Consider the following 57,671-nt stretch of genomic DNA (forward strand, 5'->3'; position numbering starts at 1 on the left):
TTTATAGCATCTTCTTTTGTTATTCTACCATCTTTACCTGTACCAGAAACAGAACTTGCATCAATTCCTTTTTCAGCTAACACTTTTTTTGCAGCCGGACTTGCAGTACCTGTTGCGTATGTTTTAGATTTTGTTGCAACTGGTTTTTGCTCTTCTTTTTTAGGTGCTTCCTCTTTTTTAGCTTCTTTTTTGGGTGCTTCTCCTCCTTCTGGTTTTGCAGCACTTGTATCAATTAAACATACAATGGCTCCAACAGCAACGGCATCACCTTCTTCTGCTTTTAGTGTTATTGTTCCACTAGCTTCTGCAGGAAGTTCTAAAGTCGCCTTGTCGCTATCTACCTCAGCGATGGCCTGGTCTTTTTCAACATAATCTCCATCTGCCACTAACCATTCTGCGATTTCTACCTCAGTAATTGATTCGCCTGGCGAAGGTACTTTCATTTCTAAAATCATGGGCTTTATTTTTGTTTAAGCTCTAATTTGAGTTGTTTTATTTTTTATCTCTGGTTGTTCTTGGTTTTATCAAAAACGTAATCTATAACTTCTTTATGTCTTATTTTAGAACGCGTAGAACTACCTGCTGCTGGTGCACCATACGGTCTTCTACTTGCTGCTCTAAATTGTTTTGCTTCATCTAAATGCATTAACATATGAGCATATGCACCCATGTTTCTAGGCTCTTCTTGTGCCCAAACTAAATCGTCTGCATTTTTATATTTTTTAATAATTTCTCTAATATTTTCTACTGGTAACGGAAACAACTGCTCAATTCTAACCAAGGCAATATCTTCTCTTCCTTGCTTTTCTTGTTCTTCTAATAAATCATAGTAGAATTTACCTGTAACAAAAACTAAAGTCTTTACTTTTTCTGCTTTTGCATTTTCATCATCAATTAACATTTGGAAACTTCCGTTTACAAATTCATCTACAGAAGACACAACTTTTGGATGACGCAACAAGCTCTTTGGCGTAAATACAATTAACGGCTTTCTAAAATTAGCTTTCATTTGTTTACGTAACAAATGAAACATATTTGCTGGTGTTGTACAATCTGCAATAAACATATTGTCTTTGGCACACATTTGCAAATAACGCTCCATACGACCCGAAGAATGCTCTGCTCCTTGACCTTCATACCCATGTGGCAATAGCATTACCAAACCATTTTGAGTCTTCCATTTATCTTCACCAGAAGAAATATATTGATCTAGCATAATTTGAGCTCCATTACTAAAATCTCCAAATTGCGCTTCCCAAATGGTTAATGTATTAGGGCTAGCCATGGCATAACCATAATCAAAACCAACAACACCATATTCTGATAATAATGAATTAAAAATATTGAATTGACCTTGGTCTTGAGATACATTTTTTAATAAGATAATTTCTTCTTCACTATCCTCTACTTTTACTACGGCATGACGATGCGAAAATGTACCACGTTCAACATCTTGCCCAGAAATTCGAACATTAAAACCTTCCGTTAACAAAGAACCATAAGCCAAATGCTCAGCCATTGCCCAATCCAATCTATTTTCATCAAACATTGTTTGACGAGATTCAATTAATCTTTGAATTTTACGAATAAACTTTTTATCTGTAGGAAGATTAGAGATAACTTTAGTAATATCTTTTAGAACATCTTTAGATACTGTTGTATCCACCTGTTCCATCATTTTATTTTCTGTAACTCTGGTAAAACCTTTCCACTCCTCTTGCATAAAAGCAGTAATTTCAGTTTTATCTTCTTTACGCGAATCTTCTAATTTTTCCTCTAAAGATTCTTTATATTTCTTTTCAATATGTTTAACATACCCTTCATTTATAACACCTTCTTCTAATAATCTTTGTGCATAAATATCTCTTGGGTTTTTTTGCTTAGCTATGGCTTTATATAAAAGTGGTTGCGTAAATTTAGGCTCATCACCTTCATTATGTCCATATTTTCTATAACCTAACAAATCTATAAAAACATCGCGTTTAAATTTCATTCTAAAATGAAGTGCAAAAAGTGCGGCATGTACCACTGCTTCAGCATCATCAGAATTAACATGAAGAACAGGCGAAAGGGTAACTTTAGCGACATCAGTACAATATGTACTAGAGCGACCGTCTAAATAATTGGTAGTAAAACCTATTTGATTATTAACTACAATATGAATGGTTCCATTAGTTTTATAACCATCTAACTTTGCCATTTGCACAACCTCATAAACAAGTCCTTGGCCTGCAATGGCAGCATCTCCATGCACAACAATTGGTAGAACCTGAGAAGCATCTGTAATATCTTCTTTATCTTGTTTAGCTCTTGTTATACCTTGCACAACAGCACCTACCGTTTCTAAGTGCGATGGATTAGGCGCAATATTTAAATTAATCTTTTTATTGTTGTATGTTTCGCGATTACTCGTCCAACCTAAATGGTATTTTACATCGCCATCAAATACTTTTTCTTCGTAATCTTTACCATCAAACTCGCTAAAAATATCTTTAGCAGATTTTCCAAAAATATTAGTTAATGTACTCAGACGACCTCTATGTGCCATTCCCATTACAAATTCCTTTACACCTTCATCTGCAGCTTTTTCAATAATGGCATCAACGGCTGGGATTAGAGATTCGTTACCTTCTAAAGAAAAACGTTTTTGACCTACATATTTGGTGTGCAAAAATGATTCAAACGAAACGGCCTGATTTAGTTTTTTAAGAATATATTTTTTCTCGTCAGGTGTGAATTTTGAATGATTATCATTAACATTCAATTTATTTTGTAACCATTCTATTTCCTCTGGTTGACGTATATACATATACTCTACACCAATTGAATCACAATAAATACTTTCTAAATGATCTATAATGGTTTGAAGCGTCGCAGTGCCTATACCCAAAATCTCACCAGCAGAAAAAGTAGTATTTAAGTCAGTCTGACTTAATCCAAAATTTTCAATTTCTAAAGTAGGTGCATATTTACGTCTTGCTCTAACCGGATTGGTTTTAGTAAACAAATGCCCTCTACTTCTATAACCATCAATCAGTTTTAAGACTTGAAATTCTTTTTGAAGTTGTTCTGGTATTTGAGTAGATACACCTTCTACAATTTCACCTTCCATTCCGTAATTTTCTGAGCCAAAATCGTAACCTTGAAAAAAGGCACGCCAACTCGGTTCTACAGAATCAGGGTTTTTTAAATATTGGTCGTACAAATCAGCAAAGTATGCTGTATGTGCTGCGTTGAGAAAGGAATATTTATCCATTATACTTTTTGAGACATTGTCGTTTCAACATAATTTAGCCAAAAATACAACTTTTAGAAAAAATAGATAAGGTTTTATTATATTTATAACAAAATCAAAAAACTATTATGACTATCTCATATTCTAAGCATTTCAACAATAATAAAACCAAATTAAGTATCCTTATACTATGTTTTTTTACTTTATTTTCATTTGCACAAGATGCAAAAACAAAAAGCACATTTTGGAATAATGTTGAGTTTGGAGGCGGTTTAGGTTTAAATTTTGGTAATGGTTTTTTTAGTACTGCTGTTTCACCAAACGCATTATATAGGTTTAGTCCTTATATTGCTACAGGTGTTGGTCTCAATTTCTCGTATAGTTCTCAAAAAGACTTTTTTAAATCCACGGTTTTAGGAGGCAGTGTTATTGGCTTATTTAATCCTTACGAACAAGTTCAACTTTCTACAGAATTTGAACAATTACATGTAAGCCGAAATTTTGACGAAAGATACGTTTCAAATTCTGATGATGATTATTGGTATCCTGCGTTATTTTTAGGTGTTGGATACTCTAGTAATAATGTGACCTTTGGCATTAGATACGATGTGCTCTATGATAAAGATAAAAGCATCTACTCTGAGGCTTGGATGCCATTTGTACGGTTTTATTTTTAATTAAGCGAATACTTCATCTCTATAAATTTAATAAATACACACCTGTTTTTATTTTTTTTAAAATTATTAAATAGCTTAATATTCTTTTAGTCTGAACTTTATAGCTATTTTTTTGTGCCTAATTTTTAAATAAGACAAATTTATCCCATTTATGATAATTATCATGTTTTTTACATTATTAGAAATCTACATTTGCCAAAACTTAAATCATTAAACAATGAAAAAATCACTAAAATTCTTAACAATGATCGCTATAGCAACTTTAGTTAGTTGTGGAGGTGATGACAAAAAGAAAGAAGAACCAGGCTACGGTAAAAAAGCGCCTGTAAAAACTGAAAAGAAAGAACCTGCTTCTAAACGAGTTGAACTTTCTAATAAAGGAGTCGGACCAATAACATCTGTAACCTTAGCAGCAGAAGTTGATCAAGAGATGGCTAAACACGGAATGGATGTTTACACAAAAATGTGTACAGCATGCCACAAAGCAGACAAAAAATTCATTGGACCTGCACCCACTGGCATTTTATCTAGAAGAAGTCCAGAATGGGTAATGAATATGATTTTGAATCCTGAAGAAATGATAAAACAAGATCCTTTAGCCAAAGATTTGTTATTAGAATTTAATGGAGCACCAATGGCAAACCAAGGTCTTTCTGAAGAAGATGCCAGAGCAATATTAGAATACTTTAGAACTTTAAAATAATAATTTATGAAACTAACCAAAAACCTGTTTGTAGCCTTTGCAATTGTGGCTCTTTTTAGCTCATGCAAGGATGCGAACAAAGACGCTTCAACCACGTCATCAGAAGCAAAAACAGAAACTACAAAACGAACTGGCCAAGCCTTTATTGAAGATGATGGCAGTACTACTGTTTTAAGTATTGCTATTGGGTCTAAAGACCACACTACTTTAGTTGCTGCAGTGCAAGCTGCTCAATTAGAAAATGCATTAGTAAACGCAGGACCATTAATGGTATTTGCTCCTACAAATGAAGCATTTGCAGCCTTACCTGAAGGAACAGTAGAAAATTTGCTGAAACCAGAAAACAAAGATGCTTTAGCTAATATCTTAAAGTATCATGTGACACCTGGTAACTATTCTAAAGACTTTTTAAAGAAATTTAAAAAACTAGGTCAAGCTAATAATGGCTATGTAAAAGTAGAAGTAGTAGATGGAGAACCAATGATTGGAGGAGCTAAAATATTGGCTAGTATAAAAGCTGGTAACGGAATTGTCCATGTTATAGACAAAGTTTTATTACCTCCAACAGAATAATTAATAACTAACTTAATATTTAAACAAAATGAAAAATATAATAACATCAAGTATTGCAATGCTCGTTATCCTTTTAGGATTTACCAGTTGTAATAATGGCAACCAATCTGGAGGTAAGTCTGGAGCGTTGTCTAACAATATTGCAGAAAAAGTATACGTAGCACCAGGAGAATACGATTCACATTACGCATTCATTTCTGGTGGATATAGTGGTAACGTTACTGTTTACGGATTGCCATCTGGTAGAATGTTTAAAGAAATCCCTGTTTTCTCTCAATTTGCAACCTCTGGCTATGGTTATTCTGAAGAAACAAAACCAATGTTAAACACATCTCACGGATTTGTACCTTGGGGAGATTCTCACCATCCAGATATTTCTCAATCAAAAGGAGAGTTAGATGGACGTTGGGTTTTTATAAATGAAAACAACACACCTCGTATTGCAAGAATTAGTCTTACCACATTTGAAACCGAAGAAATCATTGAGGTTCCAAATAGTGCTGGTAACCACAGTTCTTCATTTGTAACAGAAAACACAGAATATGTAGTTGCAGGAACACGTTTTTCTGTTCCAATTCCACAACGCGATATGCCAATTAAAGATTACAAAGGAAACTTTCAAGGTGCCTTATCTTTTATTAGTGTAGCACCAGAAACTGGTAACATGGATATTAAATTCCAGGTATTAATGCCAGGTTTTAACTACGATTTATCACATCCTGGACGTGGAAAATCTCACGGTTGGTTCTTCTTTACAACATATAATACTGAAGAAGCTAGCACATTATTAGAAGTTAACGCTTCACAAAATGATAAAGATTTTATCGCAGCTGTAAACTGGAAAAAAATTGAAGAGTACGTTAATAATGGTGGTGGAAAAATGATGCCAGCTAATTATGCTCATAATCTTTATGATGAGCATACACATACAGCAACTTCTACTATGAAAAAAGAAGTGCGTGTTGTTAACCCAATTGATGTTCCTGGAGCTGTTTATTTTATTCCAACACCAAAATCACCACATGGTTGTGATGTAGATCCTTCTGGAGAATACATTGTAGGTAACGGAAAATTATCTGCAAACTTAACAGTGCATTCATTTACAAAAATGTTAGATGCTATTGAAAAAGAGAAATTTGCAGGTGAAGCTTACGGCATTCCAATTTTAAACTTTGAAGATGTCTTAGCTGGCGTTGTAGAGCAACCAGGATTAGGACCATTACACACAGAGTTTGATGGAAAAGGAAACGCATATACTACATTCTTTATTTCTTCTGAAGTTGTAAAATGGAAAATAGGAACATGGGAAGTTATAGATAGAAAACCTACATATTACTCTGTTGGTCACTTAACAATTCCTGGAGGAAATTCTGGAAAACCACAAGGTAAATACATGTTTGCAATGAATAAAATAACAAAAGACCGTTATTTACCAACAGGTCCAGAAATGGAACATTCTGCACAATTGTATGATATCTCTGGAGATAAAATGGAATTACTATTAGATTTCCCTACACATGGAGAACCACATTATGCTGCTGCAATGGAAGCAAGTATCATTAAAGAACAATCTCAAAAAATCTATAAGTTAGCAGATAACAAGCATCCATATGCTGCTAAATCTGATGCTGATACTAAAGTAGTAAGAAACGGAAACGAAGTACATATCTATATGACGACCATTAGAAGTCACTTCTCACCAGATAACATTGAAGGTGTAAAAGTAGGAGACAAAGTATATTTCCACGTTACTAATTTAGAGCAAGATTTTGATGTACCACATGGATTTGCGGTACTTGGTCAAAACAATTCAGAATTACTTATAATGCCAGGACAAACAAAGTCATCTGTTTGGGAACCTAAACAAGTTGGTGTTTGGCCATTCTATTGTACAGATTTCTGTTCTGCATTACACCAAGAGATGCAAGGTTACATAAGAGTTTCTGCTGCAGATTCAGATGTGCCAATTAAGTGGTCTCTAGGAGAAGATATTGAGTAAATTAATTTGAAGAATTAGAGAAATTTTGTTTTAGTGTTTATTTCTCTAATTAAGGCGAGAGTTGAGTTTTCGCTCTCGCCTTTCTTTTTTAAAACACTTTATTCTGTTTACGCAGAAACCTCACTGAAAAGAATATTAAATATTACACATCATGAAAAAGGCTAGCATTATAATGATAATTGGTTCATTACTGTTATTAGGACTTTTTAAATTTCCTTTATGGAATATTATGCTTGGAGCACCTCAATATCCAGAACCTTTAGGAATGAATATACATATTGATGGTATAAAAGGTGTATCCGAATTCGATTTACAAAATATTGACGGATTAAATCATTATATTGGGATGAAAACCATTCCAAAAGCCGAAGAAATGTGGGAATTCGCAGTTTTTCCTAAAGTAATATTAGGTATGGCTTTTTTAGGTATTATTATTGGCTTAATGAGCTTCTTTGATAAAGTAAGTTATAAGTTTTTTCTCGGTTGGTTTATTCTAATGTCTATTTTAGGAGTATTAGGCATGTATGATTTTAATAATTGGTTAGCAGATTATGGTGGCAATTTAGATTCACACGCAATTATAAAAGTTACAAATCCTGATGGCACACCAATGTCTTACAAACCACCATTAATTGGTTTTAAAAAACTTTTAAATTTTGATGTTACTTCATTACCACATACAGGAGGATATTTAATGTTTATTGGTATGTCTTTAACACTTTTTGCTTTTTGGCTAGGCCGAAAAACGAGTTTAAAGAAAACAACATCCTAGTTTTACATTATAAAACACTAAAAAAATGAAAACACTAAAACACTATTCAATACTTACATTACTGCTAATTTTTTCAAGTTGTAATGTATCACCAAAACCCATAGAATATGGAAGCGATGGTTGTCACTTTTGTAAAATGACCATTGTAGATAAAGTACATGCCACAGAGTTTATTACCAAAAAAGGTAAAGTTTATAAATTTGATGCAACAGAATGTATGATTAATTATTTCGATGAATTTGATACGTCGGAAATAGAATTATACCTCACAAATTATTTTTCAAAACCAGAAGCATTAACTGACGCTACTAAAGCAACATATATAATAAGTAAAAACATCCCAAGTCCAATGGGAGCTTTTTTAACAGCTTTCGAGAATAAATCTGAAGCAGAAAAAATACAAGCAGAAAAAGGCGGAAAACTCTATTCATGGACAGAATTACTAGCACATTTTAAAGACTAGTAACATGAAAAATTTAATTGTTTTTATTATAGCTATTTTTATAGCTAACACTAGTATTGCCCAAACCATTGAGGTTTGTAAAACATGTCCTGTTTCAACTTTAAAAGATGCCATTACTCAGGCTAAAGAATTAGATACTATAATCATTAAAAAAGGTACTTACAAAGAACACTCAATCTTTATAGATAAATCATTAACCATTATTGGCGAAAATTACCCAGTAATTGATGGTGAAAAAAAAGGGGAAATCATTACTATAAAAGCAGACAACGTAACAGTGGATGGTTTATTTATCATAAACGTTGGCAATAGCTACACTGAAGATTATGCTGCTATTAGGGTTAAAAATAGCAAAAACTTTGTTATTCAGAATTTAGTCTTAGAAAAATTATTCTTCGGTATTTACATCGAAAAATCAACTGATGGAAAAGTATATCATAACAAAATAATTGGAGATGCTGTAGAAGAATATAATTCTGGAAATGGTATACAGTTATGGTATAGTAAAAATGTAGAAATTGAACTCAATTATGTTGAACATGTAAGAGATGGAATTTACTTAGAATTCTCAGACGACTGCTTAATTAAAAACAATATTAGCACCCTAAATGTGCGTTACGGATTACATTTTATGTTTTCTAATGATGACATTTATCAAGATAATACTTTCGAAAACAATGGTGCAGGCGTCGCTGTGATGTTTTCTAAACGTATAAAAATGTATAACAATCTTTTTAAAGAAAATTGGGGAACCGCTTCTTATGGCATGCTATTAAAAGAAATAAATGATGCCGAAATTATTGGAAACACTTTTGAAAACAATACTATTGGTATCAACATAGAAGGCTCTAACCGTATTACATACAAACACAATAGTTTCTCAAATAACGGTTGGGCTATTAAAGTAAAAGGTGCTTGCTATGCCAATACGTTTACGGAAAATAATTTTCTATACAACTCTTTTGATATCGCCTACAACAGTAATGTTAATGACAATGTTTTCGATAAAAATTACTGGAGCAGTTACACAGGCTACGACTTAGATAAAAATGGTATTGGAGATATCCCTTACCGACCAGTAAAACTCTTTTCTTATATCGTAAATCGTACGCCAGAAACCATCATTTTACTGCGAAGTATGTTTATAGATATCATTGACTTTTCTGAAAAGGTATCACCTGTTTTTACACCAGATGATTTATTGGACAACAACCCACAAATAAAAAAACTAACATGGTAACCATAGAAAATCTACATAAAAAATTCGGTAAAAACCAAGTGCTAAGTGGTGTTGACCTCAACATTAACGAAGGGGGAATTTTCGCTGTACTTGGACCTAATGGTTCAGGTAAAACCACTTTGATAAAATCGGTTTTGGGTATGGTAATTCCAGATAAAGGAAACATCACTGTACTTGGCAAAAACATTAAAAAGAATTCTGAATACAGACATAAAATTGATTATTTACCGCAAATAGCCAACTTTCCGAGTAACCTACGTGTTAAAGAATTAATCAAAATGATTAAGGATTTACGTAAACCAACCAATGAAGATGAACGCTTAATTGAGCTTTTTAGATTAGAGCCTTTTTTAGACAAAAAATTAGGTAATCTTTCCGGTGGAACTAAGCAAAAAGTGAATCTCGTTTTAACTTTTATGTTTGATAGTCCGTTAATTATTTTAGACGAACCAACCACAGGTTTAGACCCAATTTCACTCATTAGATTAAAAGATTTAATTAAAGCAGAAAAAGCCAAAGGAAAAACAGTTATTATTACCTCACACATCATGAGTTTTGTTGAAGAAATTTCAGATGAAATTGTATTTATCCTAGAAGGTAAAATTTACTTTAAAGGCTCTATTCAAAAATTAAAAACCAAGACCAATCAACCCGATTTTGAACATGCGATTGCGTCTATATTAACCGATAACCATGCTTAAGATATTAAAATATAGTTTTTACGACCTTATGCGTAGTCGCTGGAGTTACGTGTATTTCGCCTTTTATTTACTATTAGGTGTTGTCTTGTTGTTTTTGAATAACGATTTATCAAAAGCAGTTATTACTTTAATGAATGTCATCATCGTTTTAGTACCATTAATAGGCACCATTTTTGGTGTGATGTATTATTATAATTCACAAGAATTTACCGAGCTACTTTTAGCACAACCTATTAAACGTTCGTCCATATTCTTAGGACAATATTTAGGTGTTGCTTTATCATTATCTATGAGTTTAATTTTAGGATTAGGTATTCCTTTTGTGTTCTACGGTTTGTTTGAAAGCAGCGCAATTTGGGACTTTTCCCTTTTACTAATAACTGGTACATTTTTGACCTTAATTTTTACCGCTCTAGCGTTCAACATTGCGTTATCTAATGAGAATAAAATTAAAGGCTTTGGTTATGCCATCTTACTTTGGTTGTTCTTGGCCGTTATTTATGATGGACTCTTTTTAATGACACTAATTTTATTTGAAGATTACCCACTAGATAAAGTATCGCTTATTGGTACAATGTTAAATCCCATAGATTTATCGAGAACGCTTATCCTTTTAAAATTAGACATTTCAGCCTTATTAGGTTATACTGGAGCTGTTTTCAAACAATTTTTCGGAACAAGTTTTGGGTTAATTGTATCGTTTGTAATGCTTACCATTTGGGTTGTGATGCCTGTTTTACGCATCGTATTCAAATCAAAGAAAAAAGATTTTTAGTCAATAATTAGTATCTCAATATTTAGAATCATGACAATAAAATATGTAATAATCACGTTGCTATTAGCATTAACTTTTGGTTGTAAAAACGAAACTGTTAAGCCTGAAATACATTCAGCAATTCAACTAGAAGGTTTAGCACTCAACAATAACGAAAAGTGGATTGCTAATGAAGAAACTCATATTGGCATGAAGCGTATTGATTCTATTTTAAAGAATAATACTTCAACAAGTGGAAAAGTATTAGGCGACGTACTTTCAAAACAAACAAGCTATATTATAAAAAGCTGCGATATGGAAGGTGAAGCACACGACCAGCTTCATGTGGTACTCGTTCCTATTTTAGAAGAAATTACAGATATAAAAGATGTAGAAAACACTTCAGAATTAGAGAAAAAAGTGACAAATTTGCAACGCTTAACAGCCACTTATTTTGAATATTTTAAGATTAACTGATAAAAATCATTTAATTAAGGACAAAATAGTCCGAATTTAGCACTATGATATTAAAGGTTATATATAAAGCCATTGCCTTGTTTTTAACGTTCGTTTTATTAGCGAACAATATTAACAATGTGGTTATTGTAACCGATTTTGTGGTGAACCAAGATTTTATTGCTAAAACGCTTTGTATTCAAAAAGACGACCAAAAAGGTTGTAATGGTAAATGTCATTTAGCAAAGCAACTCGCACAGAGTAACACAGATTCTGGCTCAGACGCACCATTACCATCCACTGACAGAACGCGCTTAGACGTTTTTGTTATTTATGAAACTGCAAACCACACCATTGATAATTTCAATCAATTATCAAGATTCCAAAACAACGCACATTACAGAATAAAACAACCTATTTCTGGCTTTTATTCTATCCATACGCCTCCACCAGATTTAAGTTAATTTTTTTTGAAGCTCTACTTAGAGCAAACTTCTATTTTTTGAAACCAAATCGGCTTCAAACAGGATACTTACATTTAAAAATAACTTAAACACTTTAAAATGAAACTTAAATATTTATTACCAATCGCATTTATTGCATTATTCTTTTCATGTTCAACAGACAACGACGATAACACAACAATAGTTAATGAAGTTGAAGGCTTAGAACTTATTCAAACCATTGTAAATGGCAATGAAACTATAGAGCTTTACAACGAAAAAGGCATGTTTGAAACTGGCTACAATATGATTAGCCTTAGAATTAAAGACAACACAACAGATAGCTATATTGAAGACGCTACCCTTTCTTGGATGCCAATGATGCAAATGCCAACTATGGAACATTCTTCGCCCAAATCAACAATTTCAAAAGCTTTAGGAAAAGATACCGTTTATGAAGGTTTTATCATCTACCAAATGACAAATACAGATGGTTCTGGTTGGTCATTAACTTTAAACTATAATATAGATGGTACAGATTATTCTGTTACTGAAACTATCTCTGTAATGCAATATGAGAACCAAAATACAGCGAGTTTTATGGGTAGCGATGGCACAAAATATATCTTAGCGTTAATTGAACCAAAAGACCCAAGTATTGCTGTAAACGAAATGAAAGTTGGTTTGTTTAAAATGGAAAACATGATGACTTTTCCTGTTGTTGAAGATTATACTATCGCTTTAGACCCACGTATGCCAGGTATGGGAAATCACACCTCACCTAACAATACAGATTTAACTTACAATAATGCCGATAATTTCTATTATGGCGATTTATCATTAACAATGACTGGTTACTGGAAACTAAACCTAAAGTTAATGAACACTGATGATGATGTTTTAAAAGGCGAAGACGTTACCGATGAAAACGAAGCGAGTAGCTTGTATTTAGAATTAGAATTCTAAATTATTCCTACTGTCTATTGAGCGTAATTAAAATACATTTTTGTTACGCTCAATATGACAAATAGGTTTTCAAAAACATTGTAAACACTAAAATTTTTAGCTATGAAAACGCTAATAACAGTCATTCTATGTCTGCTATTGTCTTCTTTGGGATTTGCCCAAGATAACAATAACGAGGCAAAAAAAGACACCACAAAATTAGAAGAAGTCCTTGTAATCTCTCGACGTAAATTAAGCAATCACAGACAAGAAAAAACACTGTCTAGCATAGATGACTATCTTGAAAAATCTAATAAAGTAACCATGATAAAACGTGGTAACTACGCTTGGGAACCAACCATTAACAACATGGCAAGCGAGCGTTTGGTAGTGACTATCGATGGTATGCAAATTTTTGGTGCCTGTACAGATAAAATGGACCCAATAACGTCTTACGTCGATGTTTCTAATCTCGAAAAAGTATCTATTGGTTCTGGTCAAGAAGGCACAGAAAACGGACATTCAATTGGTGGTGGCATTGATTTAAAATTACCATCCTCTAAATTTAATGGTTCTGGCTTTAAATCTGGATTAGACTTAGGTTATGAAACCAATGGCAACTATAAAGCAACAGGACTAGATTTAGAATACACAGGCAATAAATTCTTTATTAGCGCAGATGGTATTTATAGAAAATCTGATAATTATGATGCAGGTGGCAATGAAGAAATCTTATATTCTCAATTCGAAAAGTATAATATCTCATTAAAAACGGGCTACAAATTTTCGGAAACTCAAAGCATAGATGCTAACCTTATTTATGATAAAGCTACAGATGTAGGTTATCCTGCTTTGCCAATGGATGTGTCTTTAGCTGAAGCTTTAATTGCATCACTAACGCATTACTACAAACCAGAAGATAAAGCCTTAAAATCTTTAGAAACCAAATTGTATTTTAATACCATAACGCATATTATGGATGATACCAAGCGACCTGTTGTTGCTATAAGAATGGACATGCCAGGTTGGAGCGATACGTATGGATTTTATAGTAAAGCCGAACTGATGAAAAACAAACATCACTTCACACTTAACCTTAATGGATTCTATAATAAATCTCTTGCGGAAATGACCATGTTTTCTAATAACCCAAGCGAACCGGACATGTTTATGTACACTTGGCCAGATATTAGAACACTATATTCTGGTATTTTTATTAAAGATGATTTTCATTTTAGTGCCCATGAAACACTCGCATCTTCTATACGCTTAGGCTATCACAATAACAAAATAGCAGAAGAAGTTGGTGTACAAAGTCTTCAAATTTTTCATGATACTGTAGATGACCAAAAAAATAGATTTTTGGTGAGTTTGGCGTCTGCATATCAACTTAAAAAAGAGAATTACAATCTATCTGTTGGTTTAGGTTATGGCGAACGCGCACCTTCCGTTAGTGAAGGTTATGGCTTTTTCTTATTCAACAGTTTTGATAATTACGATTACATAGGCAATCCAAATTTAAAGAACGAAAAAGCCGTAGAAGCGAACTTTAGCTTTAAACAGAATTTCAACGATTTTGAAATTGGTATAGAATCATCCTACTTCCATATTATGGATTATATTATTGGTGAGATTGCGCCAGACGTAAGCTCAATGACTATTGGTGCAAATGGTGTGCGAGTTTATACCGCTTTAGACCATGCCTCTATTTTTAATACGTATGTAAATAGTAGTTATAAACTATCGGAACGTTTTGCAATCAACGGAACGGTTGGCTACAATTACGGAAAAGGGAATGATGGTGAAAATTTACCACTCATAAAACCGTTTTCTTACTTTGCTGAATTCAACTACAATACACCTAAATTTAATGCTGCATTGCAATTAGATGGTAACGGAAACCAAAGTAATTATAGTAGCAAGTATGGTGAAAATGAAACTGCTGATTATGCGATTCTAAATCTTAATTTAGGAAACGTTTTCCATAATAAATTCGGAAAAACTGTATTAAAATATGGTATTGAAAACATATTAGACACTAAATATTCTACCTATGCAGATTGGAATAACTTCCCTAGACAAGGACGTAATTTTTATGTGAATTTGTCTTTTGTGTTTCCGTAAATATTGAATAAAATAAAACCAATTCCTAAAGGCAAAAAGACACTAAACAGAAATAGTAGCAGATAATAATTAGGAAGTATGCCTATACCATAAAAGAACATTATTCCTTGAATTAATAATAATATTTCGGTTAAAAGAAATCCTAAAACAAAGCTATATATGCCAACAGTTAGGCTTTTAGAGTTGGTTACCAAGCCACTCTTTAAAATAAACGCAAATAGAAATCCTGAAATCACGCCAAGCATTAGTAAATGAATAAATCCAATTACAAAATTGCGATGCTCATATACAACTGCCGAAAACTCAGGTAAAATAGAAAGGGATTGAAACACTACTTTTAAGACAAAACAAATTAGCGCAAACATGAACATATACTTCATAAGCTTATGCGCATTAGTCATCAAAACCTCTAATTTAGGTTTTATAAGTTGAATGAATTTATATAGCATTACAACTTGAAGCACCACACCTAATCCATTAATAAACAGCAACGATTGATGTGGCAAAAACCATTGTATGGGTAATGCAAATGTTAATACCGTCGAGATTATTAATAATGTAAAAAAATGTCTGAATTGTTTAGAATCTTCAACCTTTAAAAGATGAAAAAAGACAGCAACCACAGCTATTAAAAACCAACCATTAAACTGAAAATGTAAAAAAAACTGAATCGCAATTTGATAAAACGCAGAAGCTTGTCCAAGCCTTGCAACTGCAGGACCTAAACACCAAACACCTATAGTAGAAACCACCATAAAAATGAGTGACGTTTTTAATAGTTTTTCACTTACTACAGCATTGGTTTTATGATGTTTAAAAATGAGATATGCAAAGTAGTAGCTACAAAAAATATGCAGCGTTGAAAAGAAAATGGAAATGGCAGCATAACCTTGAAACGGAAAACTTAGCATCATACCAACCACAGCCAATTCCGTTAACCAAAATAATCGATTGAAAACTTTAGGTTGCTTTGGAATAAAGTAATGTACAAATAGCGTATATAACATTAAATACACCCAACCCAACATAGCAACATGAGAATGTGCGTGTGTTAGAAATCTAAAATTTAAACCAATGGCTTCAAGAGATGAAAAGCGTAATGCCAAACCCATTAGCGCAGCAATGAGAAAATTAATTAAACATATGACTACTAACTTTTTTGGCATCGGTTGAATTTACGAATTAGAAATTTAAGGATTATAAAAAGAAAAACCCCAAAATGTTTAGGGAAAACATCTCAGGATTTTTTTCAAAAGTAGAAATTAATTAGGGATTGCTATTAACCAAATTGTTGTTCTAATTTTATAGCTTTCGGAAACAATATGTTGTTTTCTAAATGAATATGTAAATGCAAATCTTTTTCAAATTCTTCTAACATCGCATACGTTACTTTGTAAGTATTACAAGCATCTGCTGGTGGATTGTAATTATCCGTTAATTCTGCTATTTCTCTAAAACGTTGTCCTTCTGTATCGTGTTCTTCCATCATCATTTCAATCGGATTTTCAACAGTTCCAAATTGTGGAGATTGAATCGCTTCATTTTTTAGAGTAGCGTTTACCATTCTTTTTACAAAAGGAAAAAGAATCAATTCTTCCTTCTTCATATGTGATGCTAATTCGCCTGCAGAAGCTGTAAACAATTCATTGATTTTAAATAATTCTGGATGACGTTCGCCATGCACAAGACATAATTTATTTAAAAATTGAAGCAATACAGGAATCTTCTCTTCTACATATCTATGGTGCTTCTTTTCTATATACTCAGTCAACAAATCTAATGGCCAAGATTTATAATCTATACTTTCACCACTTTTAGAATCTAAAACTTGGTTTAATTCATCTAATAAGATAGTGCTATCAATGCCTTTTTTGTTGCAAGCTTCTTCTACTGTTCTGTTGCCATTGCAACAAAAATCAATTTTGTATTTAGAGAAAATTGCTGCTGTTCTAAAATCATCTGCAACATACTGTCCTATTTCTTTTGTTGTTTTTTCTTGAAGTGTTTCCATATTATAATTTTATTTCGGATAAATTTATCCTATTTATATTCAAATTTTTTTAGATTTTTAAAAATGATACACCAGATTTAATATCTGAAGCCAATTGATCTAACGTAGTATTTTCTAGCATGTCTCTTAATTCTTCTCTTACCACTTTAAATTTATCGTGTACAGGACAAGGATGATTTTCATTACAAGTATGTAGTCCTAATCCACAACCATTATAAATACCATCTCCATCAATAGCGTAAACTATTTGAGCTAATTTTATAGTTGCTATTTTATCCTTATCTATTTCAAATCCACCATAAGCACCTCTTACTGATTTTATGACGTTATTCTTTACTAAGGCTTGTAAAATTTTGGCTGTAAATGCTTGTGGTGAATCTATCTCTTCCGAGATTTCTTTTGGACTAACTCTATTGTTTTCAGACGAGTTTACAGCAATAAAAATTGCGGCTTTAATTCCATATTCACAAGCTTTAGAAAACATATTTTTGAGACTAAATTATAATACAAAAATACTAATTATTTTAATATGAGATAATTTTATCCGATATAATTTATTATTAAGAATATTTTGCTTTAAACCACACTTTTTGCCATTCGCGTTGAAGAATTAAAAACGTAACATCTTCGGATAATTTTAATGTATCACCACCATCTAAACTTCTAACTTTAGCTTCGGAAACATCTACGATATAAAGTAAATTAAGATAGTCTGAAAATTTAGAATTTATGAGGTTAAAAACGGTTTCTTGCAACACAAACTTTAAACTTGTTGGCAACGTTTCTTCATCAAATTCTAAATCAATATTAGCGTACAACAAATCTTTATTAAGCTGAATAATAAGTTTTTTGTACAAGCTTAAACCTTCGGCTTCAGAAATTAAATCTTCAAAATTCGATGGTAAACTCATTAAACACGTCTGGTCATTAATTGTTCTCCAAATACTCTAAGTAATTGTTTTTTGTCTTCAGGTATATTTAAACCTTCTAAAACTTTAAAGGCTTTATTGGTGTAATCTTTTACGGCTTCTTGCGTTGTTTTGGCTGCACCAGTATCCTCAAAAAATTGCTTAGCAGCTTTAACTTTGTCTTCATTAGATAACACATTGTTCTGCATCAAAAACAAAAATTCCTTTTCATCTTCATTGGTTCCTAATTCCATCGTTTTAAGATATAAATAGGTCTTTTTGTTTTCAATAATATCGCCTCCTACTTGTTTTCCAAAAGTTTCAGGATTACCAAAAGCATCTAAATAATCGTCTTGTAACTGAAAAGCAATTCCTAAAAGCCTTCCAAATTCATATATAGAATTTTGGTCTTCTTTAGACGCTTTAGCAACAATAGCACCCATTTTCATGGCAGCACCAACCAAAACGGCTGTTTTATATTCAATCATTTTTAGATACTCATTGATGGTAACATCATCTCTAGTTTCAAAATCAATATCATACTGCTGACCTTCACAAACTTCTAAAGCAGTTTTACTAAAAAGTTTAGCTAAAGCCTGAAACGTTTCAGCCTCATAATTCTCAAACAATTGATATGCCATAATAAGCATAGCGTCTCCTGAGAGGATTCCTGTATTAAGATTCCATTTTTCGTGCACAGTTTCTTCGCCTCTACGTAGAGGTGCATCGTCCATAATATCATCATGTACTAAAGAGAAATTATGAAACACCTCAATAGATAAGGCTGCATCCATAGCCGTTTGAGGGTTTACTCCAAAAACCTCAGCCGTCATTAAAGTTAAAACTGGTCGTAACCTTTTTCCGCCCAACTCTAATATATAGTTAATAGGATTATATAAATTTTTTGGCTCTTTGTGTACTGTAAATCCTTCTAAATGGTTTAGAAACGACTCTTGATAGTGTTCTATTTGTTGCATGAGACAAAAATAATGTTTTAAACATATTTTAAGCTAATGTTGGCTATGTTAAAAAATCATTAAAACTTTGGAAACTTTTTAGGTTTTTAAAGTTTCCTGTTGTAAGTTTGCGCCATAATTAAAATGATTCCGAACCAACGGAACTTAAAAAATGAAAGAAAAAATAATATTTAAATCTACGGACTTGTTCTTAAACTTAGGGTTTAAGAGCGTTACCATGGATGATATTGCTAATGAAATGGGTATTTCTAAAAAAACCATATATCAGCATTTTCAGAATAAAACAAAATTAGTTGAAGCCACAGCTTTGCATGTTTTTGAAAATATTTCTTGTGGTATTGATAATATTTGTGCGTTAAATAAAAACCCAATTGAAGAGGTTTATGAAATTAAAAGATTTGTAATGCACAATCTTAAGGATGAGAAATCGTCTCCACAATACCAACTTCAAAAGTATTATCCCAAGATCTATGCCTCTGTAAAAGGTAAGCAATTTCAAAAAATGTTAGGCTGCGTAACACAAAATTTAGAACGTGGTGTAACTCAAGGTCTTTATAGAGATTCTATAGAAATAGATTTTGTAGCGCGACTTTATTTTAATGGCATGGTGTCTTTAAAAGACCAAAACATTTTTCCTCGCGAGAATTTCTCGATGGTGATGTTAATGAATAATTATTTAGAATACCACTTAAGAGGCATTTGCTCCACAAAAGGATTAGAAAAACTAACACAATTAAATACCAACCAAAAATAAGCAATGAAAAAAACACTAATAATAGTCTTAAGTTTCATTTTTTTTCAAATGGGATTTTCGCAAGACCAACCCAAAAGTCTTTCGCTTCAAGAAGCCATTGACTATGCACTGGAGAACAATAGAACTGCCATTAATGCAGCTCGAGATATCGAAGCTGCTAAACAACAGAAATGGGAAACTACAGCAAGTGGATTACCACAAGTAAGCGCAAGTATAGATTACCAAAACTTTTTAAAACAACAGGTTTCAGTAATACCTGCAGAATTCTTTGGAGGTGCTCCAGGAACCTATGAAGAAGTTGTTTTTAGTACTAAACAGAGCTTAACTGCTTTTGCTACTTTAAATCAAAAAATATTTGATGGTTCTTACCTTGTAGGATTACAGTCTGCGAAAGTATTTTTAGAGATTTCAGAAAATGCTAAAGTAAAAACAGATCTTGAAGTAAGAAAAGCAGTAATTGAAGCTTATGGAAATGTGCTTTTAGCAGAAGAAAGCATTCAAATTTTTGAGCGCAATATAGAAGTACTAGAAAAAAATCTCTTCGAAACCCAAAAAATATACGAAAACGGATTGGGAGAAGAAGAAAGCGTTGAGCAACTTCAAATCACATTATCTGGCGTAAAAAGCAACTTAAATAATGTTGAAAGATTAAAGACTTTAGCTTACCAAATGCTAAATATCAACTTAGGTTTAGATGTTTACAACGACCTAGTATTAACTGACAATCTAGAAACCTTGACTGATCAAAATATCTCATTGTCAATTCTTGAAGCAGAAAACAACCCAGAAAGCACCATTGATTACTTAATTGCCAAAAATGATACAAAAGCAAAGGAGTTATTGGTTAAACTAGAAAAAAGTAAAGCTTTACCAACGTTTAATGCTTTTATTAATGGAGGGTATTCTGGTTATGGTGACGAGTTAAATTTCACTAAGAAAAGTCAAGATTGGTTTGGATCCTCATTATTTGGTGTAAGCTTAGATATCCCAATCTTCAGTTCAGGCATGAGAAATGCTTCTACGCAGCGTGCAGAAATCAATCTAGAAAAAGCTAAAACAGATTTAACAGATACTGAGCAACGCATAAAACTTCAGATAGCATCCGCAAAAAGCGATTATCAATTCGCAATTGAAGATTATGAAAATAAAAAAGAAAATTTAGCATTAGCAGAACGTATAGAAACAAAAAATCAAACCAAATTTTTTGAAGGTATAGGCTCTAGTTTTGAGTTACGCCAAGCACAAACTCAATTATATTCTGCGCAGCAAGAGTTGCTTCAAGCTATGCTAGACGTTATCAACAAAAAAGCAACTTTAGAAACTGCATTAAACACTACAACATTAAACTAACCAATCATGAAAAACATATATTCAATCGTAATAATCGCATTACTTTTAGTCTCGTGTGGAGGCGACAAAAAAAACTCTACAGAGAACGTTTTAGAAAGTAATAGCTTAGAATCTATTCGCAAAAAAAGAGGCGAATTAGTTAATGAGCAGCAAGCCATTCACGATCAAATTAAATTATTAGATGAAAAAATAAAAAGTTTAGATACAACCCAAAATGTTCCTTTAATAACAACACTTACAGCAAAGACAGAAAAGTTTGAACACGTACTAGAATTACAAGGTAATGTTACCACAAAAGACCTTTTAACTATAACGCCAGAGTACAATGGCATTTTAACTTACGTCTATGTAAAAGAAGGTCAGAAAGTTAGAAAAGGTCAGTTATTAGCTAAAATTGACGATGGTGGTTTAAGTCAGCAAGTTGCTCAATTAAAAATTCAATCGGAATTAGCTAAAACTACTTACGAGCGCCAAAAGCGTCTTTGGGACCAAAATATTGGCAGTGAAATTCAATATTTACAAGCAAAATCTACTTACGAGTCTCAACAAGAAGCCGTAAATCAATTACAACAACAAATTGCTAAAACAACAGTGAAAGCTCCTTTTTCTGGCACTATTGACGATGTAATTACAGAACAAGGAAGTGTTGTAGCTGCAGGCCAAACACCTTTAATGCGTATTGTAAATCTAGACAATATGTATATTGAGGTAGAAGTACCAGAAAGCTATATTTCTAATGTTGTAAAGGGTAAAAAGGTTGAAGTTGAAATTCCTGTTCTTGGAAAAACAATAGAAACAAAAATTCGCCAAGCAAGTGATTTTATTAATCCTGCCAACAGAACATTTAAAGCAGAAATTGAGGTGGCTAACAAAGACAAGGATATAAAGCCAAACCTTACAGCTCGTTTAAAAATTAACGATTACACAAGTGAAAACGCCATTTTAATTCCTCAAAGCGTGATTTCAGAAAATGCAGAAGGTGAGCAATATGTATATATAGTAGCTGACAAAAACCAGAAAGGTATTGGTACTGCAAAGCGAATTATTATTAAAACAGGAAAAACTCAAGGCGATGTTATTGAAGTTTTAAATAATTTAAAAGAAGGTGCCGAAATCGTAAAGGAAGGAGCGCGTAGTGTAAAAGACGGTCAAACAGTTGAAGTAATCGGCTATAAAGAAATGGGCAATGAGTAACAAAAAGAAAAAAAATACTGAGAAGGAATTTGGAATGTCGTCGTGGGCAATAAACAATAAAACCACAATGTATGTTCTTATTGCAGTCTTTTTCTATTTAGGTGTTTCTGCTTTCTTTAGCATGCCTAGAGAAAATTTTCCAGAGGTGAACGAAACCAAAATCTATGTCAGTACTGTTTATCCTGGAAATACTGCAGAGGATATTGAAAAGTTAATTATTGATCCTTTAGAAGACAAATTAAAAACAGTTAGTAATGTTGTAGAAACCACATCAACTTCTCAAGAAGATTACGGCATGCTAATTGTTGAGTTTGATGAAGGCATTACTGTAGAAGGTGCTTTACAAAAAGTAAAAGACGAAATTGACACAGAAACCTCAGGTGAAGATTGGCCAACTTTTAATGGAGCAAAAGTAGAACCAGATGTTTTTGAATTAAGTCTTTCTGAAGAAATGCCAATTCTTAACATTAATATTTCTGGAGATTACACGGTTGAAAAATTAAAAGATTTTGCAGAATATCTTCAAGATGAAATAGAAAATCTTCAAGAAATTAAAAAAGCAGATATTAGAGGTGCTCAAGAAAAAGAAGTTGAAGTAGCTGTAGACATTTATAAAATGATGGCTGCAAAAGTAACCTTTAGTGATATTCTTGGAGCTATAGGCAATGGTAATATTACACAGTCTGCTGGAAATCTAAAAGCTAGTGGTCAACGTCGTACTATTAGAATTATTGGTGAAATTGAAAAACCTTCAGATTTAGAAAATTTTGTAGTAAAATCTGAAAACGGAAATGCCATTTACCTTAAAGATGTAGCTTCTGTTTCTTTTAAAGAAGAAGACAAAACCACATTTGCGAGAAAATCTGGAAAACCAGTAGTAATGCTCGACGTTAAAAAACGAGCAGGAAAAAACATGGTGGCAGCAGCAGAACAAATACAAGTAATTGTAGAAGATGCAAAAACAAACGTTTTTCCGCAAGACTTAGTTGTTTCTATAACTAACGACCAGTCTGAGAAAACAATTGGTCAAGTAGATGATTTAGTTAATAATATCATTTTCGGAGTTATTTTAGTAGTTACAGTTTTAATGTTCTTCTTAGGATTTAAAAACGCCCTTTTTGTTGGTTTTGCCATACCAATGTCTATGTTTATGTCCTTAATGATTTTAAACCTTATTGGTTATAGTTTAAATACTATGGTGCTTTTTGGTTTAATTATGGGACTTGGTATGTTAGTAGACAACGGAATTGTGGTTGTTGAAAACGTCTACAGATTAATGGAAGAGGAAGGCATGAGCAGAATAGAAGCTGCTAAAAAGGGTATTGGCGAAATAGCTTTTCCTATAATAATATCTACAGCAACTACAGTTGCTGCCTTTGTTCCATTAGGTCTTTGGCCAGGAATTATGGGAGAATTCATGAAGATTTTACCAATAACATTATCTATTGTTTTAGGGTCTTCTTTATTTGTTGCCATATTTTTCAACTCTGTTTTAGTATCTAGATATATGACCATTGAGGATAAGGATATGCCAATAAATCAAATTATTAAAACAACTGCTATAGTTGGAGTAATTGGCTTATTAATTCTATTGTTTGGTGAAACCTACAGAGGCTTAGGAACTATAATGATATTTACTGCAGTAATGCTTTGGGTTTATCGCTTTTTTATAAGAAAATGGGCTAATAGTTTCCAGAATAAATCTTTAGTAAAACTAGAAAATTGGTACGAAAGTCAATTACGTTGGGCACTAATAGGTTGGAAACCTCAGATATTAACAGCTTTAACTGTTGTTTTATTATTTGCATCTTTTATTGCATTTGGTATTTCAGTATCAACGCAACGAACCAAAATTGAATTTTTTCCAGATAATAAACCAAACCAGATTATTGTCTATATAGAATATCCTGAAGGTACTGCGATTGAAAAAACAAATGCAATCACTAAGCAAATTGAAAATCGCGTTTATGAAGTAATCAATGATGATTATTACATGGATGGCGACAAAAACTTCTTGGTAGAAAGTGCTGTTTCGCAAGTTGGAGAAGGTGCCGGAAACCCAAATACAGATTCTGGTTCTGCAGCAGAAATGCCACATAAAGCAAAAATCACAGCATCCATGCGAGAGTATAAATATCGTCGTGGTGAAGACAGTGAAATTTTACGTCAAAAAGTGCAAGCTGCTTTGGTTGGTATATATCCAGGCGTTTTAATTTCGGTTGAAAAGGATGTTAACGGACCACCTGCCGGATCACCAATTAATATTGAAATTGAAGGTGATGATTATGTAGAATTGATAGCTACTGCTGAGAGAATGCGAGAGTTTATTAACTCTAAAAACGTAGCTGGTATAGACGAGCTTAAGATTGATGTTAACAAAGATAAGCCAACCATGCTTGTTGAGATAGATAGACAAAAAGCTGGTGAATTAGGTGTTACAGCAAACCAAATTGGTAGTCAATTAAGAAACTCTATCTTTGGATCTAAAGCCGGAATTTATAAAGAAGATGGTGACGATTTTGATATTTATGTTCGTTTTAATGAAGAGAATAGATATAATACAAGTGCCTTATTCAATCAAAATATAACCTTTAGAGATAATACTGGTCAATTAAAAGAAGTACCATTATCTGCTGTTGCAAAACAGAAAAACAATTCAGGATTTAATGCCATAAAACATAAAGATGCTAAGCGAGTGGTAACAGTGTACTCTGCTTTAGCACCAGGTTTTACAGATGCAGGAGCCATTGTTACTCAGATTCAAAATGAAATGAAGAGTTTTGAAGGTTTATCTGAGGATATTCATATCGATTACACAGGTCAAATTGAAGAACAGAACAAACAAATGGCATTCTTAATGGGTGCATTTTTTACTGGTCTAGGTTTAATTTTCTTCATATTAATATTTCAATTCAACTCTATTTCTAAGCCAACTATTATAATGATTGCTATATTCTTAAGTTTTATTGGAGTATTTGGAGGGATTGTGCTTTCTGGTAGTGCCTTTGTTATAATGATGACAATGGTTGGTATTATTTCCCTGGCTGGTATTGTGGTAAACAATGGTGTAGTGCTTTTAGATTACGCGCAATTATTAATAGACAGAAAGAAGAATAAGTTAAATCTAGATGAAAGTGATTTCTTAACCATAGAAGATTTATTTGAAAGTATCTTAAAAGCAGGTAAAGCGCGTTTAAGACCCGTTTTATTAACGGCAATTACGACTATTTTAGGATTAATTCCGTTGGCAATTGGTTTAAACATTAACTTCTTTACCTTATTTGCAGACTTTAACCCTAACATTTATATGGGTGGAGATAACGTGGTATTTTGGGGACCATTAGCATGGACTGTTATTTATGGATTATTAGTTGCTACATTCTTAACTTTAATTGTAGTACCAATTTTATTCTTTTTAAGTGTAAGGCTAAAAATGTGGTTACGCATTAAATTTACATCACAACCCTTAAGAGCTTCTGAAGCTGAAACGATTACCAAAATTGAAGATAGCTCTACAATTGCAATAAACAATTAATTATAATTTGTTATTTAAATAGAAAAATCCGAAGTCTTTACTTCGGATTTTTTACTTTTGCATTTCTAATAAAAATCTATGTATAGAAGTCACAATTGTGGTGAATTAAGAGCATCACACAACAATACAGAAGTTACACTTTCCGGATGGGTTCAAGGTGTACGCGATAAAGGATTTATGATTTATATAGACCTTAGAGATCGCTACGGCATAACACAATTATATTTTGACGAAGAACGCACACCAAAAGCCATTATGGAAAAGGCTTCAAAATTGGGACGCGAATTTGTAATACAAGTTAAAGGAAACGTTATAGAACGTGCTTCAAAAAATCCCAATATTCCAACAGGAGATATAGAAGTTTTAGTATCTGAACTTAACATTTTAAACAGTTCTTTAGTTCCACCTTTTACTATAGAAGATAAAACCGATGGAGGCGATGATTTGCGTATGAAATATCGTTATTTAGATATTCGTCGTAATCCTGTAAAAAACAGCTTAATTTTTAGACATAAAGTAGCACAAGCGGTTAGAAATTATTTATCTAACGAGGATTTTATTGAGGTTGAAACACCTTATTTAATAAAATCTACACCAGAAGGTGCTAGAGATTTTGTGGTACCTTCTCGTATGAACGAAGGGCAATTTTACGCCTTACCACAATCGCCTCAAACATTCAAACAGTTATTGATGGTTGGTGGCATGGATAAATACTTTCAGATTGTAAAGTGTTTTAGAGATGAAGATTTAAGAGCAGACAGACAGCCAGAATTTACACAAATAGATTGTGAAATGGCGTTTGTAGAGCAAGAAGATATATTAAATACGTTTGAAGGTTTAACACGTCATTTATTAAAAGAAGTAAATGGTGTTGAAGTAGAAAAATTCCCAAGAATCTTATACGATGATGCTATGCGTTTGTACGGAAACGACAAACCAGACATTAGATTTGGGATGGAGTTTGGCGAATTAAACGAAGTAACACAGCATAAAGATTTTGGCGTTTTTAATTCTGCTGAATTAGTAATTGGTATTGCCGTACCTGGTGGAAATAAATTTACAAGAAAAGAGATAGACAACTTAATTAAATGGGTAAAACGCCCTCAAGTTGGTGCTTTAGGTATGATTTATTCTCGTTGTAACGACGATGGAACATTTAAATCTTCAGTAGATAAATTTTACGATCAAGAGGATTTAGCAAAATGGGCAGAAGTTACAGGTGCAAAAGCGGGTGATTTAGTTTGTGTACTTTCTGGAGAAACAAACAAAGTAAGAGCACAATTAAGTGCATTACGTATGGAATTAGCAGAACAATTAGGTTTAAGAAAACCTAATGAATTTGCACCACTTTGGGTAATGGATTTCCCGCTTTTAGAATGGGATGAGGATACCGAACGTTACCATGCCATGCACCACCCATTTACATCACCAAAGCCTGGTCAGTTAGAATTATTAGACACCAATCCTGGTGACGTAAAAGCTAATGCATACGATTTAGTTTTAAATGGAAACGAAATTGGAGGTGGTTCAATTAGAATTCACGATAAAGCAACCCAAGCCATTATGTTGAAACATTTAGGTTTTTCTGAAGAAGAAGCTAGAGCACAATTTGGTTTCTTAATGGATGCTTTTGAATATGGTGCACCACCACATGGTGGAATTGCTTTTGGGCTAGATAGATTGGTTGCCATTTTAGGTGGCCAAGAAACCATACGAGATTACATTGCGTTCCCTAAAAATAATTCGGGTAGAGATGTTATGATTGATGCACCTGCACCAATTGATGATGAACAACTCGCAGAATTGAGTTTAAAACTTAATTTAAAATCGTAAAATTCAAAATCCTGCTTTATGCAGGATTTTTTTAGCTTTAATGCTATGCCTAAACACACCTTTTTAAAGCAAATACTTATTTGGAGAGCCAAAAATATTTCCAAAAAACAATTTGTAATGATACTAAGTATCATCATTGGTTTTACTGCAGGCATGGGAGCCGTTGTATTAAAAAACTTAACCCACTTTATTCAGTTTTTACTAGAAACTAAAGTGGTAAAGTATTACCATCATGCATTTTATTTTTTGTTTCCTATTTTAGGTTTAACCATTGTCTATCTCATTATTAAATATATAATAAGACATAGGGTAAACCATGGTATTCCTTCAACTCTATATGCTATTTCTAAACGTAAAGGCATAATGAAACCTTTTCAAATGTTTGGTTCTATTTTAACCGCTCCCATAACCATTGGGTTTGGTGGTTCAGTGGGACTAGAAGGACCAACTGTTGCTACTGGTGCAGCATTAGGTTCAAACATTGCCAGAATGTTTCATATGAACCAGACTACAAGAACTTTACTTGTTGGTTGTGCAGCTGCAGGAGCAATGAGTTCTATTTTTAAAGCTCCCGTTGCAGCAATTATTTTTGCCATCGAAGTATTCAGCTTAGATTTAACAATTGCTTCAATGCTACCATTATTGCTGGCATCACTTTCTGCCATATTAACATCTCAATTTTTCTTTGGTGATGATTTAATATTACCTTTTAGAATAGAAGATAAATTCTCACTTTCTGATGCTCCATTTTACATACTTTTAGGGATTATAGCCGCTTTCGTTTCCATATATTTTACTGAAGTTTATGACCGAATGCAAAAATTATTTGATAAACTAAATTCTCCCATTAGAAAATTAGTAGTTGGTGGAATTGGTATAGGTTTACTAGTTTATTTAATTCCACCATTGTATGGTGAAGGTTTTGTTGTAATTAATAATTTAATTGTTGGTAGTCCGGAAAAAGCTTTAGAAAACAACATCTTCCATCTAGATTTAACAAATATTTGGAATGTAGTTTGGTTACTTCTGTCACTTATGCTATTTAAGATTATTGCTAGCTCACTTACTTTTGGTGCAGGTGGTGTAGGTGGTATTTTTGCTCCAACTTTATTTATGGGTAGTATTATGGGCTTCTGTATGTCTAAAATTATTAATCATAGTGGGTTAATTAGTAATCCAATTTCTGAAAGTAATTTTACTCTGGTTGGTATGGCAGGTCTTCTAGCTGGTGTTTTACATGCACCACTCACAGCTATTTTCTTAATCGCAGAACTGACTGGTGGATATGACCTTTTTGTTCCACTCATGCTTACTTCGGCTATTTCATTTAGTATAACAAAATACTTTAAACCTCATTCCGTTTATAATATGGAATTAGGAAGAAAAGGTGAATTAATAACCCATGATAAAGATCACGCTGTTTTAACTTTAATGGATATTGATAGAGTTATTGAAACCGATTTTACAGTCTTAAATCCAGATATGACTTTGGAAGAAATCATTCAAAAAGCTGTGATAAAATCAAATCGGAATATTTATCCTGTAATAGATAAGGATAGCCATCAGTTAGATGGTGTTATTTTATTGGATGATTTGCGTTCAATTATGTTTGATCAATCCTTATATAAAAAACTAACAGCTGCCGATTTAATGCAAAAGCCTCCTAGTATTATTAATTTAGATAAGGATAAAATGACTGATATTATGAAAAAATTTCAAGATAGTAGTGCTTGGAATTTACCAGTTAAAAAAGATAAAAAGTATTATGGTTTTATTACAAAATCTAAACTACTAACCTCTTATAGACGACAATTAATTAATCTGCAAGCAGAATCTTAAAGGTATTAATTATTTAAAGTCTTTCCTTTGTGCAAATAGACATAATTAAGAGCACAAAAAAATTGAAATACTCTTTAAAATTTAAAATTTTACCAATTATATTATTTAATACCAATAAAATTATTGAAATTCGTGTGTTATTGCCATAAACATTTAACTATCAACCATAACACAAGACTTACATATAAGTTTTTGTAATTATTAACCATGCCTTCAACTTATAAAAAACTATTAAAGAAATTCTTAATTTGGAAATATAAACATATTTCTGAGCGTCAGTTTGTATTTATTCTTAGTGTTTTAGTTGGTTTTTTAGCAGGAACAGGAACGGTTGTACTTAAAAATTTAACACATTATATCCGTCTGCTGTTAGAGTTAGAATCGTTTAGAAATCATCATCATGCACTCTATTTTATTTTTCCTATTATAGGATTAATACTGGTTTACATCATTAAAAAGACATGGTTAAAAAAGCATATTGGTCATGGTATTTCTTCTACATTACATGCTATTTCAAAATTAAACGGTATAATTCCTAGATATAATATTTATGCCGCATTAATAACCGCTCCTTTAACAGCTGGTTTTGGTGGTTCGGTTGGATTGCAAGGTCCTGCTGTGAGTGTAGGTTCTGCTTTAGGATCTAATGCAGCACGTTTTTTTCATATGAGTCAAAAAACAAGGATGCTTTTAATTGGTTGTGCAGCTGCTGGCGCAATGGCATCTATGTTTAAAGCTCCTATTGCCGCCATTATTTTTGCAGTAGAAATATTTAGTTTTGATATTGCTTTCACCTCACTAATTCCATTGTTATTAGCATCCGTTTCTGCAGTTGTAACTTCATATTTTTTTCTAGGTACAGACGTTCTTTTACGTTTTGAATTAACAGACAAATTTCAAATTAACGATATTGGTTTTTATATAATTTTAGCATTAATTACTGGCCTTGCCTCTGTATATTTCTCTAAAGTTTACTTTGCTATAACCAACTTTTTTCAACGATTTGAGAGTCGTGCAAAACGATTATTAATAGGAGGATTGGCTATCGGAACTATCCTATATATTATTCCGGCATTATATGGTGAAGGTTATGGAATTATGAACAATTTACTAAAAGGTGACCATATTGCAGCTATAGGTAAAACTCCTTTCAACTTTGATTTATCTAATATTTGGGTTGTAATAGGCCTTCTATTAGGTATTGGAATTTTTAAAGCTGTGGCCATGACAACTACGTTTGGTGCAGGAGGTGTTGGAGGTGTTTTTATCCCAACTCTTGTTATGGGAAGTGCTTTAGGCAATGCATTTGCCAAAATTATAAATAATATTGGACTAGATTTTCATGTATCTGAATCTAATTTTACACTAATAGGAATGACTGGTTTAATGGCAGGCGTTTTACATGCACCTTTAACAGCCATATTTTTAATTGCCGAAATCACAGGTGGATATGAGCTCTTTGTTCCTTTAATGATTGTCTCAGCAATTTCATTTTCAATTACAAAATATTATATTTCTCACTCTATATATACTTTAAAATTAGCAGAACGTGGCGAGCTAATCACACACGATAAAGACAAAAATGTACTCATGGTATTAAATATAGATAAAGTTATAGAAACCAACTTTATTGTCCTTAAACCAGAAATGACATTACGCTATATTTTAAATAATGCCGTAGCAAAATCTTCTCGCAATCATTTCCCTGTCGTTGATGATAAGTATCGTTTTTTAGGAGTTATACGTTTAGATGACATAAGACACATGATGTTTAACCAAGACCTGTATGATAAAGTAGATGCCGCTAGTTTAATGCACGGAGACGCAGGAATAATTAACTATGAAGAGGATTCTATGAGTGTTATTATGAAAAAATTTAAAAATAGTGGAGCATGGAATTTACCCGTAATTAAGGAAGGTAAATATTATGGTTACATCTCAAAATCTAAACTATTAACAGCTTATAGACAACAGCTCATTAATTTTACTTAATTCTTATTTATTTAACCATTCCATATTAACTAATAACATCGTATAATATCAATTTGTTAACTTTACTTCAATGAAACTTACAAAAACTATCACATTTATTGCTTTTTTAGCGTCCATTGCAAGTATAACTTGTGGACTACTTTTAGACTTAAACTACAAAGAAAAGCTAATTGGTTTTGGTGTTGTTAGCTTATTTTTTATTGTTTTTCCACTGTTTTCTTATTACAGATGGAAAGATAAAGATCTAAAAGATTATATGATTAATAAGGAAAATCTTGATAAAATGCGTAAAAATCAGCAAGAATCTAAATATTAACAAGCAAAATTCTTATCAAAGAAAATTTATTAAAAAAACGTTGCATATTAGACATAGCAAGGGAATAATTGATTTGATTATAACTCGCTGATCTTCAATATTAAAGCTAAAACTCAAATTAAAACGATTTATTAACATTTACGTTTGTTTTTATATTATCTTTGCGTTTTAATTTTTATATAATTTTATAATGACTGGAACAGTTAAATTTTTTAATGATTCAAAAGGATTTGGATTCATTACCAACGAAGAAACAGGAAAAGACATCTTTGTACACGTATCAAACCTTAATGGCGTAGAATTACGTGAAGGTGATCAAGTTGAGTACACAGAAGAAGAAGGAAGAAAAGGAATGGTAGCCGCTAATGTAGAGGTACTATAAGTATATATCTTACAAGTTTCAACGCTCAACCTTTGGTTGGGCGTTTTTTTTTGCTTTTATCTGAAATAAATAAGCCATTCAATGTTAAAACAAAAATCTTACTTAAGGTTTAATACAGAAGGCTTTTATTATGCCTATTCAAAAACTATTGGTAAATCTGATACAGGCAATTTTGCAATATAATACGGTTGCGTCATTACACTAGTTGCATTTCCTTTGGGTGCAATATGATTTACTTTAATTATCTTTTTCTCTGGAGTTGTAGTAATCGCTACATCAATTTTATGACCTCCACTCCCTTTTACGTCTGCAAAAACAGCAATTATGCTATATTTTGTAAAATCGATATCAGTTTCTGTAAAACCTTGAGACACTTTATTAGCAGAATCCAATTGTTTTAAAAGTACGCTCCAATCGTTTTTATTTGTAATAACTATGTTTTGTTTTACTATACCTTCAGCACCAGAACCGTAAAGATTTCCTTTAGCTATTAAAACAGATTCAACATTTTTATTAGCCATATCAGTACTTGTTTTATTACAATTACAACCCAAAACAAATACTAAGGATAGTAAAATTAAAGTCTTTATTTTCATGAGTTTATCTTTATTTGGTTCTTTTAAACTAATTTAAATTACGTTTTTCAATAAAAAAACGTTTCATTAATGCCGATGCTTCCTCAGCTAAAATCCCACTTACAACTTCCGTTTTGGGATGCAATGTTGTTCCCAAATTTTTAAAACCTCTTTGTAAGTCTGAAGCACCATATACAATCTTAGAAATCTGACTCCAAAACAATGCACCTGCACACATTTGACAAGGTTCTAAAGTGACATACAATGTACATTTATTTAGATATTTTCCACCTAAAAAATTAGCTGCAGATGTTATGGCTTGCATTTCTGCATGTGCAGTAACATCATTTAATAATTCCGTTAAATTATGTGTTCTTGCAATAATTCTATCTTCTACTACAATTATTGCACCAACCGGAATTTCCCCTTTTTCAAAAGCCATTTCAGCTTCCTGAAGTGCTTTTTTCATATAATAGGTGTCATCAAAAGGATTTATCATAGTTGTAAAAATACAATTTCAAATTTACTATTAGTGTTTACGGCAAGAAATTTGATGCTACAATTCAAAGCCATCAATTATGAAAACCCACTACTCTATTTCAATACCAAAACCTTGCCACGAAGATTGGTCTAAAATGTCACCGAATGAAAAAGGACGGTTTTGCCAGTCTTGTTCTAAATCAGTTATTGATTTTACTGCAATGCCAAAAGTAGCGATTGAAAATTACCTTACTCTTAATTCTAATAAAAAAGTGTGTGGACGATTTAAGGTGTCTCAACTTGAACAAATTCAAATTAAAATACCACGTAAAATATTAGAACAACAAACTAGTTTTCATAAGCTTTTTCTACTATCCTTGTTGATTGCAATGGGAACAACGCTGTTTAATTGTTCTGACAAAAACGGAACCACCAAGAAAATAGATATGATAGAAGTTGTAGATACTTTAGAAACTGAATTTATAGAAACAGTAAAAATAGCGACCACTGAAGTAGCTACTGATTCTACTACTTGTAAAATCAAAGAAAGGAAACCCGTTAAAATTAAAAAAAATGAACCTCCTACTCCTGTTTTAACAGGACTTATAATTGTTGACGAATCTACACACAATGAAAATATAAATGTAAATGACGTAGAACCTAACTTAGATGAATTAGAAGACGATATTATTATTGGTTTTCCTGTTGTGGAAAAAGTTCCTGAATTTAAGGGTACACCTAAAAACTTAACCAATTCAGAAAAGAAAAAATACATGTCTCAAAAAATCAATGAGATTATATCTTCAAATTTTAATACTAAATTAGGAAAGCAGCTTAAACTAAAAGGAAAACAAAGAATCCTTGTGCTCTTTAAAATCGACAAAGATGGAAATGTAGCCAACATTAGAGCTAGAGCAAGCCATATACAATTAGAAGATGAAGCGAAACGTGTTGTCAACTTATTGCCAAAATTTATACCTGGACAACAACGTGGAATAAATATTGGCGTTGCATATTCTTTACCTATTGTATTTTTTGTTGAAGACTAGAAGACTAATTAAATCTTGTATTTTTACAAAGTGAAAAATGAGCTTCTTAAAAATATCAATCTTCCAAAAGATTTACGTCTCTTAAAGCAAGACGATTTACCTCAACTTGCTCAAGAATTACGTAATTTTATTATTAATATCGTCGCTACAAAAGAAGGACATTTAGGCGCTAGTCTTGGTGTTATAGAATTAACTATTGCTCTACATTATGTTTTTAACACACCACAAGACGAATTAATATGGGATGTTGGCCACCAAGCCTATGGGCACAAAATATTAACAGGACGTAAAGCCATATTTGATACTAACAGACAACTAAATGGTATTAGTGGTTTTCCAAAACGTAGCGAAAGCACTTATGACGCCTTTGGTGTTGGGCACTCTTCTACATCAATTTCTGCAGCCTTAGGTATGGCAATAGCATCACAATTAAAAGGCGAAAACAAACACCATATTGCTGTAATTGGTGATGCCTCTATTGCAAGCGGAATGGCTTTTGAAGGCTTAAACCATGCTGGAGTTACAGATGCAAATCTATTAGTGATTCTAAACGATAACGCTATTGGCATTGATCCTAGTGTTGGTGCTTTAAAACAATATTTAACCAATGTTAAAAAAGGTACTGAAAAGCAAGATAATATTTTTGAAGCTCTAAATTTTGATTATTCCGGTCCTATTGATGGCCATGATTTACCATTATTACTTTCAGAATTAAACCGACTAAAAACGGTAAAAGGTCCAAAATTTTTACACATAATTACTACCAAAGGAAAAGGATTAAAACAAGCCGAATTAAATCAAGTAAGATATCATGCTCCTGGGAAATTTGATGCCAAAACAGGAGAATTAGTTACAAAAACTAGCGAAAAGCTACCTCCAAAATTTCAAGATGTCTTTGGAGAAACCATAGTAGAATTAGCTCTTAAAAATGACAAAATTGTTGGAATTACACCTGCTATGCCAACTGGAAGTTCTTTAAAATACATGATGGAAACTATACCTAATCGTGCTTTTGACGTTGGTATTGCAGAACAACATGCTGTTACTTTAGCTGCTGGTATGGCTACACAAGGGCTTATACCTTTTTGTAACATCTATTCTACCTTTTTACAACGTGCTTATGACCAAGTTATACACGATGTAGCTTTACAAAACTTACCAGTTATATTTTGTTTAGACCGAGCAGGTTTAGTAGGCGAAGATGGTGCTACACATCATGGTGTATTTGATTTGGCATACTTAAATTGTATACCTAATTTGGTGATTTTTGCTCCAAGTAATGCTATTGCGTTAAGAAATATGATGTATACGGCTCAGCTAGGAATTAATTTTCCCTTGGCAATTCGTTACCCAAGAGGACGAGGCCATCTTTTACATTGGAAAAATCCTTTTAAAATTATAGAAATAGGAAAAGGTATTTGCATAAAAGAAGGTAAAGATATAGCTGTTCTTTCTATAGGTACAGTTTTAAAAAACGTTGAAGATGCTATTGAATTAATTGACCAAAAAGAATCTATTGGCTGTTACGATATGCAGTTTGTGAAACCACTTGATGAAACTTTGTTACACAATATTTTTTCTAAATACAAAGCTATAATTACAATAGAAGATGGTACTATTGTTGGCGGATTTGCAAGTTCTATATTAGCTTTTGCAAATCAAAAAGGATATAATCAACGCATCTTAACTTTAGGTATTGAAGATAAATTTATTGAGCATGGCTCTGTTAGCCAATTGCAGCAATTGCAACAATTAGATGTTTTATCAATTAAAAAAGAGATTAACGATTTACTCTTCTTTATCAATAACAGCTAAATCTTTTGGTTGTTCAACTTTCTGTTCTACTTCAATCTTTTTGTAAGAAAAATTTACTTCGTTTCTACTAGTAATATCGTCTAACATTAAAAGGCAGGTCACAACAACAAAAAATATGACTAAACCTCCAAGAATATTATTTCTCATAAGTAGGTGTTTTAATAGCTTGAATATCAAATCAAAATTAAATAATTTGTCGTTAAAAAACAAATTTATTCGACAAAATACACAATTTTAGATTTGGCCTTTCAATTTTTTATGCAATAACATTGCGTTAGTATCTGATAATTTCGAAATATAAAGACAAACAGCTAATAAATTATTATACAGAGATTTGTTACCTAACTTTACGGTTTCTGGTAGTATGTTTACTAAGAGTTTATCATAATTGGTCATATTACCCTCAAAGTAATTAAAGGCCATTTTACCAAAAGATTTGAGAAGCTGGTTTAGAATTTCATAACCAGCAATTTCTTTATTTATAACCTCTTTAGATTGGTAAACATTATTAATACTTATATTAATAATATCTTTGATTTGTGCTTTATACTGGCTAACATCTAATAATGCTGTTTCAAACTTACCTGCTAAAATATCTTCTTCATGTGTCATAAATAAAGAAGCCGCTTCATTGATTAATCTACCAATGGCCAAGGCTCTTAAATAGCTTATCCTGTCCTCTGTTGTTCTTAAAGCGTTGTAATTTTCAGTTTTAATACTGTCTCTTACTAAATTTATTAAATACTCTAAAGCATATTCTTCTTGTATTAACCCAAGATTAATTCCATCTTCAAAATCTATTATAGTATAACAAATATCATCTGCAGCCTCTACCAAATAAGCCAAAGGATGTCTATTAAAACTTAAGTTTTCATTACTTCGTTTTGTTAATCCTAACTCAAAAGCAACCTCATTAAACATCTGTTTTTCACTTTGAAAAAAGCCGTATTTTTTATCTACTACATGATTGGATGGTCTTTTTGGTAATGATTCTTTTGGGTATTTCATAAATGCGCCCAAAGTAGCAAAGCTTAATCTTAAACCTCCTTCTCTACCTTCTCTACTTTCCGTTAAAATTTTGAAACCATTCGCATTACCTTCAAAATCACATAGATCTTGATATTCTTTATCTGTTAAATGATTTTTAAACTGTAATCCATTTCCGGATTTAAAATAAGCACCTATGGCTTTTTCTCCTGAATGGCCAAAGGGCGGATTCCCTATATCATGTGCTAAAGCGGCTGCCGCAACAATAGCACCAAAATCATTCATTTTATAACCATGTACATTTTCTAGATGCGGATGTTTTTTTAACAACAACTGCCCTACTTTTCTTCCTAAAGAACGACCAACTACGCTTACTTCTAAACTATGAGTTAAGCGTGTGTGTACAAAATCTGTTTTTGATAAAGGAACAACTTGAGTCTTATCTTGAAGCCCTCTAAACTCCGATGAAAATATAATACGGTCGTAATCAACTTCAAAACCTAAACGTGTTTCATCTTGTTCTTTTCTTAATCTTTTATTTGTGTCGCCAAAGCGCTTTAAAGAGAGTAATTGTTCCCAATTCATAAATACATAATTATAACCTGCAAGATAAGTAAATTGATATAGAATTGAGTACTAAAAGAAGGATAGACAGTATTCCATTTTATGTTATGTAAATGTTTCCTAAATATAAATTCGCATAATATTAACGTAACGATACGCTAACCATTTAGTGATGAATCGTTAATTTTTATATAACCTAATTAGTCTTTTATCATAGTTTCTTTGCACCACAATAATAAACAAACAAAACACTGTATAATAAAACTAAACTCATGAAAAAATTACTTTTAATCACGTTAGTCGCTTCATCTCTAGTATTCACTAGTTGTTTTAAAGATGATGATACGCCTATTATTATAGAGGAAACTACAATCTATATTAATGATAATGGAGGTGGTACAGTTGATTGCCCGATTGTAGCTGTTACTGGTGCTATTTCAGAAAATACAACTTGGACATCTGATAACATTTATCAATTAAACCAAAAAGTAGTTGTGAGCTCAGGTACTACTTTAACTATTAATCCTGGTACAATTATTAAGGGTTCTGCTGGGACAGGCTCTCTAGCTTCTGCTTTAATTGTTGCAAGAGGTGCAACTTTAAATGCTCAAGGTACCGCTGACCAACCAATTATATTTACATCTACTAGTGATAATATTACGTGTGGTGAAACTGCAGGTACTAATTTAGATGAAAATGATAGAGGACTTTGGGGAGGATTAATTGTTTTAGGTAATGCACCTTGTTCTTTTTCTGGTGATATTACAGAAGCTCAAATTGAAGGAATTCCTGCTGATGATACGTTTGGACTTTATGGTGGTACTGATGCTACTGATAGCTCTGGTGTATTACAATATATCTCAATTCGCCATGGTGGTGCATTAATTGGAGAAGGTAACGAAATTAATGGTTTAACACTCGGTGGTGTTGGTAATGGTACAGTAATAAATAATATTGAAGTTGTTGGTAATGTTGATGATGGTATTGAGTTCTTTGGTGGTACTGTAGATGCTACTAACTTATTAGTTTGGGCTCAAGGTGATGATGCTATAGATATTGACCAAGCCTATGCTGGTACTATTGATAATGCTGTTGTTGTATTAGGAGATTTCTCTGACCATGCTTTTGAAATTGATGGTCCTGAAGGAACTGCAACTGGTTCTTTTACTTTACAAAATGCCACAATCATTGGTAACACTGTAACTGATAACGGTGAATATGCTGATTACAGAAGTAATGCAATGGGTACTACTAGTAACATTTATGCATACGGATTTAAAGATTCATCTGATGTAGAACTAGATAATGACGGTGTTGCTACTAATTACAACAATGGTTTAATAACATTTGGAGTTTGGCAGGTTGTTTTACCAACTGGTGTGGCAAACGCTGCAGATATCTTTGTAAATAAAGCAGAAAATGTAACGGTAACAGGTTTAGGCTCTACTGCAACTGCTGTAACCCAAGGTTCTCAAACTGTTGGAGCAACTACTTCTAATTTAAGTTGGACTTACGCTAATACAGCTGGCGGATTAGGCTTCTAAAAAACACTTTTAATATACTTGCCCATCGTTTAAAATAAGCGATGGGCTATTTAAATTATAATATGAAAAATATACAAAACGTATTAACTTTTGTTTTCATTCTAACCTTTAGTTTATCATTTGCACAAGGTATTGTTACAGGTACTATTATAGATGATGAATTTAGTGAACCAATGGCTTTTTCTAATGTATTGGTAAAAGGAACAACTATAGGTGTAAGTTCTGACTTTGACGGAAAATACCAACTAGAACTAGAGGAAGGTACATATACTTTAGTTTTTTCATTTGTTGGGTATAAAACCAAAGAAATTACTGATGTTGTTATTAAAAACGGGGAAACTGTAATTTTAGATATTCTTTTAGAAACCAACTCCTTAGACACGGTTGTAATTACCACCTCTACAAAGCGAAATACGGAAAGTTCAGTATTAAACCTACAGAAAAAATCTGTTGTAGTAATGGATGGGATTTCTGCTCAAGCCATAAAAAATTCAGGAGCCAGTAATGTCGCTAGTGCAGTAAAAAGTGTACCTGGTGTTTCTATACAAGGCGGAAAATATGTTTACGTACGTGGATTAGGTGACAGATATACAAAATCTATTTTAAATGGCGTTGATATTCCTGGTCTAGATCCAGATAGAAACACTATTCAAATGGATTTATTTCCAACAAATATTTTAGACAATGTAATTGTATTAAAATCAGCTTCTGCTGAGTATCCTGCCGATTTTACTGGTGGTATTGTAAATATTGTTACAAAAGATTTCCCAACAAAAGCTGAATATTCAATATCTCTTGGCTTAGGTTATAATCCAGATATGCATTTTAATAACGAATACTTAAAAGCAACAGGAAGTGATACGGATTTCTTTGGTTTTGATGATGGTACGAGAGATTTACCTATACACAGGTATCAACAAATACCAGGTACATTTGATGACAGGCTTTTACTTACAACACTAACCGATAGATTCTCAAAAGAGCTTAGTGCAAAACAGCAAGCTAGTGGTATGAATTTTGATTTCGGATTTACTCTTGGTAATCAATATGATGTAGGAGATAATAAGATAGGTTATTTAGCTTCGTTCTCTTATAAAAATGAAACAGAGTTTTATAAAAGCAGAATAGATGGAGCAAATATTAAAGATAGTGAAGATGACAATAACACTAAACCGACTTTAATTTCTAGCGGAACCGAAGGAATAAACAACATTATTCTTAATGGTATGTTAGGCTTAACATACAAAACTGATTTGTCTAAATATGGCGTAAAGCTATTGCATATTCAAAATGGTGAATCTACTGCAGGTTATTTTGATCAAATTATTTCTCAAGATGGACTTGGTGGTGGTTTAGAAAATCTTACTAAAAGCTCTATAACCTACACAGAACGTTCTGTTACAAACTTACTTATTTCTGGTGACCACAGATTAAGTGATGATGACAATCCGTTAAATCTAGAATGGAAATTATCACCTACTTTCTCTAAAGTAATGGACAAGAATCACAAAATTACACCATTACAACAAACAGATAATGGAGAATCTTTTATTAGCCCTTCTGCCTCGACATATCCAATACAATTATGGAGAAATTTAATAGAAGAGAGTTGGTCTGGAAAAGTAGATTTAGATAAGAATATAGAATTATTCGGAAAACCTGCAAAACTTAAATTTGGTGGCGCATATACTTATAAATTTAGAGATTTTAGTATTGATGATTATACATTTACAATTAGTGGAGATGATTCATTTATTGCCGACGGAAATGTAAACAATCTATTAAATTCTGATAATTTATGGAATCCTACAACAGACTCAGGTACACATTTGGTTTTTGGAGATCAATTTAATGCAAACGATTCCTATGAAGGAGAACAAGGTATTGGAGCCACATACTTATCAATAGAGTTTAATTTAGCGGAAAACTTAAAAACTGTTTTAGGTTTAAGAACAGAATATTTTAGCTCATATTATACTGGTCAGAACAACTCAGAAGTATATAATAGAGAGAATATTTTAGATGAATTTGACTTTTTCCCATCAGCTAATTTAATTTATTCTGTAAACGACAAATCTAATTTAAGAACCTCATTTTCTCGTACAACAGCTAGACCATCTTTTAAAGAAGCTTCGGTTGCACAGATTTTTGATCCAATTACAAACAGGTTATTTATTGGTAATATTGACTTAGTGCCAACTTACGTTAACAACTTCGATTTAAGATACGAGTACTTTGGCAATAGAGGTCAAATGTTTGCTATCAGTGGGTTCTTTAAAGATTTCACCGATCCTATTGAGCAAACTTTCTTTTTACAAGCACCTACTCAGTTAACCATGGGTAACTTAGGAAATGCAACAGTCTATGGTGTAGAATTTGAACTTAGGCAACGTTTAGGTTTTATTTCTGAAGGTTTAGATAACTTAAAGATAGTAGCCAATGCCTCATTAATGAAATCTGAAGTTACAATGTCTGATGATGAATTTGAAAGTAGAAACTTAGCAGCACTCAATGGCGAAACTATTGATCGTGAAAGAGATTTACAAGGTCAAGCACCATATTTAATTAATGTTGGTTTAGACTACAATAATTCAGACATTGGAGTTCAATCTGGTTTATTCTATAATGTTCAAGGAAAAACTTTAGAAACTGTTGGTATAGGGTTAGTACCTGACGTCTATACTCAGCCTTTTGAAAGCTTAAATTTCACCATAAATAAATCATTCGGAGAAAATAAAAACTCATCGATTGATTTAAAAGTTACTAATATATTAGGTAGTACAAAACTAAGTGAATACGATATTTATGGAGCAGCTAACCAAACATTCTCATTAAGAGATCCTGGTACTGAAATCTCTTTAGGCTATTCTTTTAAATTCTAAGGATAAAAGAACACATAATCCCTAAAACCAAAAAAGGCTTTCTGATTACTCAGAAAGCCTTTTTTAATATATTAAAATAAAACTATTTATTAACGGCAACTTTCGTTTTATTGTTCCATTTATTAACGGTTACAATTCTAGAATCAATGTAATCTACTTCTTGTAAAGAATCACCTTCCCAGAAAAACCATTTACCTACTTTTTTACCTGCTTCATAAGTACCCAATGCTACCTTATTTCCTTCTGAATCAAAACTTATCCATTCGCCTTGTAATTTTCCATCTGCATTAAAAGCACCTTTTTGTTGTACTTCTCCATTATCATGGTAATACGTTGCGATTGTTAAATCACCTTTCTTTTCTAATTTTGTTTGGGTCTTATCTTGTCCATATGTAAAACCTACACACAGCATTACTATTACCAATACTATTTTTTTCATCTCTTTTTGGGATTTATTTTAAACTCACTACCCAAAGATAACTTATATTTTACATTTAAACAACATTTACGTAACATTAAGTTAACATATAACACTTAACAATTTGATTTCAAAAACATTAAAACATCATTAACCGCCGATTTAAACTTAATAATTAGATAATATTAGCATTACAATTTAAAAACTTTTACTAACCATATTTGTAAAGTGTTACAACAACACATTTAGTATTTCATAATTTTTATTAGTTTTTGTCGACTTAATAAAAATGAATTCTAATAAGGCTGCTTTACTTAAAGCAGCTTTTTTTTATACATGTAAAATAATAATTAGGAAACATTCAGTTAACATTAAAGTTAGTTCTTTGCACTCGACAAAAACTAATTACTAATAATGAAATTTAAAATCTCTGCAATTGCTATTCTTTTAATAGCAATAACATCTCTTAGCGCACAGGAAATTAGCGATACCTCATTTGGAAAAGGCTTAATTAATTTTACTGCGAAAGACAGTTCATTTAGCATAAAATTTGCACCTCGTTTTCAGGTGCGCTCCATCTCTTCTTGGGATCATGATGGTGATCAATACGGAAGTCCAGAACATAATTTTATAGTACGTAGAGCACGTTTAAAATTCGATGGTTTCGCATATAGTCCTAAACTAAAATACAAACTAGAGTTAGGTTTATCTAATAGAGATATTTCTGGAGCAAACGATTTTAACAGAAATACACCACGTTATATTTTAGATGCTGTTATTATGTGGAATTTCGCGGGCAATTGGGAACTTTGGGCAGGACAAACAAAACTCCCAGGAAATGTAGAACGTGTAGTGTCATCCGCAAATCTTCAATTTATTGATCGCTCATTATTAAACAGCCGTTTTAATATAGACCGTGATCTAGGTATTCAATTACGCCACAAAACAAATTTGGGCGGTAACTTTTTAATGCGCGAAAAATTTGCAGTTTCTCAAGGTGAGGGTCGTAATGTCACAGAAGGTAACGAAGGTGGCTTGCAATATACTGCGCGTTTAGAATTTTTGCCTTTCGGAACCTTTAAGTCTAAAGGTGATTATAGTCAATCTGATTTGAAACGTGAAGTAAAACCAAAATTAATGGTAGGTTTCACATATAACTACAACCAAGATGCTGTGAGAGAAAGAGGTTTTGCTGGTGATTATATGATTAGAACTGATGGTTCTATTTACGAAACTGACCAAACAACCATTTTTGCAGATGCTATGTTTAAGTATAACGGATTTTCTTTTATGGGAGAATACGCAAAACGTACAGCAGGTAACGAAATTGCAACTGAAGCTGACGGAACTACTCCTACAGGAGATGTTGTTTTAACAGGTAATGCTTTAAACTTACAAGCAGGTTATTTATTTAAAAGTAACTACGAAATTGCAGCTCGTTTTACAACTTTAGATTTTGAGACTATAACCGGATCATTACCTAGAGAACAATATACTTTAGGAGCTTCAAAATATATTGTTGGTCATAAATTAAAAGTTCAGTCTGATATTAGCTACTCTACTGAAGATGGGAATGAAGATAATATTACATTTAGACTTGGTTTTGACATTCACTTTTAAACTTTAAGAAATAACAATTACGTAACCTTACAATCAAATTGTATAACAATATTTGCAAACTTATTTTATTTAAAAATTATGGATAATATTTATTTATTAATGTTAATTGCCATTACTGTATTAGCTATTGTTGATATTGTAGTTGGTGTTAGTAATGATGCTATCAACTTCTTAAACTCTGCTATTGGCTCAAAAGCATTGTCGATGAGAACTATAATGATTATAGCGAGTTTAGGTATTTTCATTGGCGCTGTATTTTCTAGCGGAATGATGGAAGTAGCCAGGAAAGGTATTTTTGTACCAGCTCAGTTTGAGTTTGGTGAAATTATGCTCATTTTTATGGCAGTAATGATTACAGACATTCTGCTGTTAGATTTCTTTAACACTTTAGGTTTACCTACATCAACAACCGTTTCTATTGTATTTAATTTATTAGGTGCAGCTGTAGTAATGTCCTTAATAAAGATTAGTCAGTCAGAAACTGAATCGCTTGCTGACTTAGGAAAATATATTGCGACGGATACGGCTCTCACCATTATAAGTGGTATTTTATTATCTGTTATAATTGCATTTACTGTTGGTGCATTAGTTCAATGGATTTCTAGACTTATATTCACTTTTAACTACGAGCAAAAAATAAAGAATTTCGGAATTGTTTTTGGAGGTGTTGCATTAACAGCTATCACGTATTTTATCTTCTTAAAAGGATTAAAAGGAACACCTTATTACAAGGAAATGAAAAGTGTTGTTGAAGGCAATGAAGTTTATATTATACTTGGAAGTTTTGTATTCTGGACCTTATTCTCATTCATATTTGAAAAATTAACAAAAAGAACATCTTTACTAGCCGTAATAGCAGTTGGTACTTTTGGTTTAGCATTAGCCTTTTCTGGAAATGACTTAGTAAACTTTATTGGTGTACCAATGGCAGCATATCACTCATATGAAGCATGGGTTTTAGGCGGAATGGATGTAAGTATGTCAATGTCTGTTTTAGATAAAAAGGTTCCAGCAGAGCCTTATTTACTATTTATTGCTGGAGCAATAATGGTTTTAACGTTGTGGTTTTCTAAAAAAGCAAAATCAGTTGCAGAAACAGAACTTAGTTTATCTCGCCAGAGCGATACACACGATAAGTTTGAACCTAACCGTCTTTCTAGAGCTATTGTTAAAGGATCATCGCAATTATCTAGCTACTTTGGTGTATTAGTGCCTAAATCACTACAAGGTAAAATTAACAATAGTTTTGAAAAACCGCAGTCAATAATGACAAAAGACCAAAGTATTGATGCTCCTGCTTTTGATATGATTAGAGCTTCTGTTAACTTAATGGTTGCTGGTGTACTAATTGCTATTGCAACTTCATTTAAATTACCATTATCTACAACATACGTAACATTTATGGTAGCAATGGGTACTTCTTTAGCAGATAGAGCTTGGGGAAGAGAAAGTGCTGTTTATAGAGTTGCAGGTGTATTAAATGTTATTGGCGGATGGTTTGGTACTGCTTTAGGTGCTTTTATTGCTGCTGGTATTGTTGTGTTTTTAATAAATTGGAACCCATCAGTTATAATACCAATCTTATTGTTACTTACGGCATTTCTTCTTTATAGAAATTACGTTTCTCATAAAAAATCTTCAAACAAGACTGCAGAAGAAGATAGTCTTAAAGAAACAGGTAGTAGTTCTGTTCAAGGTGTTATTTTAGAAAGTGCAGATAATATCTCTAATGTTGTAAAACGTGGAAATAAGATTTACACCAACGCAGTAAACGGCTTAGCCAAACAAGATTTATCTCTACTAAAAAAGAATAGAAAACAAGTTGATAAACTATCTAAAGAGGTCGATAGTTTAAGAGACAACATTTTCTACTTTATTAAAAACTTAGATGAAACTAGTTTAAGAGCTAGTAGTTTTTATATTAATATTTTAGGATACCTAGAAGATATGACGCAATCATTAGAATATATTTCTAAGGTTAGTCATAAGCATATTAATAATAATCACAAAAAACTTAAATTTAGCCAAATCAAAGAATTAAAGGAAATTGATGTGGCATTAGAAACGTTGTTTAATGACACAAAAGTAGCTTTCGAATCTCATTCTTTTGAGCAGATTGGATCTATAATTAGTCGTAAAAAAGAAGTTTTAGATTTAGTTACAGATAAAATTGTGAAGCAAGTTGCTAGAACAAGAACAGAAGAGTCTAGTCCTAAGAACACAACTTTATACTTTGGCCTATTATTAGAGACAAAAGATTTATTAACAGCAACTATGAATTTATTAGAGGAGTATTATAACTCTCATGATAGCTCTGTAGAACCTGCAACTATAAGTACAGATGATGAATAAATAAAAATCTAACTAAAGTTTATTTAAAAGCTTCAAATCAAAATAAGATTTGAAGCTTTTTTTATTTCTAAAATTCAAAAAAGAACATCAAAAAACAAGTTAAACAAAGTTCATTCAGCAAGTTACATTTCATAGGCTAAAAATAATTCATTCTAAAGACTATTATAAATGAAATTATTAGCTATAAATTTTAACATTCAACATCCAAAAGCGACCTTTAATCGTATATATAACTTTAAACATAGAAAATAACCAAAAACCATAAAATGAAAAAAATTTCAATCTTATTAGTAACGGCACTTTTATTAAGTTCATGTGTATCTAAGAAAAAATTCTTGGCACTAGAACAGCAACATGGAGAAACCGTAAGTGAACTGACTAAAACACGAGTAGAAAAAGAAGAGTTAGAGAACAAATTTGCTATAATTGAAGCACGTGTAAGTGAGTACAACTCTAAAATTCAATCTTTAAATAGTGACGTTAAAGGATTAACACTAGAAAATAAATCTAAGTTTCAAGTATCAGAAGATGGTACTGTTGCCTCTGTTGCTAGTAAAGAAAAAATGCGTGCTACCTTGCAAAACGTAAGTGCAGAAAAATTAGCAGGCGCTAAAACTTTAAAGGATTCTATGAACTTAGCGGTTCAGTACAACTTAAGTAAAGCTATAAACACTAGCAACCTTAATGAAGAAGGTGATATGGTTGTAGATATTAACGAAACTGTAGTAATGATATCTATTGATGACGATATGTTATTTAACACAGCTAGTTATAGAGTAAGCAATAAAGCAGATAATATTTTACAGAGATTAGCCGACGTTATTAACTCTGAACCTAGCTTAGATGTTATGGTAGAAGGTCATACAGACTCTAGATCTATTAACACAGATAAAGTATCAGATAACTGGGAATTAAGTGTATTACGTGCAACATCGGTTGTAAAAAGATTACAAAATAAGTTTAAAGTTGCACCAGAGCAATTAATCGCATCTGGTCGTAGTAGCTACCAACCTTTAGTTGAAAATGATACTAGAGCTAATAGAGCTAAAAATCGTAGAACACGCATTATCTTAATGCCAAACATCGATAAGTTTTTTGCCTTAATGGAAGAAAAATAAGAAACAAATCTTTATAGATTTAATACAAAAGCATCCTCCCGTAAAATTCGGCATTGGATGCTTTTTTTTATGCCCAAATTTGTAAATTGTAAAAAATAACACGTCATGAAACCTTGTATAACACTTGCTATAATCTGCTTTTCTCTTAATATTTTCTCACAGAATATCACGTCTAAAGAACTATTACAAAACACCATAAAATATCACGACCCTAATGGCAATTGGCAGAGTTTTAATGATGAGTTTACGGTTGTAATGACAACTCCCAAATCATCTGATCGAAAAAGTGTCATCTCTATTAATTTAGCGCAAGAGTATTTTGGAGTAACAGCAACTAAAGATACCATTACTACAACCTATATTTTAGATAAAGACCAATGTAAAATGTCTTATAACGGTAAAGTTCTAGATAGCATTGCTGCCAAGGAAAAAAAGATGACTTGCAACAGAGCGCAACTATATAAAAACTACTACACCTATCTTTATGGTTTACCAATGAAACTGCAAGATGCTGGCACTAACCTTAGCGATAAAGTAGAAAAGAAAACCTTTAAAGGAAAAGACTATTTAGTTTTAAAAGTTACTTATGATGAAGCTGTAGGAAGTGATGTTTGGTACTTTTATTTTAACCCTGAGACTTATGCTATGGAAATCTATCAGTTTTTTAAAACTGATGAAAATGGCAAAGAAAAATCAGATACTGGTGAGTATATTTTGCTTTCTCAAGAAGCAATTGTAAATAAGATTAAAATGCCCAAAATAAGAGCGTGGTATTACAATAAGGACAACAAATATTTAGGGACAGATACTTTAAAGCTTAATACTGATTAAAAATACTAATCACCATTGTCTAGCAATGTATCCGTTTTACCATACAATAACTCTGCAACTTCAATTAATTTTTTGATTATTTCATTTACGTTGGTGTAATCATTAAATAATGACGATGCTAATTCTGCGTTAATTAAATCTTCCCTAATTAACTTATCAATAGATTTATTACTATATCTAATATTTTCTTTAGCCTCTTTTTTTAAATGAGCTAGCTTTATTGCATACATTTCTGACTCTTCGGATTTTCTAAATAGGTATATAATACGAAGAACTTTAGTTATTTTTTTTCTAAAACCATTATACTCTTTAAGCACAAATGCATTGTCTAGATTTAATGATAAACTAATATTTTTGTTTAATTCTCTAACGTGTTTAATAATCTCAATCATTCTACGATTAGCAATTTTTATGTCTAAAATTGTTTTAATTTGCTGGTCGTTAAGTTTTAGTTCTTTCTGTGCTGTTGTCGCATATTTTATAATTTCACCATAAATATTTTTTACTTTTTTATAATAAATATCATCTATATTAATATTTAAGTCTTTATCAGATTTTTTAATAATTTGCTTAATTTTTTCATTTGATTCTATATCATTTCTATGAATATTTAAACCATGAGCAACAACCTCAAAAACAGCATTTTTATATAAGTATTTTGATTCATTTATTAATGCTGAAATAATAGAACCTGGAAATTTTAAAACGGATGTGTTAAGGTATTTTGGTTCATCAATATCTTTATCTTTTTGTTCTTTAAAGAATTTTAGTAACGCTTGCTCTAAAGGTTTAATTATCGGAATCATTATTAGAACACCAAGCGTATTAAATATAGTATGAAACAATGCCAACTTTAAAGTATAATCAGTGGCAGCAATATTAATGGCTTCAGATATGCTGTTAACCAAATGTGCTAATGGATAAATTAAAATTAGAGCAACAATACCTGTTACTACATTGAAAACAAAATGCGCACCTGCCAGTCGTCTGCCAGCAATATTAGAACCCAAAGACCCTAAAACCGCAGTAATAGTAGTACCAACATTAGCGCCAATTGCTAAAGCTAAAGCATTCTCATATTCTATTTGTCCTGCAGACAAAGCGGTTAATATTAATGCTAGAGTTGCACTACTAGATTGTAAAATCGTTGTAATTATAATTCCTAAACCTGCATAAATAAGTACACCTAAAAAGCCAGAAACAGCGTATTGAGATAAATCTACATAGTCTTTAAAAACATCAAAGCCCTCTTTCATGTAATGGATACCAAGAAAGAAAAAACCTAGTCCAGCCAAAACATTTCCGACACCTTTTAATATTGGTTTTTTTTGAAATGAAAAAATGATTCCAAAAATTAACATAGGCATGGCTAATGCAGCTATTTTTATTTTAAGTCCAAAGCCTGCAACTAACCAAGCCGTAGCTGTAGTGCCTATATTGGCTCCAAAAATTAATCCAATACCTCCAGATAAAGAAATTAGTCCTGCACTTATAAAAGAAATAGCAATCACAGAAACTAAAGAACTCGATTGAATTATTGCCGTTACAAAAGCACCTGCTGTAATACTTTTATATAATTTATCTGTTGCTTTTTTTAAAATATTTTGAAGTGGTCCTTTTGTAAATGCCTTAAAGCCTTCTTCAAGTAACACCATACCAAATAATAGTATAGCAATACCAGCCGCTATAGTCTTAAAATTAGCGTATTTGTAAAGTAAAACTGCGAGAGCAGCTAACAGTCCGATAAAAACAGACTTTTTAATCATGGAGTAAGCTATGATTTATTGATTTTTATAAAATTAAGAAGGTTAAATTAAGGTAATCTTATTACAGACGCAAAATTAATATAGTAAAACTGTAATGAGAATTTATACCGATTATATAAACTAAAAAAGCACCTTTTTCAATTAAGAAAAAGATGCTTTTATTTCAACTTACTTCAATTACAATAGGCAATCGAAATTAAGAATTAACCCTCACAACTTGTGCATTCTTTCTTTTGCTTAAACTTCTGTGCTGCGTTCATACTGTGTTGGTAATACAACGACTTTACACCTAATTGCCAAGCAGTTACATACAATTTATTAATATCTTTTACTGGCATATCTGGATGAACCATAATATTTAAAGACTGTGCCTGATCAATGTGATTTTGTCTATTTGCTGCCTGATATATTATTGTCATCTGATCTATTTCAGAATATGTTTTAAATACATCTTTTTCGTGATCTGTAAGTCCTTCTAAATGCTGTACAGAACCATCATAATCTCTTATGCTTTTCCAGATTTCTGATGTATTCATTCCTTTTTCTTCTAACAAAGCAGTTAAAAAAGGATTTTTAATAGTGGTTTTAATTTTTGCAATATCCTTTACATAACTATTAGACCATATTGGCTCAATACCTTGTGATACTTGTCCTAAAATAAAAGCTGAAGATGTTGTTGGCGCTACTGCATTTAACGTTGTATTACGTCTTCCGTATCCTTTTAATACTTCTGGCTCACCAAATAATTTAGCTAATTCTTCTGATGCTTTTACAGATTTTGTTCTTATAGTTCTAAAGATTTCACTATTTAAATCAAAGGCTTCCTTACTATCAAAACTTAACATTTTAGATTGTAATAAAGAGTGCCACCCTAAAGCTCCTAATCCTAAAGCTCTATTTTCTTTTGCAAAGTTGTAGGCCTTCTCCATAAACATGAAGGTTTGTCTATCATCTCTATCTGGCGAATCTCTGTATACTTCTAACTTTGTTATAAATTCCTCCAAAACAGCATCTAAAAAATACACCATAGTTTCAACTGCATCTGTATCTTTCCACTTATCGTAGTGTAATAAGTTAATTGAAGATAATACACATACAAAAGACCATCTGTCATTAGTTGGCAACATGATTTCAGAACATAAGTTACTTGCGTAAATTTCATGTTTATTTTCTCTATAAACTTCTGGTGCTGCATTGTTAGCATTGTCCTTAAAGAAGATATAAGGATACCCTATTTCTCCCCTACGCTGTAAAACTTTTGCCCAAATAGCACGTTTTTCATTATCTCCATCAATCATTTGTTGCATCCACTCGTTACCAACAGTAACACCATGTGTTAATTCTTGAATTGGATTACCTTCAGTTCCTATTTCTAAAAACTCATTTATATCTTGATGATCTATTGGTAAATATGGAGAAAAACGACCACGTCTCACAGAACCTTGACTAACCACATCAACCATTTTTTCAAACAACTGCATTATATGCACTGCTCCCGAAGACTCTCCATTATTTTTTACTGGTGCGCCTCTATGACGAAGTTTACCAAAATAACCAGAAGTACCACCTCCTAATTTAGACATCATACCAACTTCTGACTGTGTATAAAGGATATCTCCCATATCATCAGAAATATGTGATCCAAAACAGCTAATTGGTAACCCACGTTTTTTACCAAAATTGGACCATACTGGTGATGCTAATGAAAAATAGCCTTCAGCCATATAGCCATAGAACTTATCTGCAAAACCGTCAATCTTTAAGATTCTTTCTGCGTTATTAGCAATTTCTCTAATTCTTTCTTCTGGAGTTGTGTCTCCTGTAAGGTAACCAGATGCTAAAAATTGACGACTATGGTCTGTTAACCATTTTATTTCTGGCTCTGCTTTGGCTTCTTTTATAGCTTCTTTTCTCGCTTTAATTAATTCATCGTGAGGTGAAGTTATTGTAGTTTGAGGATTTACTACTTTGTTTTCGTGGTCTAAATTAATGTTTTCGTTCATGGTTTAAAATAAGTCGTCGCTAGTTATACTTTTTGTTCTTTTGCTATAGTTGATAGATCGTTTTACGAAGAAATCTCCGTGTTTTGTACCTATAATTTCGTCATCAAACCATTCGGTTTGCTGTATTAATGATTCATCGATTTCAAATACTTTTTCGATGCCTATACTTACTAATGAGTTATTAAATCTATTTTTTATAAATTCATTTATAACATCTTTTGGTAAGAAATCTAATTCGCCTGCTTCAAAAATCCAATCCACAAGTTTGCTTTCAGATTTAAAAGCTTCCTCGCATAATTCTTTCACTAACATGCTGTGTTCTTCATCAAACCATGTTGGATTTTCGTTCTTTATAATTCTAATAATATCAATACCAAAATCTCCATGAATCTGTTCTTCTTTAGAAGTCGCTTCCACCACATTAGATACTCCTTTAAGCATATTTTTATGCTTATTAAAAGCCATAATGATTAAAAACTGAGAGAATAGAGATACATGCTCTATAAATAGAGAGAACAATAAAATTGACTCAGCATATTCTTTATTATCCTCACTTTTAGCATTTTTTAAAGCCGTTTCTAAATAATGAACACGTCTCATTATTACAGGCTTTTTCTTTAGGTTTTTAAACTCGTTATTAAGTCCTAATATTTCTAATAAGTGCGAATACGCATCGTGGTGACGCACTTCACTTTCTGCAAATGTTGCTCCTACTGACCCAATTTCTGGCTTAGGCATTTTATGGTAAATATCTCCCCAAAACGATTTAACTGCAACTTCAATTTGAGAAATTGCAAGCATGGTGTTTTTAATAGCATTTTGCTCTACTACAGTAAGTCTTGTTTTAAAGTCTTGAATATCACTAGTAAAATTAAACTCTGAGTGTATCCAGTAAGAATGTCTAATAGCATCCACATATTCATACAATTCCGGATACTCGTAAGGCTTTAAATTAATACGTTTTTCAAAAATATTTGTCTTCCTATTTCTTGCCTGTTCGTCTCTATATAAAATGTATGCTTTTGCTACACCATGGAAAGAGCTTTCCATTAATTTTTCTTCTACAAGATCCTGTACTTCTTCTACAGTAGGTAAATATTTGTGATCTTTTGCTTTTCTGTCTAATAAGGTTTGTAAAACATTTACAGAAATAGTATTAGCATCTTCTTTACTACCGTTTCCTACAGACAACATTGCCTTTTCTATAGCATTAGAAATTTTATTTAAAACAAAGGGACTTGTCTCATAATCTCTTTTTATAATCTGCGTAATTTCCATATCTTTTAATTTATAAGACTAAAAAGCCGTTAGAATGAATTAAATCATCCAAAATCTTAATAGTAAATCGGTAAATAGTTTTTTAATTCTTCCTTAAACAGGAATATACAGGCGAATTTTTGACACTTCTTCTAAATCTCAATTTAGATAAAACTATATTATTTTGCCCTCAACAAAGATTGACAATTGTCATTAAAAATGAAAGGGTATTTTACAAACGTTGTCAACAAGTTTTTAACAAACTCTTGTAATGCCCATAAAATGGTCATTCTATCAAAAAACATTGTAACTATTTGATATTTAGAACATTAATACCTATTTAAAGACTGTAATTTTGTAAGTTTAATAGTGTTAAAATAAAGGTCAGCAAGGGGTTTTATTGGTGGTTTTAGATATTAAAAGGAGAAAACTTAATTATACAAAAAAGAGCGTTGATAAAACGCTCTTTTTCCCCTAATAACTAACTTAAATTAATGACAATCAATTTTTAGAAATCGATTATTAATAATTAACACTGAAGTGAAAAATAGGATTATTTCATCCTTATCTTTCTAAACTAATAGCTCGAAACTGAATTAAGCAAAACCCTCATAATGCTGTATAACAAAACAGTCTCAATAAGTCAAATATGCTTATAAAATGCTTATTATCATGTTTCTAATGTATAATTGGTAAAAAATAATGTATAACTGGTGAGTCAAATTTTATATTGTTTTTTTCGCATTCTATACATAAAACCATGCATTGCACACATGTTTATATTCATAATCCTCAATATATATTTATATTTATATTAAATAAATACAATAATGTTAAAAGCAGTAATCGTAGATGACGAACCCAAAGCTATTCAAAGTTTAATTTGGGAACTCAGTAATTTTAGCAAAGAGATAGAGGTTATCGCTTCATTTTCTAATCCAGATGAAGCCTTAGTTTACCTAAGTTCTAACACTCCAGACTGCTTATTTTTAGATGTACAGATGCCTACCATTGGAGGTTTTCAGTTTTTAGAGAAAATTAATCATTCAGATTTTGCCGTTATTATTACTACGGCCTATGACGAATATGCTATTAAAGCTTTAAAGCATGAGGCTATTGATTACCTTTTAAAACCAATCGATTCTGATGATTTAAGAGACTGTATCTCTAAAATTAAGAAACATAGTGAACGTGTAATAAACTCTACAAATTTAGAGCGAATGCTCACAAATTTTAATTCTAAATACGATAAAAAACGCATAACAATTAATACCGATGGTAAATTACTCTTCTTAGATGTAGATGATATTATTTATATTGAATCTGACGGTAATTACAGCACCTTATTTTTAAATAATCAGAAAAAAATAGTTGTTACCAAAAAACTAAAAGAGGTTGATGCTATTTTACCAGAACATTATTTCTTTAGAATCCATAATTCTTATATTATTAACCTAAACAAAATAAAGGCCTTTATAAAAAATGAAGGTTACGTTATTATGGATAGTGACCACAAAATTCCAGTAGCAAGACAGCGAAAATCAGATTTTTTAGAAAAGCTTTAAGCAATGATATCTCAATTCCCAAATAAGCTTTTATTGTTTTGTATTGTACTATTATGTTATACTTCGCAAAGTTATACGCAACAAGATGAATTTAACAGCACATTATCTTCAATTATTAAATCTAAACCCAGAGAATATGTTCAATTAGATTCTTTATTAAAACCTTTTGAAAGAGATAGCATTAAAATGAAGCAATTGCTAAATACCTCTAAAAGCAATAACTATTACGAAGCATCATGCTATGCTTTAAATGCACTTGGCGTAATAAATAGAAATACCTCTAATTACAATACATCTATAAAGTACCATCAAAATGCTAAGAAATATGCAGACTCATCAAAGAATGTTGAATTAGAAATTATTAGTCTCAATATGATAGGTGTTGCATATAGACGAATGGATGTAATAAAACCAGCATTAGACTATCATACAGAAGCCTTAAAAACAGCCTATTCTGTTATAAATCCGTCAAAAACAGTTAGACGTAGTATTGCAGTTTCTCAAAATAGTATAGGTAATATATACATGTCATTAAAACAGTATGACTTGGCTATAGATCAATTTGAAAAATCACTTAAAATTGAAAAAGAAGGTAACAACCAATTAGGTCTTGCCATTAATTATCATAACATAGGTTATGCAGAAGAAGCTAAGGGTAATTTAAATACAGCGTTAACTAATTATAAAAAATCTTTAGAATATAACAATGCTATAGATTCAGAAATAGGGCGAGTTATTTGCTACAATAGCATTGGTGGCATTTATCTTAAACAAGAGAATTTTGAAGATGCAGAACCTATTATAAGAACAGCCCTAGACAAGGCATTAAATTTAGATGATCAATTCTACATTACTTCTTCTTATATTAATTTAGGTGCCTTAGAATACAAGCTAAATCAGTTTTCTATTGCCGAGAAAAACCTAAAAAAGGCACTAAATATTGCAGGCTCCTACAACCTAAAATCTTCAGTAGCTGAAGCAAGTAAGCTCCTGTCTAAAATAAATGAAAGAAACAAAAAGTTTGACGTTGCATTAGAGTATTACCAACAAGCCGTAGACATAGAGAACACCATCTTAACAGAGCAAAACCTTCAATATGTAAATGATATTGCAATAGAATATGAAAACGAAAATAAAAACAATCAAATTAAAGCACTAGCATTAGAAAATGAAGCCGTAAGACTCCGTTTAGAACGCAATAAAAATATTCTATTATACACATCTTTATTACTCGGCGTTTTAGGCACTGTTCTATTTATAATGAATAGAACAAAAGCTTTAAAAAGAGACAAACATATTTTAACATTAGAGCAAGATATGTTAAGAAGCCAAATGAATCCTCACTTTATTTTTAACTCTTTAAACTCTATTAAACTCTACATAATTAACAACGAAAAAGAAAATGCAGTTTATTATCTCAATAAGTTTTCGAAATTAATTCGTAAAATTTTAATGGCTTCAAAAGAAAAAGAGACTTCATTAGAAGATGAGCTCGAAACCATGAAACTATACATGAATATTGAAAACATTCGCTTCTCTAACGAAATAGATTTTAAAATAAATGTAGATCCATCAATTAATACAGAAATTACTAAAATACCATCATTGGTGCTTCAACCATTTTTAGAAAACTCGCTTTGGCATGGATTATCATCTAAAGAAGATAATAAAAAAATTGAACTAAACGTTATTAAAAAATCTAAAAAATTTATTACCGTTGAAATTATAGACAATGGAATAGGAAGATTAGCCTCTCAAAAAATTAAAGAGCAAAAAAAATTAAAACGAAACTCAGTTGGTATTGATATCACTAAAGCCCGACTTGCCAATTTTTCAGAATCTTTTGAAAATAGTTATAGTCTTAAAATTGAAGATTTATATAACAATGAAAAACCTAGCGGCACAAAAATTACATTACAAATACCTACGAGAAAATTAAAGACTAAAGCAGAAACCTAACCACCAAAAGCACTCAACATTGAACCATATTTTGTGGTATCTATTGAAAACTCTGTCTCCTCTAAACTAATACACTCCATGGTCATATTATTTTTTGATTTCTTTTTATCTACATAAGTCATTTCCATCATTAAGCCATTTTCTGCATACTTTTCTACTATTGCACCATTAAATCCTTTTGGCATATTTTTTACATTAGACCCAAAAGCTTTGCTAAAACTCACCGGTACATCATCTGTAATATAAAATGTAATTTTTACCTCATCGTTTTCACTTACATAACCTTCACATTCGTAACCATTTATTGTTTTTGAATCAATTTCTGTAAACGTATAATCAGACATATCATCATCAGACTTAAAATCTGATGCTTTAAGTTTTGTTTTTTGAACTACTTTTTTGTCCATCATTTCCATAAACATTGCTGCAATTTGTAATTCTGCATCCATAACCATAAATATTTTAGAATCGTTATTACCCTTATTCATCTCAGGGCTATCAAAACCAAAATATTCTTCATCTTTACTTAAGTAATAATCAAAAGTGATGTCTCCTTTTTTATGTGTCATTTTCAATTTGTAGATATAATCGAAATCATAAGAGTCAGGAAGTTCTGCTTTACTAGCTTTTCCGAATTGTGCAAACGCTGGTTGCAACATCAAAAAACAAACAAGGAATACAATATTTTTTAAAAATTTTAAAGTTTTCAT

48 protein-coding genes (1 of these 48 only partly in view) are annotated in these 57,671 nt (G+C 31.8%); 32 read left to right on the top strand and 16 right to left on the bottom strand.

Annotation, left to right across the window (positions count from 1 at the left end):
• A protein-coding gene (odhB, locus tag HNV10_RS13890) for a 2-oxoglutarate dehydrogenase complex dihydrolipoyllysine-residue succinyltransferase (protein WP_173302000.1) crosses the window boundary here: on the bottom strand, positions 1–455 show its 5' end (the start). It extends 760 nt beyond the left edge of the window; the window shows 455 of its 1,215 coding nt (coding positions 1–455); it begins with the start codon at positions 453–455; its stop codon lies off the left edge, out of view.
• A 44-nt stretch (positions 456–499) separates the two neighbouring features.
• Entirely contained in the window at positions 500–3,256 is a 2,757-nt protein-coding gene (locus HNV10_RS13895) for a 2-oxoglutarate dehydrogenase E1 component (protein WP_173302001.1), read from the bottom strand.
• Between the two features lie 107 nt (positions 3,257–3,363).
• On the opposite strand from HNV10_RS13895, the gene HNV10_RS13900 reads away from it, so the two are divergent.
• The 13 genes from HNV10_RS13900 (at position 3,364) to HNV10_RS13960 (ending at position 15,085) form a co-directional block, all read left to right on the top strand.
• Entirely contained in the window at positions 3,364–3,912 is a 549-nt protein-coding gene (locus tag HNV10_RS13900; protein ID WP_173302002.1) for an alpha-ketoglutarate decarboxylase, read from the top strand.
• Positions 3,913–4,129: 217 nt separating this feature from the next.
• On the top strand, positions 4,130–4,615 hold the full coding sequence (locus HNV10_RS13905; protein WP_173302003.1) for a c-type cytochrome: 486 nt from the start codon (positions 4,130–4,132) through the stop codon (positions 4,613–4,615).
• A 6-nt stretch (positions 4,616–4,621) separates the two neighbouring features.
• Positions 4,622–5,188, top strand: coding sequence for a fasciclin domain-containing protein (locus tag HNV10_RS13910; protein ID WP_173302004.1), 567 nt, complete (start codon positions 4,622–4,624; stop codon positions 5,186–5,188).
• Between the two features lie 28 nt (positions 5,189–5,216).
• Positions 5,217–7,187: a Sec-dependent nitrous-oxide reductase gene (gene nosZ, locus HNV10_RS13915; RefSeq protein WP_173302005.1), complete on the top strand. Its 1,971-nt coding sequence runs from the start codon at positions 5,217–5,219 to the stop codon at positions 7,185–7,187.
• A gap of 151 nt (positions 7,188–7,338) precedes the next feature.
• Entirely contained in the window at positions 7,339–7,959 is a 621-nt protein-coding gene (locus HNV10_RS13920) for a hypothetical protein (protein WP_173302006.1), read from the top strand.
• A gap of 25 nt (positions 7,960–7,984) precedes the next feature.
• A complete protein-coding gene (locus tag HNV10_RS13925) occupies positions 7,985–8,422 on the top strand; it encodes a nitrous oxide reductase accessory protein NosL (protein ID WP_173302007.1) in 438 nt (145 codons plus the stop codon).
• Between the two features lie 4 nt (positions 8,423–8,426).
• Complete coding sequence (locus HNV10_RS13930) at positions 8,427–9,662, top strand: nitrous oxide reductase family maturation protein NosD (protein WP_173302008.1); 1,236 nt, start codon at positions 8,427–8,429, stop codon at positions 9,660–9,662.
• The gene (locus tag HNV10_RS13935; protein ID WP_173302009.1) at positions 9,656–10,363 is read left to right on the top strand and encodes an ABC transporter ATP-binding protein; all 708 of its coding nucleotides are present in this window, start codon (positions 9,656–9,658) and stop codon (positions 10,361–10,363) included. Before HNV10_RS13930 ends, HNV10_RS13935 begins: the two co-directional genes overlap by 7 nt.
• Complete coding sequence (locus HNV10_RS13940) at positions 10,356–11,138, top strand: ABC transporter permease (RefSeq protein WP_115817051.1); 783 nt, start codon at positions 10,356–10,358, stop codon at positions 11,136–11,138. Before HNV10_RS13935 ends, HNV10_RS13940 begins: the two co-directional genes overlap by 8 nt.
• Positions 11,139–11,168: 30 nt before the next feature.
• Entirely contained in the window at positions 11,169–11,594 is a 426-nt protein-coding gene (locus HNV10_RS13945) for a hypothetical protein (protein WP_241695513.1), read from the top strand.
• A 44-nt stretch (positions 11,595–11,638) separates the two neighbouring features.
• On the top strand, positions 11,639–12,037 hold the full coding sequence (locus HNV10_RS13950; protein WP_173302010.1) for a hypothetical protein: 399 nt from the start codon (positions 11,639–11,641) through the stop codon (positions 12,035–12,037).
• A 99-nt stretch (positions 12,038–12,136) separates the two neighbouring features.
• A complete protein-coding gene (locus tag HNV10_RS13955) occupies positions 12,137–12,982 on the top strand; it encodes a hypothetical protein (RefSeq protein WP_173302011.1) in 846 nt (281 codons plus the stop codon).
• A 102-nt stretch (positions 12,983–13,084) separates the two neighbouring features.
• The gene (locus HNV10_RS13960; RefSeq protein ID WP_173302012.1) at positions 13,085–15,085 is read left to right on the top strand and encodes a TonB-dependent receptor plug domain-containing protein; all 2,001 of its coding nucleotides are present in this window, start codon (positions 13,085–13,087) and stop codon (positions 15,083–15,085) included.
• On the opposite strand, the gene HNV10_RS13965 is transcribed toward HNV10_RS13960, so the two are convergent.
• The 5 genes from HNV10_RS13965 to HNV10_RS13985 all read right to left on the bottom strand — a co-directional run bounded on the left by HNV10_RS13965 (position 15,055) and on the right by HNV10_RS13985 (position 18,981).
• Positions 15,055–16,251 carry a hypothetical protein gene (locus tag HNV10_RS13965; RefSeq protein ID WP_173302013.1) on the bottom strand — a complete coding sequence of 399 codons (1,197 nt, stop codon included), beginning with the start codon at positions 16,249–16,251 and terminating at the stop codon, positions 15,055–15,057. The two genes, HNV10_RS13960 and HNV10_RS13965, sit on opposite strands and share 31 nt — an antisense overlap.
• Before the next feature lie 113 nt (positions 16,252–16,364).
• Complete coding sequence (ric, locus tag HNV10_RS13970) at positions 16,365–17,096, bottom strand: iron-sulfur cluster repair di-iron protein (RefSeq protein ID WP_173302014.1); 732 nt, start codon at positions 17,094–17,096, stop codon at positions 16,365–16,367.
• Between the two features lie 49 nt (positions 17,097–17,145).
• Positions 17,146–17,580: an RrF2 family transcriptional regulator gene (locus tag HNV10_RS13975; protein ID WP_173302015.1), complete on the bottom strand. Its 435-nt coding sequence runs from the start codon at positions 17,578–17,580 to the stop codon at positions 17,146–17,148.
• A 76-nt stretch (positions 17,581–17,656) separates the two neighbouring features.
• On the bottom strand, positions 17,657–18,007 hold the full coding sequence (locus HNV10_RS13980) for a hypothetical protein (protein WP_173302016.1): 351 nt from the start codon (positions 18,005–18,007) through the stop codon (positions 17,657–17,659).
• On the bottom strand, positions 18,007–18,981 hold the full coding sequence (locus tag HNV10_RS13985; protein WP_173302017.1) for a polyprenyl synthetase family protein: 975 nt from the start codon (positions 18,979–18,981) through the stop codon (positions 18,007–18,009). Before HNV10_RS13985 ends, HNV10_RS13980 begins: the two co-directional genes overlap by 1 nt.
• 151 nt (positions 18,982–19,132) lie before the next feature.
• On the opposite strand from HNV10_RS13985, the gene HNV10_RS13990 reads away from it, so the two are divergent.
• The 9 genes from HNV10_RS13990 to HNV10_RS14030 all read left to right on the top strand — a co-directional run bounded on the left by HNV10_RS13990 (position 19,133) and on the right by HNV10_RS14030 (position 32,176).
• On the top strand, positions 19,133–19,735 hold the full coding sequence (locus tag HNV10_RS13990) for a TetR/AcrR family transcriptional regulator (protein ID WP_173302018.1): 603 nt from the start codon (positions 19,133–19,135) through the stop codon (positions 19,733–19,735).
• 3 nt (positions 19,736–19,738) lie between these two features.
• Positions 19,739–21,085 (top strand): TolC family protein, encoded by a 1,347-nt coding sequence (locus tag HNV10_RS13995; protein WP_173302019.1) that lies wholly within the window; start codon positions 19,739–19,741, stop codon positions 21,083–21,085.
• A gap of 6 nt (positions 21,086–21,091) precedes the next feature.
• Complete coding sequence (locus HNV10_RS14000) at positions 21,092–22,279, top strand: efflux RND transporter periplasmic adaptor subunit (protein ID WP_173302020.1); 1,188 nt, start codon at positions 21,092–21,094, stop codon at positions 22,277–22,279.
• Positions 22,272–25,814 carry an efflux RND transporter permease subunit gene (locus HNV10_RS14005; protein WP_173302021.1) on the top strand — a complete coding sequence of 1,181 codons (3,543 nt, stop codon included), beginning with the start codon at positions 22,272–22,274 and terminating at the stop codon, positions 25,812–25,814. The genes HNV10_RS14000 and HNV10_RS14005 overlap by 8 nt, the downstream gene beginning before the upstream one ends.
• 78 nt (positions 25,815–25,892) lie before the next feature.
• A complete protein-coding gene (gene aspS, locus HNV10_RS14010; protein WP_173302022.1) occupies positions 25,893–27,647 on the top strand; it encodes an aspartate--tRNA ligase in 1,755 nt (584 codons plus the stop codon).
• An 18-nt stretch (positions 27,648–27,665) separates the two neighbouring features.
• Complete coding sequence (locus tag HNV10_RS14015) at positions 27,666–29,486, top strand: chloride channel protein (protein ID WP_241695514.1); 1,821 nt, start codon at positions 27,666–27,668, stop codon at positions 29,484–29,486.
• Between the two features lie 207 nt (positions 29,487–29,693).
• On the top strand, positions 29,694–31,478 hold the full coding sequence (locus tag HNV10_RS14020; RefSeq protein WP_173302023.1) for a chloride channel protein: 1,785 nt from the start codon (positions 29,694–29,696) through the stop codon (positions 31,476–31,478).
• A gap of 70 nt (positions 31,479–31,548) precedes the next feature.
• On the top strand, positions 31,549–31,794 hold the full coding sequence (locus HNV10_RS14025) for a hypothetical protein (RefSeq protein ID WP_173302024.1): 246 nt from the start codon (positions 31,549–31,551) through the stop codon (positions 31,792–31,794).
• Positions 31,795–31,984: 190 nt separating this feature from the next.
• Entirely contained in the window at positions 31,985–32,176 is a 192-nt protein-coding gene (locus HNV10_RS14030) for a cold-shock protein (RefSeq protein WP_173302025.1), read from the top strand.
• Between the two features lie 134 nt (positions 32,177–32,310).
• Here HNV10_RS14030 and HNV10_RS14035 read toward each other — a convergent pair whose 3' ends face one another.
• Together HNV10_RS14035 and HNV10_RS14040 are read right to left on the bottom strand one after the other, a co-directional pair.
• Positions 32,311–32,772, bottom strand: coding sequence for a protease complex subunit PrcB family protein (locus HNV10_RS14035; RefSeq protein WP_173302026.1), 462 nt, complete (start codon positions 32,770–32,772; stop codon positions 32,311–32,313).
• Positions 32,773–32,800: 28 nt separating this feature from the next.
• Complete coding sequence (locus tag HNV10_RS14040; RefSeq protein ID WP_173302027.1) at positions 32,801–33,250, bottom strand: nucleoside deaminase; 450 nt, start codon at positions 33,248–33,250, stop codon at positions 32,801–32,803.
• Positions 33,251–33,329: 79 nt separating this feature from the next.
• Between HNV10_RS14040 and HNV10_RS14045 the strand changes: the two genes are divergently transcribed.
• Positions 33,330–34,280, top strand: coding sequence for an energy transducer TonB (locus HNV10_RS14045; protein ID WP_173302028.1), 951 nt, complete (start codon positions 33,330–33,332; stop codon positions 34,278–34,280).
• Between the two features lie 30 nt (positions 34,281–34,310).
• Complete coding sequence (locus HNV10_RS14050) at positions 34,311–36,095, top strand: 1-deoxy-D-xylulose-5-phosphate synthase (protein WP_173302029.1); 1,785 nt, start codon at positions 34,311–34,313, stop codon at positions 36,093–36,095.
• Here the strand turns inward: HNV10_RS14050 and HNV10_RS14055 are convergent.
• Both HNV10_RS14055 and HNV10_RS14060 read right to left on the bottom strand, forming a co-directional pair.
• Positions 36,069–36,242 (bottom strand): hypothetical protein, encoded by a 174-nt coding sequence (locus tag HNV10_RS14055; RefSeq protein ID WP_173302030.1) that lies wholly within the window; start codon positions 36,240–36,242, stop codon positions 36,069–36,071. The two genes, HNV10_RS14050 and HNV10_RS14055, sit on opposite strands and share 27 nt — an antisense overlap.
• Before the next feature lie 87 nt (positions 36,243–36,329).
• Positions 36,330–37,667, bottom strand: coding sequence for a deoxyguanosinetriphosphate triphosphohydrolase (locus HNV10_RS14060; RefSeq protein ID WP_173302031.1), 1,338 nt, complete (start codon positions 37,665–37,667; stop codon positions 36,330–36,332).
• A gap of 251 nt (positions 37,668–37,918) precedes the next feature.
• Here HNV10_RS14060 and HNV10_RS14065 point away from each other — a divergent pair, with 251 nt between their 5' ends.
• Together HNV10_RS14065 and HNV10_RS14070 are read left to right on the top strand one after the other, a co-directional pair.
• Positions 37,919–39,190 carry a hypothetical protein gene (locus tag HNV10_RS14065; protein WP_173302032.1) on the top strand — a complete coding sequence of 424 codons (1,272 nt, stop codon included), beginning with the start codon at positions 37,919–37,921 and terminating at the stop codon, positions 39,188–39,190.
• Between the two features lie 62 nt (positions 39,191–39,252).
• Complete coding sequence (locus HNV10_RS14070) at positions 39,253–42,072, top strand: TonB-dependent receptor (protein ID WP_173302033.1); 2,820 nt, start codon at positions 39,253–39,255, stop codon at positions 42,070–42,072.
• A gap of 82 nt (positions 42,073–42,154) precedes the next feature.
• Here HNV10_RS14070 and HNV10_RS14075 read toward each other — a convergent pair whose 3' ends face one another.
• Positions 42,155–42,511 carry a toxin-antitoxin system YwqK family antitoxin gene (locus HNV10_RS14075; RefSeq protein ID WP_173302034.1) on the bottom strand — a complete coding sequence of 119 codons (357 nt, stop codon included), beginning with the start codon at positions 42,509–42,511 and terminating at the stop codon, positions 42,155–42,157.
• Between the two features lie 393 nt (positions 42,512–42,904).
• Between HNV10_RS14075 and HNV10_RS14080 the strand changes: the two genes are divergently transcribed.
• From HNV10_RS14080 to HNV10_RS14095, 4 genes are all read left to right on the top strand, one after another.
• On the top strand, positions 42,905–44,110 hold the full coding sequence (locus HNV10_RS14080; protein ID WP_173302035.1) for a porin: 1,206 nt from the start codon (positions 42,905–42,907) through the stop codon (positions 44,108–44,110).
• Between the two features lie 78 nt (positions 44,111–44,188).
• The gene (locus HNV10_RS14085) at positions 44,189–46,462 is read left to right on the top strand and encodes an inorganic phosphate transporter (protein WP_173302036.1); all 2,274 of its coding nucleotides are present in this window, start codon (positions 44,189–44,191) and stop codon (positions 46,460–46,462) included.
• A 266-nt stretch (positions 46,463–46,728) separates the two neighbouring features.
• Complete coding sequence (locus HNV10_RS14090) at positions 46,729–47,580, top strand: OmpA/MotB family protein (protein ID WP_173302037.1); 852 nt, start codon at positions 46,729–46,731, stop codon at positions 47,578–47,580.
• A gap of 105 nt (positions 47,581–47,685) precedes the next feature.
• Positions 47,686–48,411, top strand: a complete 726-nt coding sequence (locus HNV10_RS14095; protein ID WP_173302038.1) for a DUF6503 family protein — start codon at positions 47,686–47,688, stop codon at positions 48,409–48,411.
• 5 nt (positions 48,412–48,416) lie between these two features.
• Here HNV10_RS14095 and HNV10_RS14100 read toward each other — a convergent pair whose 3' ends face one another.
• From HNV10_RS14100 to HNV10_RS14110, 3 genes are all read right to left on the bottom strand, one after another.
• Positions 48,417–50,177 carry a Na/Pi cotransporter family protein gene (locus HNV10_RS14100; RefSeq protein WP_173302039.1) on the bottom strand — a complete coding sequence of 587 codons (1,761 nt, stop codon included), beginning with the start codon at positions 50,175–50,177 and terminating at the stop codon, positions 48,417–48,419.
• Positions 50,178–50,380: 203 nt separating this feature from the next.
• On the bottom strand, positions 50,381–52,180 hold the full coding sequence (locus HNV10_RS14105; RefSeq protein ID WP_173302040.1) for a ribonucleoside-diphosphate reductase subunit alpha: 1,800 nt from the start codon (positions 52,178–52,180) through the stop codon (positions 50,381–50,383).
• Positions 52,181–52,183: 3 nt separating this feature from the next.
• Positions 52,184–53,458, bottom strand: coding sequence for a ribonucleotide-diphosphate reductase subunit beta (locus tag HNV10_RS14110; protein WP_173302041.1), 1,275 nt, complete (start codon positions 53,456–53,458; stop codon positions 52,184–52,186).
• Between the two features lie 809 nt (positions 53,459–54,267).
• Here HNV10_RS14110 and HNV10_RS14115 point away from each other — a divergent pair.
• Positions 54,268–55,002, top strand: a complete 735-nt coding sequence (locus HNV10_RS14115) for a LytR/AlgR family response regulator transcription factor (RefSeq protein ID WP_173302042.1) — start codon at positions 54,268–54,270, stop codon at positions 55,000–55,002.
• A 3-nt stretch (positions 55,003–55,005) separates the two neighbouring features.
• On the top strand, positions 55,006–56,961 hold the full coding sequence (locus HNV10_RS14120; protein WP_173302043.1) for a tetratricopeptide repeat-containing sensor histidine kinase: 1,956 nt from the start codon (positions 55,006–55,008) through the stop codon (positions 56,959–56,961).
• Here the strand turns inward: HNV10_RS14120 and HNV10_RS14125 are convergent.
• Entirely contained in the window at positions 56,958–57,671 is a 714-nt protein-coding gene (locus HNV10_RS14125; RefSeq protein ID WP_173302044.1) for a DUF4412 domain-containing protein, read from the bottom strand. The two genes, HNV10_RS14120 and HNV10_RS14125, sit on opposite strands and share 4 nt — an antisense overlap.

The sequence above is a fragment of the Winogradskyella litoriviva genome (assembly GCF_013249065.1).
Classification (GTDB): Bacteria; Bacteroidota; Bacteroidia; order Flavobacteriales; family Flavobacteriaceae; genus Winogradskyella; species Winogradskyella litoriviva.

Coding starts and splice junctions, on each gene's coding strand:
- aspS (WP_173302022.1), top strand. CDS start 25,893: ATGTATAGAAGTCACAATTGTGGTGAATTAAGAGCATCACACAACAAT.
- HNV10_RS13930 (WP_173302008.1), top strand. CDS start 8,427: ATGAAAAATTTAATTGTTTTTATTATAGCTATTTTTATAGCTAACACT.
- HNV10_RS14025 (WP_173302024.1), top strand. CDS start 31,549: ATGAAACTTACAAAAACTATCACATTTATTGCTTTTTTAGCGTCCATT.
- HNV10_RS14015 (WP_241695514.1), top strand. CDS start 27,666: ATGCAGGATTTTTTTAGCTTTAATGCTATGCCTAAACACACCTTTTTA.
- HNV10_RS14075 (WP_173302034.1), bottom strand. CDS start 42,511: ATGAAAAAAATAGTATTGGTAATAGTAATGCTGTGTGTAGGTTTTACA.
- HNV10_RS14040 (WP_173302027.1), bottom strand. CDS start 33,250: ATGATAAATCCTTTTGATGACACCTATTATATGAAAAAAGCACTTCAG.
- HNV10_RS14090 (WP_173302037.1), top strand. CDS start 46,729: ATGAAAAAAATTTCAATCTTATTAGTAACGGCACTTTTATTAAGTTCA.
- HNV10_RS14095 (WP_173302038.1), top strand. CDS start 47,686: ATGAAACCTTGTATAACACTTGCTATAATCTGCTTTTCTCTTAATATT.
- HNV10_RS14030 (WP_173302025.1), top strand. CDS start 31,985: ATGACTGGAACAGTTAAATTTTTTAATGATTCAAAAGGATTTGGATTC.
- HNV10_RS13905 (WP_173302003.1), top strand. CDS start 4,130: ATGAAAAAATCACTAAAATTCTTAACAATGATCGCTATAGCAACTTTA.
- HNV10_RS13920 (WP_173302006.1), top strand. CDS start 7,339: ATGAAAAAGGCTAGCATTATAATGATAATTGGTTCATTACTGTTATTA.
- HNV10_RS14125 (WP_173302044.1), bottom strand. CDS start 57,671: ATGAAAACTTTAAAATTTTTAAAAAATATTGTATTCCTTGTTTGTTTT.
- HNV10_RS13925 (WP_173302007.1), top strand. CDS start 7,985: ATGAAAACACTAAAACACTATTCAATACTTACATTACTGCTAATTTTT.
- HNV10_RS14060 (WP_173302031.1), bottom strand. CDS start 37,667: ATGAATTGGGAACAATTACTCTCTTTAAAGCGCTTTGGCGACACAAAT.
- HNV10_RS13960 (WP_173302012.1), top strand. CDS start 13,085: ATGAAAACGCTAATAACAGTCATTCTATGTCTGCTATTGTCTTCTTTG.
- HNV10_RS13995 (WP_173302019.1), top strand. CDS start 19,739: ATGAAAAAAACACTAATAATAGTCTTAAGTTTCATTTTTTTTCAAATG.
- ric (WP_173302014.1), bottom strand. CDS start 17,096: ATGGAAACACTTCAAGAAAAAACAACAAAAGAAATAGGACAGTATGTT.
- HNV10_RS13985 (WP_173302017.1), bottom strand. CDS start 18,981: ATGCAACAAATAGAACACTATCAAGAGTCGTTTCTAAACCATTTAGAA.
- HNV10_RS13980 (WP_173302016.1), bottom strand. CDS start 18,007: ATGAGTTTACCATCGAATTTTGAAGATTTAATTTCTGAAGCCGAAGGT.
- HNV10_RS14110 (WP_173302041.1), bottom strand. CDS start 53,458: ATGGAAATTACGCAGATTATAAAAAGAGATTATGAGACAAGTCCCTTT.
- HNV10_RS13895 (WP_173302001.1), bottom strand. CDS start 3,256: ATGGATAAATATTCCTTTCTCAACGCAGCACATACAGCATACTTTGCT.
- HNV10_RS14120 (WP_173302043.1), top strand. CDS start 55,006: ATGATATCTCAATTCCCAAATAAGCTTTTATTGTTTTGTATTGTACTA.
- HNV10_RS13990 (WP_173302018.1), top strand. CDS start 19,133: ATGAAAGAAAAAATAATATTTAAATCTACGGACTTGTTCTTAAACTTA.
- HNV10_RS14005 (WP_173302021.1), top strand. CDS start 22,272: ATGAGTAACAAAAAGAAAAAAAATACTGAGAAGGAATTTGGAATGTCG.
- HNV10_RS13955 (WP_173302011.1), top strand. CDS start 12,137: ATGAAACTTAAATATTTATTACCAATCGCATTTATTGCATTATTCTTT.
- HNV10_RS13935 (WP_173302009.1), top strand. CDS start 9,656: ATGGTAACCATAGAAAATCTACATAAAAAATTCGGTAAAAACCAAGTG.
- HNV10_RS14100 (WP_173302039.1), bottom strand. CDS start 50,177: ATGATTAAAAAGTCTGTTTTTATCGGACTGTTAGCTGCTCTCGCAGTT.
- HNV10_RS14020 (WP_173302023.1), top strand. CDS start 29,694: ATGCCTTCAACTTATAAAAAACTATTAAAGAAATTCTTAATTTGGAAA.
- HNV10_RS13945 (WP_241695513.1), top strand. CDS start 11,169: ATGACAATAAAATATGTAATAATCACGTTGCTATTAGCATTAACTTTT.
- HNV10_RS14085 (WP_173302036.1), top strand. CDS start 44,189: ATGGATAATATTTATTTATTAATGTTAATTGCCATTACTGTATTAGCT.
- HNV10_RS14080 (WP_173302035.1), top strand. CDS start 42,905: ATGAAATTTAAAATCTCTGCAATTGCTATTCTTTTAATAGCAATAACA.
- HNV10_RS13940 (WP_115817051.1), top strand. CDS start 10,356: ATGCTTAAGATATTAAAATATAGTTTTTACGACCTTATGCGTAGTCGC.
- HNV10_RS14115 (WP_173302042.1), top strand. CDS start 54,268: ATGTTAAAAGCAGTAATCGTAGATGACGAACCCAAAGCTATTCAAAGT.
- HNV10_RS13900 (WP_173302002.1), top strand. CDS start 3,364: ATGACTATCTCATATTCTAAGCATTTCAACAATAATAAAACCAAATTA.
- HNV10_RS14000 (WP_173302020.1), top strand. CDS start 21,092: ATGAAAAACATATATTCAATCGTAATAATCGCATTACTTTTAGTCTCG.
- HNV10_RS13910 (WP_173302004.1), top strand. CDS start 4,622: ATGAAACTAACCAAAAACCTGTTTGTAGCCTTTGCAATTGTGGCTCTT.
- HNV10_RS14055 (WP_173302030.1), bottom strand. CDS start 36,242: ATGAGAAATAATATTCTTGGAGGTTTAGTCATATTTTTTGTTGTTGTG.
- HNV10_RS13950 (WP_173302010.1), top strand. CDS start 11,639: ATGATATTAAAGGTTATATATAAAGCCATTGCCTTGTTTTTAACGTTC.
- HNV10_RS14065 (WP_173302032.1), top strand. CDS start 37,919: ATGAAAAAATTACTTTTAATCACGTTAGTCGCTTCATCTCTAGTATTC.
- HNV10_RS13975 (WP_173302015.1), bottom strand. CDS start 17,580: ATGTTTTCTAAAGCTTGTGAATATGGAATTAAAGCCGCAATTTTTATT.
- HNV10_RS14070 (WP_173302033.1), top strand. CDS start 39,253: ATGAAAAATATACAAAACGTATTAACTTTTGTTTTCATTCTAACCTTT.
- nosZ (WP_173302005.1), top strand. CDS start 5,217: ATGAAAAATATAATAACATCAAGTATTGCAATGCTCGTTATCCTTTTA.
- HNV10_RS13965 (WP_173302013.1), bottom strand. CDS start 16,251: ATGCCAAAAAAGTTAGTAGTCATATGTTTAATTAATTTTCTCATTGCT.
- HNV10_RS14105 (WP_173302040.1), bottom strand. CDS start 52,180: ATGAACGAAAACATTAATTTAGACCACGAAAACAAAGTAGTAAATCCT.
- HNV10_RS14045 (WP_173302028.1), top strand. CDS start 33,330: ATGAAAACCCACTACTCTATTTCAATACCAAAACCTTGCCACGAAGAT.
- HNV10_RS14035 (WP_173302026.1), bottom strand. CDS start 32,772: ATGAAAATAAAGACTTTAATTTTACTATCCTTAGTATTTGTTTTGGGT.